At 66.6% G+C, this 56,056-nt stretch carries 56 protein-coding genes (2 of these 56 only partly in view); 35 read left to right on the forward strand and 21 right to left on the reverse strand.

The features are described 5' to 3' along the window. Window positions 1–1,006, forward strand: the final stretch of a protein-coding gene (gene recG, locus AAE021_RS03685; RefSeq protein WP_342024300.1) for an ATP-dependent DNA helicase RecG. 1,214 nt of this gene lie to the left of the window's left edge; the window shows 1,006 of its 2,220 coding nt (coding positions 1,215–2,220); its start codon lies beyond the left edge, outside the window; its stop codon occupies window positions 1,004–1,006. Between the two features lie 20 nt (window positions 1,007–1,026). Here recG and AAE021_RS03690 read toward each other — a convergent pair whose 3' ends face one another. From AAE021_RS03690 to AAE021_RS03700, 3 genes are read right to left on the reverse strand one after another with little or no spacing between them, the layout of a single operon-like run. Then, the gene (locus tag AAE021_RS03690; protein ID WP_342024301.1) at window positions 1,027–2,091 is read right to left on the reverse strand and encodes a maleylacetate reductase; all 1,065 of its coding nucleotides are present in this window, start codon (window positions 2,089–2,091) and stop codon (window positions 1,027–1,029) included. Beyond that, window positions 2,075–2,773, reverse strand: coding sequence for a phospholipase (locus AAE021_RS03695; RefSeq protein WP_342024302.1), 699 nt, complete (start codon window positions 2,771–2,773; stop codon window positions 2,075–2,077). Before AAE021_RS03695 ends, AAE021_RS03690 begins: the two co-directional genes overlap by 17 nt. Continuing rightward, window positions 2,773–3,735: a VOC family protein gene (locus AAE021_RS03700; protein WP_342024303.1), complete on the reverse strand. Its 963-nt coding sequence runs from the start codon at window positions 3,733–3,735 to the stop codon at window positions 2,773–2,775. Before AAE021_RS03700 ends, AAE021_RS03695 begins: the two co-directional genes overlap by 1 nt. A 160-nt stretch (window positions 3,736–3,895) precedes the next feature. Here AAE021_RS03700 and rsmD point away from each other — a divergent pair, with 160 nt between their 5' ends. Continuing rightward, window positions 3,896–4,498, forward strand: coding sequence for a 16S rRNA (guanine(966)-N(2))-methyltransferase RsmD (gene rsmD, locus AAE021_RS03705; RefSeq protein ID WP_342024304.1), 603 nt, complete (start codon window positions 3,896–3,898; stop codon window positions 4,496–4,498). A 37-nt stretch (window positions 4,499–4,535) separates the two neighbouring features. On the opposite strand, the gene AAE021_RS03710 is transcribed toward rsmD, so the two are convergent. Together AAE021_RS03710 and AAE021_RS03715 are read right to left on the reverse strand one after the other, a co-directional pair. After that, entirely contained in the window at window positions 4,536–5,354 is an 819-nt protein-coding gene (locus tag AAE021_RS03710; protein WP_342024305.1) for a fused MFS/spermidine synthase, read from the reverse strand. Then, window positions 5,354–6,598: an aminotransferase class I/II-fold pyridoxal phosphate-dependent enzyme gene (locus AAE021_RS03715; protein WP_342024306.1), complete on the reverse strand. Its 1,245-nt coding sequence runs from the start codon at window positions 6,596–6,598 to the stop codon at window positions 5,354–5,356. The genes AAE021_RS03710 and AAE021_RS03715 overlap by 1 nt, the downstream gene beginning before the upstream one ends. Window positions 6,599–6,639: 41 nt before the next feature. Here AAE021_RS03715 and coaD point away from each other — a divergent pair, with 41 nt between their 5' ends. Together coaD and AAE021_RS03725 are read left to right on the forward strand one after the other, a co-directional pair. Continuing rightward, on the forward strand, window positions 6,640–7,119 hold the full coding sequence (gene coaD, locus AAE021_RS03720; protein WP_342024307.1) for a pantetheine-phosphate adenylyltransferase: 480 nt from the start codon (window positions 6,640–6,642) through the stop codon (window positions 7,117–7,119). Between the two features lie 22 nt (window positions 7,120–7,141). Continuing rightward, a complete protein-coding gene (locus tag AAE021_RS03725; protein ID WP_342024308.1) occupies window positions 7,142–8,332 on the forward strand; it encodes a polysaccharide pyruvyl transferase family protein in 1,191 nt (396 codons plus the stop codon). 43 nt (window positions 8,333–8,375) lie between these two features. On the opposite strand, the gene AAE021_RS03730 is transcribed toward AAE021_RS03725, so the two are convergent. Further along, window positions 8,376–8,984: a YdcF family protein gene (locus AAE021_RS03730; protein ID WP_342024309.1), complete on the reverse strand. Its 609-nt coding sequence runs from the start codon at window positions 8,982–8,984 to the stop codon at window positions 8,376–8,378. 233 nt (window positions 8,985–9,217) lie between these two features. Here AAE021_RS03730 and AAE021_RS03735 point away from each other — a divergent pair, with 233 nt between their 5' ends. From AAE021_RS03735 to mutM, 4 genes are all read left to right on the forward strand, one after another. Beyond that, window positions 9,218–9,784: a YceD family protein gene (locus AAE021_RS03735; RefSeq protein WP_268911300.1), complete on the forward strand. Its 567-nt coding sequence runs from the start codon at window positions 9,218–9,220 to the stop codon at window positions 9,782–9,784. A gap of 2 nt (window positions 9,785–9,786) precedes the next feature. Continuing rightward, complete coding sequence (gene rpmF, locus AAE021_RS03740) at window positions 9,787–9,990, forward strand: 50S ribosomal protein L32 (protein WP_055240805.1); 204 nt, start codon at window positions 9,787–9,789, stop codon at window positions 9,988–9,990. A gap of 71 nt (window positions 9,991–10,061) precedes the next feature. Further along, window positions 10,062–10,766 (forward strand): ribonuclease III, encoded by a 705-nt coding sequence (gene rnc / locus AAE021_RS03745; RefSeq protein WP_342024311.1) that lies wholly within the window; start codon window positions 10,062–10,064, stop codon window positions 10,764–10,766. A 5-nt stretch (window positions 10,767–10,771) separates the two neighbouring features. Next, on the forward strand, window positions 10,772–11,785 hold the full coding sequence (gene mutM / locus AAE021_RS03750) for a bifunctional DNA-formamidopyrimidine glycosylase/DNA-(apurinic or apyrimidinic site) lyase (protein ID WP_342024312.1): 1,014 nt from the start codon (window positions 10,772–10,774) through the stop codon (window positions 11,783–11,785). Window positions 11,786–12,037: 252 nt separating this feature from the next. Here the strand turns inward: mutM and AAE021_RS03755 are convergent, their stop codons facing one another. The 4 genes from AAE021_RS03755 to AAE021_RS03770 form a co-directional block, all read right to left on the reverse strand. Continuing rightward, window positions 12,038–12,856 (reverse strand): serine hydrolase domain-containing protein, encoded by an 819-nt coding sequence (locus tag AAE021_RS03755; RefSeq protein WP_342024313.1) that lies wholly within the window; start codon window positions 12,854–12,856, stop codon window positions 12,038–12,040. Window positions 12,857–12,928: 72 nt separating this feature from the next. After that, window positions 12,929–14,023 carry an NAD-dependent epimerase/dehydratase family protein gene (locus AAE021_RS03760; protein WP_342024314.1) on the reverse strand — a complete coding sequence of 365 codons (1,095 nt, stop codon included), beginning with the start codon at window positions 14,021–14,023 and terminating at the stop codon, window positions 12,929–12,931. Then, on the reverse strand, window positions 14,020–16,659 hold the full coding sequence (locus AAE021_RS03765) for an alpha/beta fold hydrolase (protein ID WP_342025298.1): 2,640 nt from the start codon (window positions 16,657–16,659) through the stop codon (window positions 14,020–14,022). Before AAE021_RS03765 ends, AAE021_RS03760 begins: the two co-directional genes overlap by 4 nt. Further along, complete coding sequence (locus AAE021_RS03770; protein WP_342024315.1) at window positions 16,653–17,678, reverse strand: 3-oxoacyl-ACP synthase III; 1,026 nt, start codon at window positions 17,676–17,678, stop codon at window positions 16,653–16,655. The genes AAE021_RS03765 and AAE021_RS03770 overlap by 7 nt, the downstream gene beginning before the upstream one ends. Before the next feature lie 214 nt (window positions 17,679–17,892). Between AAE021_RS03770 and smc the strand changes: the two genes are divergently transcribed. After that, a complete protein-coding gene (smc, locus tag AAE021_RS03775) occupies window positions 17,893–21,552 on the forward strand; it encodes a chromosome segregation protein SMC (protein WP_342024316.1) in 3,660 nt (1,219 codons plus the stop codon). A gap of 91 nt (window positions 21,553–21,643) precedes the next feature. Here the strand turns inward: smc and AAE021_RS03780 are convergent, their stop codons facing one another. The 3 genes from AAE021_RS03780 to AAE021_RS03790 all read right to left on the reverse strand — a co-directional run bounded on the left by AAE021_RS03780 (window position 21,644) and on the right by AAE021_RS03790 (window position 24,316). Continuing rightward, window positions 21,644–22,033 carry a hypothetical protein gene (locus AAE021_RS03780; RefSeq protein ID WP_342024317.1) on the reverse strand — a complete coding sequence of 130 codons (390 nt, stop codon included), beginning with the start codon at window positions 22,031–22,033 and terminating at the stop codon, window positions 21,644–21,646. A 196-nt stretch (window positions 22,034–22,229) separates the two neighbouring features. Next, a complete protein-coding gene (locus AAE021_RS03785; protein ID WP_342024318.1) occupies window positions 22,230–22,961 on the reverse strand; it encodes a glutamine amidotransferase in 732 nt (243 codons plus the stop codon). Next, window positions 22,958–24,316: an MFS transporter gene (locus AAE021_RS03790; protein WP_342024319.1), complete on the reverse strand. Its 1,359-nt coding sequence runs from the start codon at window positions 24,314–24,316 to the stop codon at window positions 22,958–22,960. The genes AAE021_RS03785 and AAE021_RS03790 overlap by 4 nt, the downstream gene beginning before the upstream one ends. 120 nt (window positions 24,317–24,436) lie before the next feature. On the opposite strand from AAE021_RS03790, the gene ftsY reads away from it, so the two are divergent. Then, window positions 24,437–25,654, forward strand: a complete 1,218-nt coding sequence (gene ftsY / locus AAE021_RS03795; protein WP_342024320.1) for a signal recognition particle-docking protein FtsY — start codon at window positions 24,437–24,439, stop codon at window positions 25,652–25,654. A 121-nt stretch (window positions 25,655–25,775) separates the two neighbouring features. Here ftsY and AAE021_RS03800 read toward each other — a convergent pair whose 3' ends face one another. Further along, on the reverse strand, window positions 25,776–27,482 hold the full coding sequence (locus AAE021_RS03800; protein ID WP_342024321.1) for a hypothetical protein: 1,707 nt from the start codon (window positions 27,480–27,482) through the stop codon (window positions 25,776–25,778). A gap of 254 nt (window positions 27,483–27,736) precedes the next feature. Here AAE021_RS03800 and AAE021_RS03805 point away from each other — a divergent pair, with 254 nt between their 5' ends. Together AAE021_RS03805 and AAE021_RS03810 are read left to right on the forward strand one after the other, a co-directional pair. Further along, on the forward strand, window positions 27,737–29,032 hold the full coding sequence (locus tag AAE021_RS03805) for an ammonium transporter (RefSeq protein ID WP_342024322.1): 1,296 nt from the start codon (window positions 27,737–27,739) through the stop codon (window positions 29,030–29,032). Further along, entirely contained in the window at window positions 29,029–29,367 is a 339-nt protein-coding gene (locus AAE021_RS03810; RefSeq protein WP_104053827.1) for a P-II family nitrogen regulator, read from the forward strand. Before AAE021_RS03805 ends, AAE021_RS03810 begins: the two co-directional genes overlap by 4 nt. A gap of 265 nt (window positions 29,368–29,632) precedes the next feature. Here AAE021_RS03810 and AAE021_RS03815 read toward each other — a convergent pair whose 3' ends face one another. Further along, window positions 29,633–31,042, reverse strand: a complete 1,410-nt coding sequence (locus AAE021_RS03815; RefSeq protein ID WP_342024323.1) for a glucose-6-phosphate dehydrogenase — start codon at window positions 31,040–31,042, stop codon at window positions 29,633–29,635. 129 nt (window positions 31,043–31,171) lie between these two features. Between AAE021_RS03815 and ffh the strand changes: the two genes are divergently transcribed. The 14 genes from ffh to AAE021_RS03885 all read left to right on the forward strand — a co-directional run bounded on the left by ffh (window position 31,172) and on the right by AAE021_RS03885 (window position 42,157). Next, window positions 31,172–32,755, forward strand: coding sequence for a signal recognition particle protein (gene ffh / locus AAE021_RS03820; RefSeq protein WP_342024324.1), 1,584 nt, complete (start codon window positions 31,172–31,174; stop codon window positions 32,753–32,755). A gap of 98 nt (window positions 32,756–32,853) precedes the next feature. Beyond that, a complete protein-coding gene (locus AAE021_RS03825; protein WP_342024325.1) occupies window positions 32,854–33,447 on the forward strand; it encodes an NUDIX hydrolase in 594 nt (197 codons plus the stop codon). A 9-nt stretch (window positions 33,448–33,456) separates the two neighbouring features. Further along, on the forward strand, window positions 33,457–34,311 hold the full coding sequence (locus tag AAE021_RS03830; protein ID WP_342024326.1) for an alpha/beta hydrolase: 855 nt from the start codon (window positions 33,457–33,459) through the stop codon (window positions 34,309–34,311). Beyond that, the gene (locus tag AAE021_RS03835) at window positions 34,311–34,958 is read left to right on the forward strand and encodes a GNAT family N-acetyltransferase (protein ID WP_342024327.1); all 648 of its coding nucleotides are present in this window, start codon (window positions 34,311–34,313) and stop codon (window positions 34,956–34,958) included. Before AAE021_RS03830 ends, AAE021_RS03835 begins: the two co-directional genes overlap by 1 nt. A 533-nt stretch (window positions 34,959–35,491) precedes the next feature. Further along, complete coding sequence (locus AAE021_RS03840) at window positions 35,492–36,379, forward strand: VOC family protein (protein WP_342024328.1); 888 nt, start codon at window positions 35,492–35,494, stop codon at window positions 36,377–36,379. Window positions 36,380–36,625: 246 nt separating this feature from the next. Continuing rightward, on the forward strand, window positions 36,626–37,033 hold the full coding sequence (gene rpsP, locus AAE021_RS03845) for a 30S ribosomal protein S16 (protein WP_152217816.1): 408 nt from the start codon (window positions 36,626–36,628) through the stop codon (window positions 37,031–37,033). A gap of 1 nt (window position 37,034) precedes the next feature. Beyond that, a complete protein-coding gene (locus tag AAE021_RS03850; RefSeq protein ID WP_342024329.1) occupies window positions 37,035–37,277 on the forward strand; it encodes an RNA-binding protein in 243 nt (80 codons plus the stop codon). Between the two features lie 245 nt (window positions 37,278–37,522). Beyond that, on the forward strand, window positions 37,523–38,131 hold the full coding sequence (gene rimM, locus AAE021_RS03855; protein WP_342024330.1) for a ribosome maturation factor RimM: 609 nt from the start codon (window positions 37,523–37,525) through the stop codon (window positions 38,129–38,131). 1 nt (window position 38,132) lies between these two features. Continuing rightward, window positions 38,133–38,915 (forward strand): tRNA (guanosine(37)-N1)-methyltransferase TrmD, encoded by a 783-nt coding sequence (trmD, locus tag AAE021_RS03860; RefSeq protein ID WP_342024331.1) that lies wholly within the window; start codon window positions 38,133–38,135, stop codon window positions 38,913–38,915. A gap of 217 nt (window positions 38,916–39,132) precedes the next feature. After that, on the forward strand, window positions 39,133–39,492 hold the full coding sequence (gene rplS, locus AAE021_RS03865; RefSeq protein ID WP_342024332.1) for a 50S ribosomal protein L19: 360 nt from the start codon (window positions 39,133–39,135) through the stop codon (window positions 39,490–39,492). Window positions 39,493–39,497: 5 nt separating this feature from the next. Continuing rightward, window positions 39,498–40,220, forward strand: coding sequence for a signal peptidase I (gene lepB / locus AAE021_RS03870; protein WP_342024333.1), 723 nt, complete (start codon window positions 39,498–39,500; stop codon window positions 40,218–40,220). 11 nt (window positions 40,221–40,231) lie between these two features. Continuing rightward, the gene (lepB, locus tag AAE021_RS03875) at window positions 40,232–41,074 is read left to right on the forward strand and encodes a signal peptidase I (protein ID WP_342024334.1); all 843 of its coding nucleotides are present in this window, start codon (window positions 40,232–40,234) and stop codon (window positions 41,072–41,074) included. Then, a complete protein-coding gene (locus tag AAE021_RS03880; RefSeq protein WP_342024335.1) occupies window positions 41,071–41,826 on the forward strand; it encodes a ribonuclease HII in 756 nt (251 codons plus the stop codon). Before lepB (AAE021_RS03875) ends, AAE021_RS03880 begins: the two co-directional genes overlap by 4 nt. Window positions 41,827–41,833: 7 nt before the next feature. Beyond that, entirely contained in the window at window positions 41,834–42,157 is a 324-nt protein-coding gene (locus AAE021_RS03885; protein ID WP_104053848.1) for a DUF2469 domain-containing protein, read from the forward strand. Here the strand turns inward: AAE021_RS03885 and AAE021_RS03890 are convergent. Next, window positions 42,129–42,737, reverse strand: a complete 609-nt coding sequence (locus tag AAE021_RS03890) for a GNAT family N-acetyltransferase (protein ID WP_342024336.1) — start codon at window positions 42,735–42,737, stop codon at window positions 42,129–42,131. The two genes, AAE021_RS03885 and AAE021_RS03890, sit on opposite strands and share 29 nt — an antisense overlap. Before the next feature lie 56 nt (window positions 42,738–42,793). Here AAE021_RS03890 and AAE021_RS03895 point away from each other — a divergent pair, with 56 nt between their 5' ends. The 9 genes from AAE021_RS03895 (at window position 42,794) to AAE021_RS03935 (ending at window position 51,963) form a co-directional block, all read left to right on the forward strand. Beyond that, window positions 42,794–43,429 (forward strand): hypothetical protein, encoded by a 636-nt coding sequence (locus AAE021_RS03895; protein WP_342024337.1) that lies wholly within the window; start codon window positions 42,794–42,796, stop codon window positions 43,427–43,429. A gap of 254 nt (window positions 43,430–43,683) precedes the next feature. After that, window positions 43,684–44,841, forward strand: a complete 1,158-nt coding sequence (locus tag AAE021_RS03900; protein WP_342024338.1) for a hypothetical protein — start codon at window positions 43,684–43,686, stop codon at window positions 44,839–44,841. Between the two features lie 738 nt (window positions 44,842–45,579). After that, window positions 45,580–46,167, forward strand: coding sequence for a hypothetical protein (locus AAE021_RS03905; protein WP_342024339.1), 588 nt, complete (start codon window positions 45,580–45,582; stop codon window positions 46,165–46,167). Between the two features lie 291 nt (window positions 46,168–46,458). Next, the gene (locus AAE021_RS03910; protein ID WP_342024340.1) at window positions 46,459–46,818 is read left to right on the forward strand and encodes a YraN family protein; all 360 of its coding nucleotides are present in this window, start codon (window positions 46,459–46,461) and stop codon (window positions 46,816–46,818) included. After that, the gene (locus AAE021_RS03915) at window positions 46,815–48,362 is read left to right on the forward strand and encodes a YifB family Mg chelatase-like AAA ATPase (RefSeq protein ID WP_342024341.1); all 1,548 of its coding nucleotides are present in this window, start codon (window positions 46,815–46,817) and stop codon (window positions 48,360–48,362) included. Before AAE021_RS03910 ends, AAE021_RS03915 begins: the two co-directional genes overlap by 4 nt. Further along, window positions 48,359–49,567 (forward strand): DNA-processing protein DprA, encoded by a 1,209-nt coding sequence (gene dprA / locus AAE021_RS03920; RefSeq protein WP_342024342.1) that lies wholly within the window; start codon window positions 48,359–48,361, stop codon window positions 49,565–49,567. The genes AAE021_RS03915 and dprA overlap by 4 nt, the downstream gene beginning before the upstream one ends. Before the next feature lie 154 nt (window positions 49,568–49,721). Then, window positions 49,722–50,174, forward strand: coding sequence for a methylated-DNA--[protein]-cysteine S-methyltransferase (locus tag AAE021_RS03925; protein ID WP_342024343.1), 453 nt, complete (start codon window positions 49,722–49,724; stop codon window positions 50,172–50,174). Between the two features lie 142 nt (window positions 50,175–50,316). Continuing rightward, window positions 50,317–51,183: a tyrosine recombinase XerC gene (locus AAE021_RS03930; protein WP_342025299.1), complete on the forward strand. Its 867-nt coding sequence runs from the start codon at window positions 50,317–50,319 to the stop codon at window positions 51,181–51,183. A 276-nt stretch (window positions 51,184–51,459) separates the two neighbouring features. After that, window positions 51,460–51,963: a DUF3145 domain-containing protein gene (locus AAE021_RS03935; RefSeq protein ID WP_342024344.1), complete on the forward strand. Its 504-nt coding sequence runs from the start codon at window positions 51,460–51,462 to the stop codon at window positions 51,961–51,963. Between the two features lie 223 nt (window positions 51,964–52,186). Here the strand turns inward: AAE021_RS03935 and fabF are convergent, their stop codons facing one another. The 5 genes from fabF to AAE021_RS03960 all read right to left on the reverse strand — a co-directional run. After that, the gene (fabF, locus tag AAE021_RS03940; protein WP_342024345.1) at window positions 52,187–53,422 is read right to left on the reverse strand and encodes a beta-ketoacyl-ACP synthase II; all 1,236 of its coding nucleotides are present in this window, start codon (window positions 53,420–53,422) and stop codon (window positions 52,187–52,189) included. A 106-nt stretch (window positions 53,423–53,528) separates the two neighbouring features. After that, entirely contained in the window at window positions 53,529–53,774 is a 246-nt protein-coding gene (locus AAE021_RS03945) for an acyl carrier protein (RefSeq protein WP_152217833.1), read from the reverse strand. A gap of 84 nt (window positions 53,775–53,858) precedes the next feature. After that, the gene (locus tag AAE021_RS03950; RefSeq protein ID WP_342024346.1) at window positions 53,859–54,923 is read right to left on the reverse strand and encodes a beta-ketoacyl-ACP synthase III; all 1,065 of its coding nucleotides are present in this window, start codon (window positions 54,921–54,923) and stop codon (window positions 53,859–53,861) included. Continuing rightward, window positions 54,920–55,891, reverse strand: a complete 972-nt coding sequence (locus tag AAE021_RS03955; RefSeq protein WP_342024347.1) for an ACP S-malonyltransferase — start codon at window positions 55,889–55,891, stop codon at window positions 54,920–54,922. Before AAE021_RS03955 ends, AAE021_RS03950 begins: the two co-directional genes overlap by 4 nt. Before the next feature lie 108 nt (window positions 55,892–55,999). Beyond that, window positions 56,000–56,056, reverse strand: partial view of a helix-turn-helix domain-containing protein gene (locus AAE021_RS03960; protein ID WP_342025300.1) — the end only. 1,137 nt of this gene lie beyond the right edge of the window; 57 of the gene's 1,194 nt are visible here — the last part of the coding sequence; the start codon falls outside the window, past its right edge; the stop codon is at window positions 56,000–56,002.

Consider the following 56,056-nt stretch of genomic DNA (forward strand, 5'->3'; position numbering starts at 1 on the left):
CCTGGGACTCGTCGTTGTGGATGAGCAGCACCGCTTCGGCGTCGAACAGCGCGATGTCCTGCGCACCAAGGGCCGCAGCACCCCGCACCTGCTGGTCATGACCGCCACCCCCATCCCGCGGACCGTGGCGATGACCGTGTTCGGTGACCTCAACGTCTCCACGCTCTCCGAGCTGCCCGCCGGCCGCGCACCCATCTCCACCTACATGGCGCCGCTGGCGGAAAAGCCGGCCTGGAACCGCCGCATCTGGGAACGCGCCCGCGAAGAGATCGACGCCGGCCGGCAGGTCTACGTGGTCTGCCCCAAGATCGGTGACAAGGAGGAGGAGCCAGGCTTCGACATGGCCTTCTTCGACGAGGGACCGGGGGCCGGCAGCAAGGCGGACAAGCTGAACCTGGCGTCCGTCCTGGAAATGCACCAGCAGCTCTCCGAGGTCCCGGCGCTCGCCGGCGTGCGCATCGGCGTTCTGCACGGGCGGCTGGATCCGGCGGACAAGACCGAGACCATGGCAGCCTTCAACCGCGGCGATATTGATCTGCTGATCTCCACCACGGTCATCGAAGTGGGAGTTGACGTGCACAACGCATCCCTGATGATCATCGAGGACGCGGACCGGTTCGGCATGTCCCAGCTGCACCAGCTGCGCGGACGCGTGGGCCGCGGCGGTCTGCCGGGAACGTGCCTGCTGGTGACCCGGCTGGAACCCGGGCATCCCAGCCGGGAGCGGCTGGAAGCGGTGGCGGCGACCACCGACGGCTTCGAGCTCTCCCGGAAGGACCTGGAGCTGCGGCGCGAAGGCGACATCCTGGGCGCCTCGCAGTCCGGCGGCCGCTCAACGCTGAAGCTGCTGCGTGCCATTCAGGATGAACCGCTGATCGAGAAGGCCCGCGCCGACGCCACCGCCCTGGTGGAGGAAGATCCCGACCTGGAGCAGTATCCGGCCCTGAATGAAGCGATCGAGGACTACCTGAATCCGGAGAAGGAAGCCTTCCTGGACCGCGGCTGAGTCCGAAGCCGGGCGGTCCTTCAAAGGCCCGGGTTGGTTCCGGCCCAGGCTGCGGTGAGAAGCTCGGTGAGATTCGAAGAGGTGACCTTCCGCGGATTCGAAGCGGGGATCACGGGCAGGATCAGTTCCACTGCCTCGGGTATGTTTTTCTCCGCAAAACCGTAGTCCTTGAGGGCTTTGGGCGCGTCAACAGCGGTACGGAGGCGGTCCAGGCCGGCCGCGGGGCCTTCGGAACCGAAGGCGTCGGCAATCCGGGCAGCGGCATCCGGTGCCTGGGGTGCGTTGAAGGCGAGCACATAGGGCAGCACCGCGGCGTGGGTCTGTGCGTGCGGCATCTTCCAGGTGCCTCCGAGAACGTGACAGATTTTATGGTGCATTCCGGAACCGGCGGAGGCGAAGGCGACAGCCGAGAGGTACGCGCCGTAGAGGGCCTGTTCCCGGCCTGCCAAGTCCTGCGGATCCTTGAAAATCCGGGGCAGACCACGGTTCAGTGCGCGAATGCCCTCCGCTGCCAGAGCCTGGTTGATCGGGTCCGCTCCGGGTGCCCACATCGAATCGATGCAGTGGGCCATGCCGTTCAGTCCGGAGGCCACCGACAGACCCGCCGGAAGGGATAGCGTCAGTGCGGCGTCGTAGATCACGGTCGCCGGCAGGACCCGGTCATCGACGCCGGTGGATTTACGCGAAGCTTCCGTCAGGCCCCAGACATTCGTCGCCTCCGAGCCGGAATAGGTGGTGGGGACAGCGATGATCGGCAGTCCCGAGGTCATGGCCACGGCTTTGGCCAGCCCGGTGGTTGAGCCGCCGCCGATGCTCACCAGGAGGTCGATCCGGTGGTCGGCTGCGGTGGCCCTGGCTTTCTCGGCTTTTTCGATCGGTACGTGCGCTGCCACATCGCCGTAATTCACGGCGACCTCGATTCCGGCGGAAACGTCGGCGGCGACCTGCGCTCCGGCCCCCGAAGCGATCATCATCACCCTCTTCGCATTGAACCTCGCGACCTCGGCCGTCAGGTTCTCTGCGGCCATGCCGGAACCGAAGAGCACCCGCTGTCCAAGGCTGACATGCTCAAACGTCAGGCCCATGCTCACCTCGCTTTGCAGTGGGTAAAACCGTCCGGTGCCTGAGGTAACGGCGGATCCTTTGGATGGAATCGTCATTGAGGTGGTGCTCAGAATCGTCGTAAACCGTCAGCTCGGCCGCCGCCCCGAGGGAACGGAACGCGCGTTGTGTTGCTTCAACGCGGTGCAACGGGACCCAGGCGTCTTCCCGGGCGGTGCATAGCTCCACCGTCAGTCCAGACAAATTGGACGGTGACGAAGCTTGGGACGGCGAGGAGAGACCCCACTCCCGTTCGGACGAGCCGAGGTAGCCGCCGGTGTGGAGGAAAGCCCCGGCCAGGTGCGGCTGGTCCCGCAGGAGGTATTCGGACAGCAGGCATGCGCCTTGGGAGAATCCCAGTACGACCACTGGTGGCCCATCGTGGTCCATCAGGGAACCCAGCTGTGTCCGGACGGTTTGCAACGCGTCATCAAGCGCCGGTTGATTCTCCTTGATCGGGGCCAGAAAGCTCTCCGGGTACCAGCTCTGGTTACGAGCCGCAGGCAGGGCCCACGCCACCTCGGGTATGTCCACGCGGTCCGCCACCTGTGCCATGAAGGCGGGGGACTGACCCCGCCCATGGACTGCATAAACGACCAGGGCCGCATCCTCAAGAGACGTCCCGTACCAGAGGGGTTCGTGCATCAGATGGGGGTTGGCTGGCATCAGTCGTTGTCGGTGGTGATGGGTTCGAGTTGGGACATGATGTGTTCGCGTTCGTGTTCAAACTGCGGCGGCAGCATGAACGCCCGGCCCAGCTCCTCGGGCGACTCGTCACAGTCCCAGCCGCCGTCGTCGTGGGTTACTGCGAGCTCGAACAGCGCACCGCCGGGTGAGCGCACGTAATGGGACTTGAAGTAGGTCCGGTCCTTGAGCTCGGAGATGTCGGTGTAGCCGGCGCCCTCTATCTCAAACTTTGCCTCTTCCTGGTTCTGCAGAGTGTCCAGGTTCCAGGCGAAGTGGTGGTAGGTCCCGGCGCCGTAGCGCCACGTTCCCTGGGGATCGGTGCGGTTGCCGGTGAGTTCGATCCAATTGCCGAAATCGCTCTTGCCCACCTGGAACCGTGCACGGTCGCCCTCCTCCAGGATTTGATCCCGGGCAAAGAATGCCTCATTGCCAAAGTCGACCATCCGGTCGGCGTCATACACATGAATACCGATTCCGTGGATGCCGTGGACCGCGGCCGTGGCAGGCACACCGTGCCCGGTGAATCCCCGGCGGGGGTCCTGTGAAGTTCCCACCAGCTGATACTCCAGTCCGGAGGGGTGGTGGAATGCCACGCGGCGCTCCCCGAAGATCTCGACCTGTACGTTTTCCACCCCGTGGTCCCTGAGGCGCTGCGCCCAGAAGTCCAGAGACCCGTCCGGGACTGACAGCAGCACCTCGCGGGCCTGATTGGTTCCGCGCGTGCCGAAGAGCCCATGCTGGGCCCAGGGAAAAGTGGTCACCACAGAGGATGGATCTCCGTCGGCATTGGAGTAGTACAGGTGGTACACGGGTTTGGAGCCGTCATAAAGGACGGTCTTCTTGATGAAGCGCATGCCGAGGATCCGGGTATGGAAGTCCACGTCCTCCTGCGCCGCGCCCACCGAGAGAGTCACATGGTGGGAGCCAATGAGATATGTCATGGCTGGTTCGTCCTAATCGTCGTGATTGTCCAGAGACCCAGGACCGTACTCGATTCAGGCAAACAGCGGATCAGTACTCGGGGAAATATGGCTGCGCCGGACACTGGTTGCTCCGGGACAGCCGGAAAGATGTCCAGCCAAAGCCCGATAAAGTAAAACCATGAGCCGCATCATTGCCGGAACCGCCGGCGGAACCTCCCTGACCAGCGTTCCCGGAACAGGAACCCGCCCCACCACGGACCGAGTGAAGGAAGCGCTGTTCTCCCGGCTTGAGTCCTACGACATCCTCTCCGGCGCCAGGGTGCTGGACCTCTTTGCCGGTTCCGGTGCCCTCGGCGTGGAAAGCGCCAGCCGCGGCGCCGTTTCCGTGGACCTGGTGGAACTGGCCGACAAGGCCGCCGGCACCTGCAAGCAGAACGCCAAGCTGATCAACGACGCCGCCGGCCGCACCGTGGTCAGCGTGCACCGAGCTAAGGCCGACACGTACCTGCTGCGCGTGCCCGCGGACGTCACCTGGGATTTGGTGTTCCTGGATCCGCCCTACGACCTGGACGAGGAAGACCTCTCCGCCGTGCTCCGGGCGCTGCCCCGGCACCTGGCCGAGGGTGCCGTCGTCGTGCTGGAGCGCTCCACCCGCTCACCGGAACCCGTGTGGCCCGAGGGGATGGAACGCTTCAGCGAACGCAAGTACGGCGAGACCACGCTGTGGTTTGCTGAGCCGGCCCAGCCCGCGGACGACGACGCCGCTGCGGCAGGCTCCTAACCTCTCCCCACGCTCCGCCCGCTCCGATAGCTGACGTCTAACCGGCTGAGGCAAACACGTCCAGGCGCTCGCCGGTCAGCACGTCCGCGGGATGCGGACCAGTGGCCAGCAGCTGCTCGGTCCAGTCCTCAGGCCAGGGGAACGCCGTGGCGGCCAGGACAATGTTGCCCGGGAAGCGGCCGGTGAACATGGACTTCGGTCCCAGCGCCGCGAAACCGGCTGACGGAATCCCCGCAAACCCCTCCTGGAGGGCACGGACCTGCCGGCGGCAGAACGCCAGTCCGGGATCGTCACCCACATTCACCAGCAGGACACCGGTGGGGGACAGCAGCGCGGCGGCCTCGGCGTAAAACTCCGGGGTGGTCAGGTGCTCCGGGGCGTCCGCGCCGGCAAAAACATCGAGCACAATCGCATCGAAGGAACCCGGCTCGTAGCGCGAAAGGGCATCACGGGCGTCACCAATAACGGTCTCCAGCACGGTGCCCTCGGGCAGCGGCAGGTGCGCCAGGACAAAGTCCAGCAGTTCGCGCTCCAGTTCCACCGCGTGCTGCTCCGAGCCGGGGCGGGTGGCCTGCAGATACCGGGTCAGGGTCAGCGCTCCGGCGCCCAGATGCAGGGCGCGCAGCGGCTGCCCCGCCGGGGCCACCAGGTCCAGGACGTTGCCGATCCGGCGCAGATACTCGTAAAAGATCTCCTCCGGATGGGCCAGGTTCACGTGTGACTGCTCCGCACCGCCGATGCTCAGCACCCAGGCCCCGGGACTGAAGCCGTCCTCGGTGATGGTGGCGTGGGCGCCGATGCCGCGCAGCAGCCGCGACGGTGTGCGACCGTCGTTCCTGGGACTGTGGGCCGCCATTAGAGCACCTGTCCCAGTTTGGAGATACGTTCGGCCGCTTCCTGCAGCACTTCGGTTTTTTTGCAGAACGCAAAGCGCAGCAGCGTCCGGGTGCGCTTGGCCCCTTCCTCATGGCAGAACACCGCCACCGGGATGGCGCCCACACCCACCAGTTCCGGCAGCCGGCGGGCCAGCGCGGTGGCATCGGTGATGCCCAGGGGTGCGACGTCGGCGTTGACAAAGTAGGTGCCCTGCGGCTCAAAGACGGTCAGGCCAGCGGCGCGCAGCCCCTCGCTCAGCACATCGCGCTTGGCCTGCAGGGTCTTGGCGGCGCCGGTGAAGAAGGCGTCCTCCATTCCGAGCCCCAGGGCAATGGCGCCCTGGAACGGAGTTCCGGAGCTGTAGCTGAGGAAGGACTTCACTGCCCGTACGGCCGCCACCAGCTCCGCCGGTCCCGACAGCCAGCCGATCTTCCAGCCGGTGAAGGAAAAGGTTTTGCCGGCGGAGGAAATGGTCAGGGTACGCTCTGCAGCGCCCGGCAGGGTCGCCACGGGAACGTGCCGGGGGCCGAAGGTGAGGTGTTCGTACACTTCGTCGGTCACGATGAGCGCGTTGTACTTTGCGGCCAGCTCCACAATCCGCTGCAGCGTTTCGGCGGGGAAAACGGCGCCCGTGGGATTGTGCGGGTTGTTGACCAGCACCACGCGGGTGCGCTCCGAGAAGGAGTCCTCCAGGGTGGACAGATCCGGCTGGAAGTCCGGCGCTCTCAGCGGGGCGGTGGTGTGGGTTGCTCCGCTGAGGCCGATGATGGCTCCATAGGAGTCGTAGAACGGTTCGAAGGTCAGGACTTCGTCGCCCGGCCCGGTCAGGGCCAGCAGGGTGGCGGCAATGGCCTCGGTGGCTCCGGTGCTGATGATGATCTGGGTGTCCGGATCCAGGGACAGTCCGTAGAAGCGTTCCTGGTGGGCGGCGACGGCGTTGCGCAGCACCGGCAGGCCCTGTCCGGGCGCGTACTGGTTCCTGCCCTCGAGGATGGCGGCGCGGGCGGCCTCCATCACCTCGGCGGGACCGTCCTCGTCGGGGAACCCCTGGCCCAGGTTGATGGCGTTGTGCCGGCCGGACAGGACAGTGATTTCCTCGAAGATGGTCACCCCCAGCGCTCCGTCCGCGCCGAGCAGGTTGGCGCCCGCGGCGGTGCGCTGCCAGGGCGGGGTTCCTGCGGCGGAGTCGGAACGTAACAGCGGTGCGGAGTGTGGAGAGCTCATGCCTTCCAGTATTACCCGCTTTGCTCGGGTAGATTCGACCTATGCGACGCGCTGTATGCCCCGGCTCCTATGACCCCCTCCACAACGGACACGTGGAGGTGATTGCCCGTGCAGCCAGCCTGTTCGATGAAGTGATCGTGGCGGTCTCCACCAACTACGCCAAGAAGTACCGGTTTTCCGGCCCGGAACGGCTCGCGATGGCCCGCGAAACCCTGGGCGCGCTGCGCGGGGTCTCGGTCATTCCGATGGGGGACGGACTGCTGGCGGACTTCTGCCGCGAACACGGGGTGGACGCCATTGTGAAGGGGCTGCGCTCGGTCCAGGACTACCAGTACGAACTGCCCATGGCCGTAATGAACCGCCACCTCACCGGCGTCGAAACCGTGTTCCTGCCCGCCGAGAGCCGCTACACCCACCTGTCCTCGACGCTGATCAAGGAAGTCTCGGCGCTCGGCGGCGACGTCAAGGAACTGGTGCCGCTGGCTGCTTTCCGGCGGCTGCAGCAGGACCACGGTGCCTAAACGGAACGGCGCCTAAAGGGAAATGTACGGGCAGGACCTCGACATCAAGGGGCACCGGTTCCGGATCGAACTGGTGCCAGCCGCTGACGGCTCCGCAGGCGCGGTGTGCGCGAGGGCCGCGGACGCGGGTGGGGGAATCGTTCCGGAGACGGACCCCGCGGCTGTGCTGCTGCGCAGCGCGTTGATCGGACACGCGGACCTGGTCCGAACGGGGACGGAGCAGCCGCAACAGGCGGCGGCGGCGGAGGACTCCGAGCGTCATCTCCTCGGCTACGTTGCTGATGGCGCGTCGGGGGAGCAGTGCAGGACAGCCGTGGAGGAGGCCCGACGGCGGCTGGCCGGGTTATTCGCTCCGGCTGCCGCAGTCGCTGCAGGGGCATCGGGTGTTCCCGAAGGCTGCGTAAACCTGCTGTGGTGGGACGAGCGCGCGAACTTCGGCGACGCCGTCGGGCCGTGGCTGGTGCGCAGGCTCACCGGCCGTACTCCCGTCAACGGCTGGCGCCGGAACCTGTCCGTTCCGCCGCTGGCAGCCGTCGGTTCGACCGCCGGCTGGCTGGAGCAGGACGGAACCCGGGTATGGGGCGCGGGCCTGATGGCGCCGCTGGCACCCGACGCCGTGAAGCGGCTGGCGGGGCTGTCCGGGATCCGGATCCATGCCGTCCGCGGGGAACTTACCGGCGCCGAGCTGCGCTCGCAGCTGGGCTGGACCGTGCCGGAGGTGTACGGAGACCCCGCCCTGCTGCTGCCGCGCTTCCTGTCCGTCCCGGATGGCCAGGCGTCCCAGGGCAAGGTGGCTGTTCTGCCGCACCTCGACCACCGCGGCCTCTTCGGGAATCCGTTGGCGTCGCGGGAGGACGCGGACCTGGTGCACAACATCGATGCCCGGCAGGGGCTGGAACGGGTGGTCCGGGAAATTGCCGCTGCCCAGGTCTGCATCTCCAGTTCCCTGCACGGCATCATCGTGGCGCAGGCCTACGGAGTTCCGTGGGTGTGGATGCGGATCGAGGATGCCCTGATTGCCGGAGACACCTTCAAGTTCCGGGACTTCTTCACCACCCTGGACTCCTCAGCGGTGTCCGCGGTCAGCATCACCGCGGCTGAAGCACGGGCGATGGATCCTGCGGCGTTGGCACGCAAGGCAACACTGCCGCGGCTGAAGGTTTCATTGGACGCGCTTTTGGCCGCGTTTCCACTGCCTTTGAACGCTTACTGAATCCGGCGTAGCCGTGCGCTCCTGAACCCGTAGCCGTGCGCTCCTAGATCCGGCTCGCGCAGGCAGGCCGCAGCACCGCAGCCGCCAGCCCGCCGGTCTCCTCGACGAACCGCCCCAGCCACTGCCCGGGGGAAAGGTCGGGGTCCGACGGCACCATGGTGAGTGCCGCCGTCGTGCACTGGCTGAGGTTGGTTTCAGCGCGCAGCAGGTGATAGCGGGAGGTCACCACAATGAGGTTGTCCCAGCCGTTGTCCGCCGCCAGTCGGGCGACGGCGCGCGCCTCGCCGCGGGTGGTCAGCGGTTCCGGAAAGAAGCAGGTCACCGTGGGGCTGGAAATGTAGTCGCAGTACATGTCGGTGATCCTGTTGCCGGGGGTGTCAGTGGTGGACAGCACCAGGTCGCCGGCGTAGCCCTGGTAGGACAGGTCCCGGCCCACCGGCAGACGCTCGGACGCTGCACCGGCGAGGACGACGACGGCGTCGGCCCTGGCCGGTTCCTGCACCTGCGGATAGTAGAAGAGCATGGTGGCCGTAAACAGCCAAATGAGGGCAGCTGAGACGACGGTGGTGACGGCAACGTCGACACTGCGCGGCACTCCACGCTGAAGCCGGACCAGCAGGCGGTGCGGCACGGTGCGGAGGGAATCAAGCATCCCGACAGTTTATGCGAGCGGCGCCTTGATGCGAGCCGGGACGGCCGGGATGTAAAACGGCGGCGCTGTGGCCTGTAAACTGGAATGAGCAGCCCGTGCCATGCCTCGATCTGAGGCGGGGTGCGGCGCAGTTTGAGAGAATCGGCCGTATCAGGCTAAGATGATATGTCGGTCTATGTTCTACAGGAGTTCTCATTAGCGTTCAGTCGCGGATTAATCCGGGTTCGTCGCCCTTGGCCATTAGTGTCAAGGATCTCGGGCGCAGCCCGGGGGTTATGCGGACTATGCACGAACATGTTCCGGCACCGAAGGACTTCGGTGTTGCGCTTATCGGCGTACCGGAAGGTGCGGATCTTGATCTGGACCTGAGGTTCGAAGCCGTGCACGAGGGGATTTTGGTATCCGGAACCGTCATCGCTCCTGTTCAGGGAGAATGCGGACGGTGCCTGAAGCCCATCGCGTACGACGAGGAAGTCGATGTGCAGGAACTCTTCTACTACGAGGACGCTGAGTCTTTCGGAACAGAAGAGGAAGAAGAGCAACACCGGATCGAGCGAGATGTCATCGATCTTGAGCCGGTTTTGCGGGACGCAGTGGTCACCACCCTGCCGTTCCAGCCGGTGTGCCGGGAGGACTGCGAAGGCCTTTGCTCCGAATGCGGAGCGCGCCTTGAGGAGGATCCGGGTCACCACCACCAAAGCGTGGATCCTCGCTGGGCAGCCCTCTCCGGGCTGGCTGGCAGCGCCGCAGACAATTCTGCGGCAACAAGTACAGAGTCAGACGAGAGAGAAGAGAGTTAGTCGTGGCTGTTCCCAAGCGGAAAATGTCCCGCTCGAATACGCGTGCACGCCGGTCCCAGTGGAAGGCAACTGCCCCCAACCTGGTGAAAACCGTTGAGAACGGCCGCGTTACCTACAGCCTGCCTCACCAGGCCAAGGTCGTGACCGACTCAGCTGGTACCGCGCTGTTCCTTGAATACAAGGGCCGCAAGGTAGCGGACGTCTAAAACAGTATTCCTTTCCCGGTACGGCCAGCCGGACCGGGATCTGAATACTGCTTTTCGGGTCAAACCAAAAAGTGAAGAATACTGAAGAGCTTCTGAAGCGTCTCGGTGTCGATATCGACGCCGGGACGCTTCGTCTTGCCCTCACGCACCGCTCGTACGCCTACGAGCAGGGCGGCATCCCCACGAACGAACGCCTCGAGTTCCTGGGTGACTCCATCCTGGGCTTTTCCGTCACCGACGCGCTGTACCGGGACAACCCGAACCTGTCCGAGGGCGAGCTGGCCAAGCGCCGCTCCGCCGTCGTCAGCACCCGCGCGCTGGCCGGAATAGCCCGCGACCTCGAACTGGGTCAGTACATCCTGCTGGGCCAGGGCGAGAAATTGACCAACGGCCGCGACAAGTCCTCCATCCTGGCGGACACCACCGAAGCCCTGATCGGCGCCGTCTACCTGTGCCACGGGATCGAAACTGCTCGTGCCATGGTGATGCGCCTGATCGGTCCGCTGCTGCGCAATGCCGATGCCCTGGGCGCCGGCACCGACTGGAAGACCAGCATCCAGGAGATCGCCGCGGCCAAGAAGCTCGGCGACATCGAGTACAAGGTTACCGGCTCCGGCCCCGACCATTCCCGCAGCTTTGTTGCCGTGCTCCACATCGGCGACAAGCCCTACGGCAGCGGGACCGGACACTCCAAGAAGGAAGCGGAGCAGGAAGCTGCCGCCGCCACCTGGAAGATGGTGCGTCCCGCCGGCAGCTCCGCGGCTGCCGGAGCCTAGCTCCCGTGCCCGAACTGCCGGAAGTGGAAGTGGTCCGCCGCGGACTGGCCTCATGGGTCCGCGGCCGGACCATTACCGGCGTCGAAATCCTCGATCCCCGCTCCGTGCGCCGCCACGCGGCCGGACCCGAAGACCTCCGCGGCAACCTTGAGGGCGCCGTGGTCACCGACGTCGCGCGCCGCGGCAAGTTCCTGTGGATGCCGCTGGTTGAGGCCGCGGCTGCTTCTCATGGTTCCGCGCCGGCTTCCGCCGCATCTCCTTCTCGTGTGGACGACGACGGCGTTCCCCGCCTCGCGCTGATGGCCCACCTGGGCATGAGCGGGCAGCTGCTGATGGAAGATCCGCACCTGCCCGACGAAAAGCACCTCAAAGTCCGGCTCACCCTCAGCCCCGCAGTGTCCGGCGACGGAACCCCCATGCCGGCTGAGCTGCGGTTTGTGGACCAGCGGATTTTCGGCGGTGTCTTCCTCACCGATCTGCAGCCCACTCCCGACGGCGCTCCCGGCGGGCTGTCCGAGACCGGCCTGCCGCTCATACCGGAGGAAGCGGCGCACATTGCCCGGGACCCCCTGGATCCGGCGTTCTCCTTTGACGACTTCTATGCCCGGCTGCGCAAGCGCAAGACCGGCATCAAACGCGCGCTGCTGGATCAGGGATTGATCTCCGGCGTGGGCAACATTTACGCCGACGAAGCCCTCTGGGCCGCGAAACTGCACTTTGCCCGGCCCACCGATACGATGCGCCGTGCCGATGCACTGCGCCTGGTGGAATCCGCCCGAGATGTGATGACCCGTGCCCTGGCCGCCGGCGGCACCAGCTTCGACTCCCTGTACGTCAACGTCAACGGCGCCTCGGGATACTTCTCCCGGTCCCTGAACGCCTACGGGCGCGAGGGTGAGCCGTGTCCGCGGTGTGCCGCACTCGGGCTATCCACCCTGATCCGGCGCGATTCCTTCATGAACCGTTCCTCGTACAGCTGCCCGGTATGCCAGCCCCGGCCGCGGAACGGCCGCTGGTAGGGAGTTTTTAGTCCGGCCGGCTGAGTCTCATCTACGGCAGTTCGGTCGGTTTCCTGCACGCGTTCCCACCCTATGTTCCCTCCTGTGACCAGCGGGGTCACTCCAGCCACAGGAGTCCCAGACGGTGGGAACCCATGCGCTGACGGCCGAGTCTGTTGTACCCGGCGGCATCTTCTGAACCGATCTCCTCAGGAGGACGCTCTTGCGCACCGGCTTCGAGCCTTCCCCATTCCCGCCCGGCGCCAGCCAACGTCAGGAGCGGCCGAGCTCCGCAAGGACGCCGTCGGTGAACGGAGGCCAGACCTCGGCAGCCCAGGGCCCAAAGTCGCGGTCCGTCAGGGCCACGGCTGCGGCTCCGGCTTCCGGGTCGACCCACAGGAAGGTCCCGGACTGGCCGAAATGGCCGAACGTCCGCGGGGAGCTGTTGGCTCCGGTCCAGTGCGGGGACTTGGAATTGCGGATTTCGAAGCCCAGGCCCCAGTCGTTCTCCTTCTGCCGGCCAAAGCCAGGCAGCACACCGGACAGTCCCGGGAAGACCACAGCGGTTGCCTCGGTCAGGCGACCCGGTGCGGTGAGCACCGGTTTCTGCAGTTCGGCGGCAAACCTGCTGAGATCGGCCACCGTGGAGACAGCACCTGCGGCGGGGGATCCTTCGAGCGCCGTGGAGGTCATGCCCAGGGGAGCGAGGACGCCCTCGCGCAGGTAATCGGCCATGGAAATGCCGGTGGCCTCCTCCAAGGTTTCCCCGAGCACCTCGAATCCGGCGTTGGAATACAGGCGCCGGGTCCCCGGCTCATACCGGACGGTGCGCTCACCGAAGTCGTAGCCTCCGCTGTGTGCCAGCAGATGCCGCACTGTGGAGCCTTCCGGCCCGGCGGGCTGGTCCAGTTCCAGCGCCCCTTCATCCAGCGCCACCAGCATGCTGTAAGCGGTCAGGAGCTTGGTCACCGATGCCAGCGGAAACCGCCGCTCGACGTCGCGGGATGTGCCGGCCACGGTGCCGTCCGCCAGCACGACGGCGGCCGAGGCGTTCTCGACCGGCCAGTTTTCGGTTGCCTTGACGCTGTCCATGAAGTTCCTCTGCAGTAAATCGACGGGTAACGAAGAAGGTCCGGCACGCAGGGCTGGGCCCGGCACGAGGGGCTAGGCCGCGCTGCCGCCGTAGTGCGCTGCGAGCCGGCGCATGCCATCCTCCACCGTAACCGCGGGCGTCCAGTCCAGCACCTCGCGGGTGCGGCGCTGGTCAAACCAGTGCGAGGTGGACAGCTGCTCGGCCAGGAACCGGGTCATCGGCGGCTCGTCGTGCACCAGGCCGCGTGTACCGGCGGACAGCCAGGCCCGCTCGATGACGGATCCGGCTCCGCGGGCCAGCCAGCCCGGAACGCTCCAGGCGGGAGCGGAAACCCCGGCGGCGGCGCAGATACCGGCAATCAGCTCACCCACCGGACGCGGCTGCCCGTTGGTCACCACCAGCGCCTGCCCGTGGGCATGGTCCATCCGCTCCAGCCCGCGGACAATAGCGGCCGCGGCGTTGCTGATGTACGTGGTGTCAATCAGCGCCGTGCCGCCGTCCAGCAGCGGCAGCCGGCCGGCGCGGGCGCGGTCGATCACGCGCTCCACCAGCTGCGTGTCGCCCGGGCCCCAGACAATATGCGGACGGATGGCACCCACCCGGAAAACGGGGGAGTCCTCGGCGAGGGCCAGCAGCTCTGCGGCAGCCTTGGACCGGGCGTAGAAACCGCGGGCACGGTCCGGATCAGCGGTGCCGGCGTCAGCTCCGGCGATCGGCTCGCCAAAGTGCGCCACCGACGGCGAGGACACAAACACGAAGTCCCGCACCCCGGCTGCCTTCGCCGCGTCGAGCAGGGTCCGGGTTCCGGTGATGTTGGTGTCAACAAACTCCTGCCACTGGCCGGTGAAGGAGACCTTTGCCGCCAGGTGCACGACGGCGTCCATCCCCTCGACCGCCCGGGCGCCGGCCGCGGGATCGGAGACGGAGCCTGCGATGGACTCGAACGCCGAACCAGCGGCCGCCAGCTTTCCCGGCAGCGACGCGGAGGACGACGGCGGCATGGGGGTGCGCTGCAGGGTGCGCACCTTGTGGCCTTTATCGGCCAGCAGCTGTGCAACAGCTCCGCCGAGCAGCCCGCTGGCACCGGTCACCAGGACCCGGCGCGGCTCTTCAACCGAGCTCAGCCCAGGCACTTCCGCAGGCCGGGATCCGTCTGCCGGGCTCATTTGCGTCCGCCCGTCCCGGGAACCGGCGCCCGCCGGCCGGCCAGCATCTGCTCGGCCCAGCCCGCCAGGGCAGCGCGGTCGATCTTGGAGTTGTGCCGGATGTCGGTGGGCATGGCGGGCAGGACCAGCACGGCGGCCAGATCCAGTCCGGCTCCGGCGGAGACCGCGGTGCGCACGGCGGCGGTCAGCTCCGGCGATGCGGTGCCGGCACGGCGCACCGGATCCTGCAGTTCCAGCACGGCCACCGGAACCTGGGTTCCGGCCGGGCCCACGCCCACAACGGCGGCGCGCCCGACGCCGGCCACGGACTCCGCGGCCTGCTCACCGGCCACCGGGGTCACCACTCCGTCGGGAGTGGTGAGGATGTGCCCGAGCCGGCCTTCAACCCACAGCCTGCCCTCCTCGTCGAGGTGTCCGACGTCGCCGGTGCGGTGCCAGCCCGGCAATGACGAGCTCTTGGCTTCGGTGATCCACAGCCGGTCGTAGCGGTCCTTGACGTGCGGGGCGGAGACCAGGATTTCGCCGGTAACGCCGGGCGTGTCCAGCGCGGTGTCCCCAACGCTGCCGTCCGGGCCCAGCGCGGCAATCGCCACCAGGGCTCCCGATACGGGCGTGCCGACACAGACCCCGTTGCCGGCTCCCGCAGCGCGGATCCCGTCAAGACTGATGTCGGTGATGGGCAGGGCCTCGGTCATCCCATAGGGAGTGTGCAGCTCCGCGTTGGGCGCCAGAGCCGATACCCGGGCCAGCAGCGGTTCCGGGATCGGCGCTCCGGCCGAAAGCAGCAACTCCACCCGGGCCAGGGCCTTGCGCTGGTCCGGTCCGAGATCCGCGGACGAGGCCAGCACATTCACCAGGGCCGCGGGAGAGGCAAACACCGTGGTGGCGCCGACGGCGGCTGCAGCATCGGCCAGCGCCGCGGCTGTCAGGGTGCGCGGCGAGGTCACGTCCATGTCCGGCGTGACGGAGGTGGCGCCCAGTGCCGGTCCGAGCAGCGCAAACGGGGCGAACCCGGCCACCAGCGACGTGCCGGCCTGCAGGTTGTACGTGTTCTTGAGCGCATCGCGCATGGCGGTGAGCTGGCGGTGGGTGTAGACAACGCCCTTGGCCGGTCCGGTGGAGCCGGAGGTGAAAAGCACGGCGGCGTCGGCGTCGGGGTCCTCCCGCTGCCACGGCACCTCTGCGTTTTCTCCGGCGGTTATCAGCTCGGGCACTGAGTGCTTGACGCCCAGCAGCCGCGCCTTGGCCGGCGGAAGGGTCTGCGCGCTGATCCGGATGCCCGGCCAGCCGAAGATCCGCGCACCGGTCAGCGCACGTTCAATGCCGATGATGAACTTGGGTCCGGCTCCCTTGATGGCACGGCTCATTCCCTTGGTGCCCAGTCCGGCGTCGGCCACCACAATCACGGCGCCCAGCCGCAGGCACGCGTAAATCAGCGAGGTCAGTTCGATGCCGGGGGGCACGAGCAGGTTCACACGGTCCCCGGGGCGCACGCCGGCGGCAGACAGTCCGGCGGCCAGCCGGTTGACGCGGCTGGCGAGCTCAGTCCAGGACAGTGTGGCGGGAGCACTACCAGCCGGCGCGCCCAGCGGTGCCATGTCGACGACGGCGGGGGAGCTGTCGCCGTCGCGCTCGTCCAGTTCGGCCAGCATGGGCCGGAAGACCGACAGTCCGGCGGCGGCGCGGCTGCGCAGTTCCGCATTCTCGGTGTGCGGGCCGCGGCGCAGCCAGTCGAAGACGGGAGCGGTGATGTCCACGTCTTCGGGCAGCAGGTGGCTGGCACCTTCGAAGCGGTGCACGTCAGCCTGCGGAAGGCGGTCCATCAGGTCCCGCAGATAGCGGTCGGAGAACACCGGATCCTTGGGTCCCCAGAGCATGAGTGCGGGGACATCCAGCCGCCGGATGCCCTCGGCCACGCGGTTCAGGGTCCGCCAGCTCGGATGGGTGGGCTCGGCGGGGATGTCCGCGACAAAGTTGGCGACACCCTCCCGGCGGGCGGCGCCGCGGTAAGGGACCGAGAAGGCGGCCCGCACATCCTTGGCCAGCGCGGGCTGCGCCAGGGAATGGGTGACGCGGATAAACGTATCGGTGGCCTGCGTGCCCCAGCGGTGAACGGCCGGATGCAGCGCCAGCTGCAGTGCCGGCGGAAGGTTGAAGCCGGCCGGATGCACTGCCGTGTTGGTCAGGACGACGCCGGCGAGCTGGCTGCGGTGCTTCAGCGCCCAGCCGAGCGAAATGATGCCTCCCCAGTCATGCCCCACCGTGACGACCTTGCCGGTCAGGCCCATGGCCTGGGTCAGGTCACCAAGATCGGTGATGCGGTCCTCGAGGCGGCGGAAGGCGCCGGTGCGGGCGGAGAAGCCCATGTCCAGCTGGTCGACGGCGATCACGCGCCAGGGCTGCTCGGCAGCGGAGCCAGCGGCGAGCAGGGTCCGCCACAGATAGGACCAGGTGGGATTGCCGTGCACGCAGAGCAGGGTGCCGGCTGGCTCGACGCCGCGGGCTTCAAGGTCCGGGCCGTTGTCGAGGATGTGCCACTTGTGGACGGTTCCGGGACGGTCCACCGCCGCCGTCGAAGGAGCCTGAACAAAGGAGGACCAGGATTCGGGCACACCGGGCCACAGCTCGGTCACCAGGCAATCTCCATCATCATGGTGTTCAGTCCCGATCCCACGCCCATGCACAGGACGCGGTCGCCGGGGTTCAGCGTGCGCGATTCCTGGGCCAGGGTCATCGGCAGCGACGCCGGTCCCACGTTGCCCCAGCGCGGGAAGGTGATGGGCACCCGGTCCCGGACCAGGTCCACGGCCTTGATGATGGCGTTGGTGTAGGAATTGGAGACCTGATGGGTGACGTAGCGGTCCATGGAACGCCAGTTCCAGCCCTTCTCGTGCGCCTCGTCCCAGGCCTTGACCACCAGCTCCAGGCCGCCGTCGAGCAGTCCCTTGGTGTCCGTGTACATGCCGTCGACGCCGCCGACGCACAGTTCATGGTGCTCGGTGCCCGCACGGGACACGCCGCCCATGATGCGGTGGGAGCCCGGATTCTCGTCGGCGCGGCCGATGACGGCTGCTGCGGCGCCGGAGCCCAGGGTCAGGGTGGCGAACTCGCGCAGGTAGTCATCGCGGGTGGAATCGGGGCGGTTCAGGCGCGCGAACGTGGCCTCCTGCGTGCCCTGGGCATCCTCGCCCGCCACGATCAGGGCGTACTTGATCTGCCCGGATTCGATCATGTTCGCGGCCAGGGTCATGCCGTTGACAAATCCGAGGCACGCATTGGCCAAGTCGAAGTTCAAAGCGGAGGACGGCAGGCCCAGGGCGTTGTGGATCTTGACGGCAACCGAGGGCTCAAGGTTGCGCCGGGTCACCGAGGTGTTGATCAGCAGTCCGATCTCGGATGGCTCGACGCCGGCCTCGGCGATGGCCTTCGCGCCGGCCTCGATGGCGGCGTCGTCGAAGTCAGTGCCCGGCGACCACCATCGCCGCTCGCTCACCCCCGCAACCCGTTCCAGTAGCCGCTTGGAGAGCCGGAGCCGTTTCAGGGACGGCGCGAGCCGTTCGTCGAATTCAGCTGAGGTCATAACTACCGGTGCTTCAACGCTGGTGACGCTGAGAAGAGCCGTGTTTTTATGCTGGAAGTTGAAGTTCCCGGTCAAAATGCCTGCCTTGTCTCCTGCTGAAGTGATCCCGTGGCTGGCTGGGGGCAGCCCGCATCCACATCCTGATTCACTTGTTCCTTAGAGAATCCTACGTTCCCTCTGGGGCGCGAGGGACGTGGGGGTCCTGATTACGCTCTGCGAGTACTGCAGTTAAGTCTCAGGCACCAAGTAGATTTAAGGAATCACCCGCCTGCAGGAAAGATTGGCCCCCGTGCATTTGAAGACGCTGACGATGCGTGGATTTAAATCCTTCGCATCAGCCACCACGTTCGAGTTCGAACCCGGTGTCACCGCGGTGGTGGGACCCAACGGGTCCGGAAAGTCGAATGTGGTGGACGCTCTGGCCTGGGTTATGGGGGAGCAGGGCGCCAAAACGCTGCGCGGCGGGAAAATGGAGGACGTCATTTTCGCCGGGACCAGCGGGCGCCCGGCGCTCGGCCGCGCCCAAGTGTCACTGACCATCGACAACGCCGACGGCGCCCTGCCGATCGAATACTCCGAAGTGACCATTTCACGCACTCTGTTCCGCGCCGGGGGCTCCGAGTACGCCATTAACGGTTCCCCCGCCCGGCTCCTGGACATCCAGGAACTGCTGTCCGATTCCGGTCTGGGCCGTGAGATGCATGTCATAGTAGGGCAGGGGCAGCTGGACCGCATTCTGCACGCCGGGGCCGACGAGCGCCGCGGCTTCATCGAGGAGGCCGCCGGGATCCTCAAGCACCGCCGCCGCCGGGAAAAAACCGTGCGCAAGCTCGACGCGATGCAGGCCAATCTGGCCCGGCTGACCGACCTCACCTCGGAACTGCGCCGCCAGCTCGGACCGCTGGGCAAGCAGGCCGCCGTCGCACGCCGGGCCCGCACCGTCCAGCAGGACGCCCGCGATGCCCGCGCCCGGCTGCTGGCCGATGACCTGGTGACCCTCACCGGCGCCCTGGCCCGGGACGCTGCCGAAGAAACGGCGCTGCTGGCCCGGCGGGACACGGCTGCCGCTGCGCTGGCCGCCGCCCGCGCCCGCCAGACCGAGCTTGAAGGGCTGGCCGCGCAGGCCACGCCGCGGGTGAACGCTGCACGCGACACCTGGTATTCGCTGTCCTCGCTGCAGGAGCGGTACCTGTCCCTGGCGGCGCTGGCAGAGGAACGGCGGCGGCTGCTGGGCTCCTCCGAGCACCGTGAGGACACCGGCGCGGATCCCGAACGGCTGCAGGCACAGGCCGGGCGGGTCCGGGCCGAGGCTGCGGCGCTGGTGGAGTCCATCGATGAACGCCGCGGTGCGCTGGAGGACGCTGAGGAAATCCGGGCTGCCGCGGAGGCCGAAGCCGCCGCGGAAGAGCAGCGTCTGGCCGCCGTGCTGCGCGCCGCAGCGGACCGGCGTGAGGGGTTGGCCCGTTTATCCGGCGCGGTGGGTGCAGCGCGGTCGCGGGTGGATGCGGCCGAGGCGGAGCTGGGCCGGCTGCGCGCGTCCATCACCGAGGGCGAGGAACGGCGCCGGAAGGCACAGCAGGAGTTCACCGCCCTGGAGAACTCCGCCGCTGGTGTCGAGGAAGGCGAAGAAGGGCTCGACGCCGAGTACGAGGAGGCCATCGCCGAACTTAATGCGGCCTCGGCCGCCGTGGAGGAGCTGCGCCGCACCAAGCAGGACGCCGAACGTGAACGCGAGACCCTGACAGCACGCCGGGATGCCCTGCGGGTGGGGCTGGACCGCCGGGACGGGACCGCGCTGCTGCTGGACTCCGGGATTGACGGCGTGCTGGAACCCTTCGCGCAGCTGCTCACCGTCCGTCCCGGCTGCGAACGTGCCATCACCGCGGCCCTGGGCTCGGCGGCAGCGGCAGTTGCGGTGGCCGACACCGGTGCCGCCGTGCGTGCCCTGACCCATCTGCGAGATGCCGACGGCGGGCAGGTGGATCTGGTGCTGGCCGCCGGCCGGCCGGGGGCGCCCGAGGATGGGGGCGAAGCACAGCAAGTGCAGAAAGCCAGCCGGCCAGCCCCGGCGGATGGCGCCTTCTGGGCGGTGAACGCTGTGCAGGCACCGGAGCAGCTGCGGCACACGCTGGCGCAGCTGCTGGACGGCGTCGTCATTGTGGAGTCCCTGGCCGCTGCCGCCGATATTCTTTCCGGCCGGCCGGAGCTGAAGGCCGTCACGATGGAGGGTGAGGTTCTTTCCGCTTATGCCGGGCGCGGCGGCTCGGCCTCCGCGCCCGGCCTGATTGAGCTGCAGGCGGCGGTGGAGGAAACCGAGGACCGGATCCGCGCTGCCGCTGCCCGGTCCGAACAGGCGGGTTTTGCCCTCGCCGGAGCCGTGGCCGGCCGTGATGCGGCCCAGGCCCGGTCCGATGCCGCGCTGGCGGCGCTGCATGAATCCGATGCGCGCCTGGCCGCCGTCGCCGAGCGGCTCGGAACGCTGGGCTCCGCTTTGCGCTCGGCCGTAGGCGAGTCAGAACGGCTGCAGCGGCTGGTCAGCGCGGCCGAAACCAATCTTGCCGCGGAACAGGAAGCGCTGGCTGCGGCTGCCGCACGGTTAGCCGCAGCGGGCGATGCACCCGCGGAAGAGGAGCCGTCCACGGAACGGCGCGAGGCTCTGGCGCTCGCGGCGGCCGAAGCCCGCAGGGCCGAAACCGAGGCCCGCCTGGCGCTGCGCAGCGCGGAGGAACAGCATAAAGCCGTGGCTGGCCGGGCCGCGGGGCTCGAACGGGCGGCGGAGAGCGAACGCCGGGCGCGGGCCGCGGCAGAGGTCCGTGCCCGGCGCCGTGCCGTGCAGGCGGCAAAAGCCACGGCAGTTGCGGAGGCCGCCCGCGGGGTGCTGCGCTTCTTGGAGGTGTCCCTGGAGCTGGCCGCCGCTGAACGGGATCACGCGGAGGCTGTTCGCACCGCCTGGGACGCCGAACTCGCAACGGTCCGCACCACTGCTGCCGATGCCGGCGCCGAGGTGGCCAAGCTCACCGATTCAGTCCACCGCGATGAGCTGGTCCGGGCCCAGCAGCAGCTGCGCGTGGAGGCGCTCGAAACCCGTGCCGTCGAGGAGCTGGGGCTGACCCCCGATCACCTGGTGGCCGAGTTCGGACCCGATCAGCCGGTTCCGGTTCCGGTCGCGGCGGAAAGTGCCGGCGGGTCCGGCGGCGACAAATGGGCGGCGCTGCATGCCCCAGTGGACGAGGACGGCAACCCGCTGTTGACCGGCGTGCCCTATGACCGGGCCGTCCAGGAAAAACGGCTCAAGCAGGCGGAGCGTGACCTGGCTGCTCTGGGCCGGGTGAATCCGCTGGCGCTGGAGGAGTTCGCAGCCCTGGAGGAACGGCACACGTTCCTCAGCACCCAGCTGGAGGACCTCAAGGCAACCCGCCGCGACCTGCTGGAGATCATCAAGGACGTGGACCGGCAGGTGGAGCAGGTCTTCACCGCCGCCTACCGGGACACTGCCGAGCAGTTTGAACGCGTCTTTGCCACGCTGTTTCCGGGTGGGGAAGGCCGGCTGGTACTCACCGATCCCGGGGACATGCTCACCACCGGGATCGAAATCCAGGCCCGTCCGGCGGGCAAAAAGATCAAGCGGCTGTCCCTGCTCTCCGGCGGGGAGCGGTCACTGACGGCCGTGGCGCTCTTGGTGGCCATCTTCAAGGCCCGTCCCTCGCCGTTCTATGTGATGGACGAGGTTGAGGCGGCGCTGGATGACACCAACCTGGGCCGGCTGCTCACCATCTTCGGGGAGCTGAAGGAGTCCAGCCAGCTGATTGTGATCACCCACCAGAAGCGCACGATGGAGATTGCGGATGCCCTCTACGGCGTCACCATGCAGGGAGATGGCGTGTCCACCGTGATCAGCCAGCGGCTTGCTTCCGGCGCTGCCGCCGCCGAGGCCCCTGCCGCCGGCTAAATGCACGAACTGAAAGCACAACTGGCCTAACACGCAACGGCGGTGCTGCCGAAGCAGCACCGCCGTTAGTCTGTTTTTTAGAAGGGCTTTTTTAGAAGGGCGTGGGGTACGGATAAGCCTTCCATACCGCGTTGCAGGCCCATTCATTAAAAATGTGGTCCACGGGATAATCGTTTCCGCAGGTTGTCCACGCGAATTCCTTGTAATGCACTCCGTCACTGCCGTAAATAGCTCCCGGGGCAACATCCTTGGGGCACCAGACTTTGTACATGTGCTGTGATGCGCCAGGTGCCGGACCCGGTCCCCACTGGAAGCAGTACCAGGCCGGAGAGTCCTCAACCGGTGACGTGGGAGGATTGGGGCTCGGATACGGATTGACCGGCTGGCCGGGGTCCGGCACCGCCGCCGCGGGGCCTGCTGAGAGTGCCAGTGCGGTCAGTGCCGTTGCTGCGATCGCTGCGAATTTCGTGCGTTTCGTCATGGTGTTTCCCCGATCGAATCGTCTAATTCAGATGCTGCTTTCGGTTTCCGTTGTTCAAATTGTTGGCCTGTTCGGATAACAAGTTGAAAACAGTACCGGCTGACCACGATTCAATCAAGGATAAATGCAAAGAAATCTAAAAGTGCGAATTCACGGGAGCGCAAAAATCCGGAAACCGCCCGCTGGAGGGGTGGGCTTAGCGGGCGTAGCGGAGCACAAAATTGCGCAGGATCAGCGGGGGAACGCTGACGTCGGCGCCGCGCACCGAGTCGCGGACGGCGTCGGCCTCCTCGGGCGGAAAGTACCCGGCGTGCCGGTAGACGGTGATCCGGGTCAGCAGCCCCGGAACATCCAGCTCGGGGTGGAACTGCGTGGCGTAGAGGTTCTCCTTGACCCGGAACATCTGGACCGGGCAGGTGGATGAGCCGGCCAGGTTCACGGCGTTGGGCGGCAGTACGGAAATAGCCTCCCGGTGACCCACAAACGCCGTGAAGGAATCCGGAACCCCCGCCAGCATCGGGTCCAGCCGCCCGTCTTCGGTGAGCTTGATGTCCACGGCGCCGATGGCTTCGCCGAACTGACGGTCCACCGTTCCGCCCTGATGCCGGCCCAGCGTTCCCACCCCGTAGCATGCGCCCAGGAAGGGGAAGTCCCGCTCCACCACGTCGTCCAGGAGCCGGCCCAGTTCGCTTTCCACCCGCAGCTGCAGCTCCGACTTGGAGCTGTCCGGATCGCTGGCGTTGAACGGACTGCCGCTGACAAAGATGCCGCTGTACCGGTCCAGATCGATGCGGGACAGCGGACCGGCCTCGAGCCGGATGCGGTGCAGCTGCTCCGGCAGCAGGTTTCCGAAGCGCAGGAACGCTTCGTATTCTTCATCGGCGGCTGTGTCTTCGGCCCGGGAGGCCAGCAGCAGGAAAGGCTTCATTCTTCGATCGTAGTGCGGGACGGCCCGGCAGGTGAGTCCGGGGCGGGGGAGGGTTTCGCCTGTGCGCCGGGGGCGACCCGCTTGCCGTCCGCGGCCGCGGTCTCCGCCGCTCCTGCCGCAGGGCCGGGCACCTCGTCGTCGGGAACCGACGGGGCCGGGGTGCTCGCCTCGGGTTCCAGTGTTTCCCGGGCGCCGATCCAGGCGAAGCAGGCCATGATGACAATGGCTCCGGTGACGCCGAAGGCCCAGCTGAAGCCCAAGTAATCGGCCAGCAGTCCGGCCAGGATGGGTCCGATAATGGCGCCGCTGTCACTGGCCATCTGGAAGGTGGCCAGCACCTTTCCGCCGCTGCGGTCATTGCCCACCACGTCGCCGACGGCGGCCTGCTGCGCGGGGTTCAGCAGTCCCGTGCCCATGCCGGCAATGACGGAAACCACCAGGAACATTGGCACGTTGGTGCTGAAACCGATCGCTGCGGTGGCCACGGCATTCACGGCCAGGCCGGTCAGCACCAGCGGACGCCGGCCCCAGCTGTCGGCCAGCCGCCCGGAGAAGGTCAGGACGACGGCGGTGCCGACGGCGAAGGCAGTCAGTGAAATGCCGGCGATTTCCGGACCGGCGCTCAGGGCGGCTGCCGCGAACAGCGGCAGCAGGGAGTTGCGCACACCAAAGGATGACCATCCGTTGGCGAAGCTCGAGGCCAGCGCCGCCCGGTAGGCGGAGTCGCCCAGCGCCTCGCGGACCGTCAGCACCGGACGGGCCGCGGGCTTGGTTTCGCCCTCGGCCAGCCGTGCGTCCTTCAGATGGATGGCGACGACGGCGGCGGCAACCACCAGTGCCGCCGCATAGACCAGGAACGGAACCCGCAGGCCAAAGCCGGCCAGCAGGCCGCCGGCCAGCGGTCCGGCGATGTTGCCGAGCAGGAAGGAGGACGCATAGGCGCTGGAGACCCGGCCCCGCACCGAGGGCTTGGCCAGCCGGATGATCAGGGCCATGGCCGAAATGGTGAACATCGTGGAACCGATGCCGCCGAGGCCGCGGAAGATCAGCAGCTGCCAGTAACTGCCGGCAAAGGCACAGGCCGCGGTGGACGCGGCGACAATCAGCAGCCCGGCGATGTAGACCGGGCGCTCGCCGAACTTTTCCAGCAGGGCACCGCCGGCCGGTGCGAAGACCAGCCGGGTGAAGGCGAAGGCGCTGACAATGACGGAGGAGGCGGCAACTCCGACGTTGAAGCTTTGGGCGAATTGCGGCAGCACCGGTGCCACGAGGCCGAAGCCCAGGGCGATCACGAAGGCGGCGGCAATGAGGACTTTGATTTCCCGCGGTATCGCGAGACGGGGAGCACGGACCATGATGCCTCGATTCTCTCAGACCAGCACCCATTCCGGGGATCCGCGCCGGCCCTGCCGCTGCCGCTTCCGCGGCAGGCCGTCGGGTGCCCGGAAACACACCGGTGTGACATGCTGGAGAGCGTGAATGAGACTCTTTCGATTGTGATCTATGTGGTCCTCGCCCTTGCGGTGGTCGGATCCGTGGCAGCCCTGCTGGTGCGGACCCGCCGAACCCCCAAGGGCATGTATCCCACTACCCGTGACGCCAATGATCCGGTGACCGGTACGGGAGCGCATGCCGCGGGCACCGACGTCCTGGACGCGCCGCCCGCAGGCACCGCGCCGCCGGCGGAAACCGGCGTCGTTGTGCCCGATGACCTGCGCGATCTGGAGGAAGCGGCACCCGCGCCCGAAGCGCCGTCCCTGGAAACCCCGGAACCGGTGCAGGGCCGGCTGGCCCGGCTGCGCGCCAGGCTCGCCAAGTCCAACAACGCACTGGGCAAGGCGCTTTTGGCGCTGCTCTCCAGTGACAAGATTGACGAGGACGTCTGGGACGAGATCGAGGAAACGCTGCTGCTGGCGGACCTTGGCACCGAACCGACCATGGAGCTGGTGGATGCCCTGCGCGAGCGGGTCAAGATCTCCGGCAGCCGTGACCCGCAGGAAGTGCACCAGATGCTCCGCGAGGAGCTCATCAAGCTGGTGGATCCGACCATGGACCGGTCGCTCGCCGTCACCCGGCATGCGGACAAGCCCGCCGTCGTCATGGTGGTGGGCGTGAACGGCGTCGGCAAGACCACCACGGTTGGCAAGCTCGCCCGCGTCCTGGTGGCCGAGGACAAGGACGTCCTGCTGGGTGCCGCTGACACCTTCCGCGCCGCTGCCGCCGAGCAGCTGGCCACCTGGGGTCAGCGCGTGGGCGTTCCCACGGTAAAGTCCGACGTCGACGGCGCCGACCCGGCGTCCGTGGCCTTCGAAGCCGTCAAGGCCGGGATCGACGGCGAAGTTGACGTGGTCCTGATCGACACCGCCGGGCGCCTGCAGAACAAGGTGGGCCTGATGGACGAGCTGGGCAAGGTTAAGCGCGTCATCGAAAAGCAGGCCGAGGTGGATGAAGTCCTCCTGGTCCTGGACGCCACCACCGGGCAGAACGGCCTGATGCAGGCCAAGGTCTTCTCCGAGGTCGTCAACATCACCGGCATCGTGCTGACCAAGCTGGACGGAACCGCCAAGGGCGGCATCGTCGTCGCCATCCAGCGCACGCTGGGCGTGCCGGTCAAGCTGATCGGCCTGGGCGAAGGAGCCGATGACCTGGCGCCGTTCAGCGCCGAGGGCTTCGTGGACGCACTGCTGGGCTAGCAGCACCGGACAGCCTCAGCAGCACCGCTGATACGCCAAAGGGCTCCGCACTTCCGAGGGGAAGTGCGGAGCCCTTTGTCTGTCCTGCTATTCCGCCTCAGCGGAACCGTTGCAGTGCCGGTTAGAACGTGAAGTTCAGGACCGTCACTGTTCCCGCGGTCAGGGGGAAGGACTGCGTGCTGGATCCGTATTCGAAGCCCGGCACCGTGAGACGGGCCTCGGCCGGGGTGCCTTCGCCGGCGGCACCGTCAATCAGCGTTCCGTCCTGGGCGCCGTAGGACGGGCCGGTCATCTGGGACATCGTTCCGGTCAGCGCCTTGCCGGGCAGCTCAAGGCTGACCATGGTCTGGGCGGCGGTCTCGGGGTTGTTGTTGTTCACCACCACCACACTGATGCTGCCGTCCGCATGGCGCACCGCGTACGGGTAGGCCAAGCCGGTGCCGGCGGTGTCCAGCTTCAGGAACTCGCCGGGCTGCATTTCGCCCACCATGGACAGGCCGTAGTAGTTGGCCCGCTCATCCACGACGCCGTTGGGCTGCAGGTACTCGCCGCCGGTGCAGATGGCTGACATGGGCGGACCGCCCTTGCAGGTCAGCAGCGAGCTGTGGAAGCTGACCCGGGTGATCCCGAGCTGCGCCGCGCTCAGCGCGTAGTCAGCGCTCCACAGGGCGGACGCGTGGGTCTTGGTGGTTTCGTTGGAGCCGGGGCAGGCGGAGACGCCGGTTTCCGGGATCCATGTTTCGATGCCCGCCGCGATGGCCGGTTCCAGTGCCGCGCTGCGGAAGTTGTTGGCGTGGTCGTGGATGTGCCGGGTGACCAGGGCGCCCATGACGGGTTCTCCCAGCGGATCCGCGCCTTCGCAGGAGGAGAGCGGGTAGTGGTGGAAGGACAGGATCTTGCGCTGCGGCAGTTCCACCTCGGCGAAGGGGCCCCACCATGACTGCTCATAGGTGCCAGGTCCAACGATCGGCACGTTGGGTGCGACGGCGTGCATCGCGGCCGCATAGGCCTGCAGCTCCGTGAGGTAGTCCTGGACGCCATAGCCTCCGGGACGCAGCCCGGTCTTGGCGAAGCCGTTGGGCTCGTTGCCCACGGTGATGCCGACCAGGCGCTCGCCGAAGGCTGCGGCGGCAAACTTGGTCATGTCCGCGGCCCGGGCCGGATCATAGTTGCCCAGATCCACGGTCAGGGCAATCTGCCCGTCCACCGCCTCCAGGAGCGTGTTGACCCGTTCCAGATCCGCCGGGGTGACGGCGCGCACGGGGTGTGCCTTGTCGCCGGAGAGGTTTCCGGGGATGGCTTCACCGGCGGAGGTCCAGAAGAACCGGCGGTCCACGGCGTTTCCGCCGAAGCGCAGCAGAGGCCGGCCCAGCCCGGAGATTGACTGGACCATTTCCGGGTTGTCGCCGCTCAGTGAGGGATCGGCCAGGTCGGTTGCCTCCAGGGAGAGGCCGATCAAGCCTGCGGGCAGCGACGTGCCGGTGGTTTCCGGAATCACTGTGACGGCCAGCGGCTCAACGGGGGTCAGCGGCGAGCCCGCCGGAGGGCCGGCCTGCTCGTAGTAGTTGACGGCGGGAGCCGGCGGCAGCGTGGGCTCGGGCTTCGGCGTCATCGTAAAGGGGGTGCCGGTGGGTGATGGAGCGGCCGCGGGCGCAGCCTCGTTGTCCAGGATCATGGGGGCGGCGACGGCGCCGGCGGCCAGCACCACCACCAGAGCCGCACCGGAGATAATCCACGGTTTCTTCCGGCTCTTGCCTGGTCGGTGGTTGTAGCCGTCTTCGGCGTCCAGGGAATCTGGGCCGCCGGAGAAGGGAGACTGCTCGGGCATAAAGGATGTACCTCCGGTTGTGAGACTTAGGGACCATCCTAGCGGCGGGCCCGGGTGACGAATGCCGCGGTGTTGGTCTGCGGGAGCCCCGGGGAGCGGAAGCGGAAATGCTGCGGAAACACCACCGACGCGGAGTTTTTACACCGGGGGCGGGTTTGTAATGTTCCGGCAATCCGCACGGGCGGTTCCCGAAATCTGGCCCGGGCAAAGTTCATGGTGCGGGAAGGGCCCGCAGCATGTGAAGGGACGTGAAGATGGATCTGTCAGCAGGTCACGTCTGGGTGATGATTTCGGCGGCACTGGTGCTGCTCATGACGCCCGGAGTGGCATTCTTTTACGGCGGGATGACCCGTGCCAAGGCAGCACTGAACATGATGATGATGAGCTTCGTGTCCATCGGTCTCGTGGGGGTTGTCTGGGTGCTGTGGGGCTTCTCGATGACCGGAGGCGACGGCGTGGGCGGCCTCTTCGGCAATCCCTTCACCTCCTTCGGCCTCGAGTCCCTGATCGGCACCGAGGACCTCATCGGTGCCGGGTTCGGAGCCACGTTCGCCATCATTACCGTCGCCCTGATCAGCGGCGCCATTGCCGACCGGGCCAAGTTCACGGCCTGGGCCGTCTTCGTGCCCATCTGGGTCACCCTGGTGTACTGCCCGCTGGCCTTCATGGTCTGGGGCGGGGGCCTGCTCGGTGAGGATGGCGCCATCGGCTCAGTGGTCGGAGAGGCCATCGACTTCGCCGGCGGCACCGTGGTCCACATCAACGCCGGTGTCGCAGCCCTGGTGCTGGCCCTGATCATCGGCAAGCGCAAGGGCTTCGGCAAGGACCCAAGCCAGCGCCCGCACAACATCCCGTTCGTCATGCTCGGCGCCACCCTGCTGTGGTTCGGCTGGTTCGGTTTCAACGGCGGCGCCGCCGGCACCGCCGAAGAAGCTGGCCTGATCTGGGTCAACACCATGGCCGCACCGGCGGCCGCGATGGTTGGCTGGCTGCTGATTGAACGCCTCCGGGACGGACGCCCGACGTCGCTCGGCGCCGCATCCGGTATCGTCGCCGGCCTGGTGGCCATCACCCCCGCCTGTGCCAATGTCAGCCCGCTCGGCGCCGTCGGCCTGGGCCTGGTGGCCGGAGTGCTCTCGGCCCTTGCCGTCGGCCTGAAGTACAAGCTGGGCTACGACGATTCCCTGGACGTGGTGGGCGTGCACCTGGTCGCCGGCATCGTCGGCACCATCGCCCTGGGCTTCATCGCCCTGCCCGTTGAAGGCGAAGGCGGCGGCCTGTTCTATGGCGGCGGATTCGCACAGCTCGGCGCCCAGCTGGTGGCCGCAGTGGTCGCGATTGCCTTCTCCGCAGTCCTGACCCTGATCATTGGTTTGGCCATTCACAAGACCATCGGCTTCCGGGTTTCTGAGGATTCCGAAGTCAACGGCGTGGACCTGAGCGAACACGCCGAAACCGCCTACGAATTTGGTGGCCTGGGCGTCGGCGGATCCTTCCGGCCCTTCCCCGACTCCGCACGCACCACTACTAAGGAAACGGTGAACTCATGAAGCTGGTAACCGCCATTGTCCGCCCGGAAAAGCTCGACGCCGTCCGTGGCTCCCTCGAAAGCTACGGCGTGCAGGGCCTCACCGTGAGCCAGGCCAACGGCTACGGACGCCAGCGCGGACACACCGAGGTTTACCGCGGCGCCGAATACACGGTGGACCTGCTGCCGAAGATCCGCATCGAGGTCCTGGTGGCCAACGAGTGGCTCAACGACATCGTGGACGTGCTGGTCTCCACCGCGAACACCGGCCGCGCCGGCGACGGCAAGGTCTGGGTGGTCAACGTGGAGGAGGCCCTCCGGGTCCGCACCGGCGAGCGGGGGGACTCCGCGCTGTAGCCCTCGAACCTCCAAACCCGCTCGGTGACAACCAAGCCGCGTGTTGGCACACAGGAAGAGATGAAGACCCCTTGAACCTGCGGTCCGTTTCCGCAAATTCAAGGGGTCTTCGCTGTGTTCCTGCACGCGTTCCCACTCTTTGGGGCTGTTGAAGCCTCACGGGGTCACTTTGCCCCAAGAGGCTACAAAGGGTGGGAAGCCGTGCAGCCATTCCGGTGATGCACCTGTCCTCGGGGGCCGGGTCCCGTCAAACGTTCCCCGACCTTCACAGCTCGGAGCGGCTGCTCTCCCACTCGGGTGGACCTGCGGTTCCGGCCGGATACGTTTCCAGCGGCACATCGCCGTCGGACCAGGCTTTCAGCACCGGGTCCACAATCCGCCAGCATTCCTCCGCGATGTCCGCGCGCACGGAGACAAGCGGATCACCGGAGAGAATCCCGTCCAGCACTTCGCCATAGGGAGTCATAGCGGACTTGTGCATGGGAGCGGTGAGCCCGGCCCGCTCGAGCGTGAAGACGTTGTCGGGCCCGTTGACGTTAAGTTCCAGTTCCAGCCGGGCCGGTGCGAAGGATATCCGCAGCCGGGATGCGTCCCCGGCGGTTCCGGTGAATCCGTTGGGCAGGTGGCTCACCGGTTTGAAGGTGATGACGGCCTCCTGCCGGTTTTCGCCCAGGGCCTTGCCCGAGCGCAGGATGAACGGCACGCCGGCCCAGCGGTCATTCTCAATCCGGATTTCCACTTCCGCCAGTGTCTCGGTCTCCCGGTCCGGATCCACTCCGGGGGAGTCGGCATAGGCTTGCACGCTTTCGCCATTGATCTCCCCGTCGGTCCACCGGGCCCGGCGGGTGCTGTTCCGGTAATCCGACGGCACCGAGGATGCGCGCAAAGTGGCGGCGATCAGATCCCGCACGTCGCGCTCGCCGAGGGTTGCCGGAGCACCCATGGCTATCACCGCCATGGTGTGCAGCAGATGGCTCTGGATCATGTCACGCAGGGCGCCGGCGCCGTCGTAGTACTTCGCCCGGTCCTCGAGCCCGAGCTCCTCGTCAAAGAGAATCTCCACGCGCTCAATGTGCAGGTTGTTCCACACCGGCTCCAGGATGCGGTTGCTGAACCGCAGCCCGAGGACGTTCATGACGGTGGCCATGCCCAGGAAATGGTCCACCCGGTACACATGGCTCTCGGGCAGCAGATCCGCCAGCATGCGGTTCAGCTCCCGGGCCGAGGCCTCGTCACTGGCAAACGGCTTTTCGAGCACCAGCCGCGTATCCTCCGGCAGGTCTCCCGGCTTCAGCGCAGCCACGGTGGACTGTGTGACCTCCGGCGGCAGCGCGAAATAAACGGCCAGCGGCGTCTTTAAGCTGCGGATGTCATGGACCAGCCGCTCCGGATCCTTCAGATCCACCTGCAGGTAGCTGCCGTTCCGCACCGTCGCATCCAGCGCCTGCCGGCCGTCGTCGTCGGCATCTGTGCGCGCAGCGGAAAAGGACTCCTCCAGCCGTTCCCGCCAGGCGCCGTCATCCCAGTCCCGGGAGCCGGACCCGACAACCAGCAGGTCATCGGGCGCCCGGCCGCTGCCGATCAGCTGGCCAAGCCCGGGCAGGAGCAGACGCTGGGCGAGGTCGCCGGTGCCGCCGAGAATAAGGAGAGTGCGCAGAGGGGAAGATTCAGTCATGGCTACAGCCTGCCACCGGCCGCGCTGCACTGGTAAGAGTTTTGCGGCAATTACTCAACCTGCCTTGGTACCCTTAACAGCTGGGCCTGCCAAACATGGCGAAGAACTGACGAAAGAAGTGCGCGGCACGTGTTCAATTCACTGTCTGACCGGTTGACTACAACCTTCAAGAACCTTCGCGGCAAGGGCAAACTCACCGAAGCCGACGTCGACGCCACAGTCCGCGAGATCCGCCGCGCCCTGCTCGACGCCGACGTCGCGGTGCCCGTGGTCCGCGCCTTCACCGCTTCCGTTAAGGAACGCGCGCTCGGCCTCGAGGTCTCGCAGGCCCTGAACCCGGGCCAGCAGGTTGTCAAGATCGTGAACGAGGAGCTTGTTGGCATCCTCGGCGGCGAGACCCGGCGGCTGCGCCTGGCGAAGAATCCGCCCACGGTGATTATGCTCGCGGGCCTGCAGGGTGCCGGTAAGACCACCCTCGCCGGCAAGCTGTCCAAGCACCTCAAGAGCCAGGGCCACAGCCCGCTGCTGGTGGCCGCTGACCTTCAGCGACCGAATGCCGTCAAGCAGCTGCAGGTCAACGGCGAACGCGCCGGCGTGCCGGTTTACGCACCGCACCCCGGCGTCAGCTCCGAGTTTGAGTCCGCCTCCGGAGATCCGGTTGCCGTTGCCCGCCAGGGCATCGAGGAAGCGCGCACCAAGCTGCACGACGTCGTCATCGTGGACACCGCCGGACGCCTGGGCGTGGACGCCGAACTGATGCAGCAGGCCGCGGACATCCGCGCCGCCATCAACCCCGACGAAGTCCTCTTTGTCATTGACGCCATGATCGGCCAGGACGCCGTCAACACGGCGCAGGCCTTCAACGAGGGCGTCAACTTCACCGGCGTGGTGCTGACCAAGCTCGACGGCGACGCGCGCGGCGGTGCCGCCCTGTCCGTGGCATCGGTGACGGGCAAGCCCATCATGTTCGCCTCCACCGGCGAGGCCCTGACGGACTTCGAGGTCTTCCACCCGGACCGCATGGCCAGCCGCATCCTGGACCTCGGCGACGTCCTGACGCTTATTGAGCAGGCCGAGCAGAACTGGGACAAGGACGAAGCATCCCGGATGGCGAAGAAGTTCGCCGACCAGGAAGACTTCACCCTGGACGACTTCCTGATGCAGATGCAGCAGCTGCGCAAGATGGGCTCCATGAAGAAGATGCTCATGATGATGCCCGGCGCCGCCGGCATGCGTGAGCAGCTGGAGAACTTCGACGAGCGCGAAATTGACCGCGTCGAGGCCATTGTCCGGTCCATGACCCCGCACGAGCGGGTGGCACCGAAGATCATCAACGGTTCCCGCCGCGCCCGCATAGCCCGCGGTTCCGGCGTGCATGTCTCCGAGGTCAACGGACTGCTGGAACGTTTTGTGCAGGCACAGAAGATGATGAAGAAGATGGCCGCAGGCGGCGGCATGCCCGGAATGCCGGGCATGGCCGGGCCTGGCGGTTTCGGCGGCTCGCGCAAGAAGCAGCAGGCAGCCAAGGGCAAGAAGAAGGCCCGTTCCGGCAACCCGGCCAAGGCCGCGCAGGAGCTGGCCGAGGCGGAGGCGCGGCGCGCCGGCGCCCGCAAGGCCCTGCCCACCGGCAGCGCCTTCGGAACGCAGGACACGGACTTCGACCCGTCGTCGCTGAACCTTCCCAAGGGCTTCGAGAAGTTCCTGGGCAAGTAACGGACTACGCTGGGCACCGCCGGACCACTCGTCCGGCGGTGTCTGTTTAACCGCCGGTTTGGTTCACCGGCCCGGGCAACTCAGGGGAAGAGGCTTCCGTGTCAGCACAGGGACTGAGCGGGTTCTACGGATCCGTGTTCAAGCGCAGCACCACGGCCGCAGCCCTCATCCGCAACGCTGAGGCAAGTGTGCTGCTGCTGCGTTCCGGCTCAGGCTCCGGCGGGTGGGATCTTCCCGGCGGCGTGGTCCTGGGCGGAGAGGATCCGCGCTCGGCGGCCCGGCGCATCGTGGCCGGGACGCTGGGACTGGAGCTCGGCGTCGGCCGCGTCCTGGTGCTGGACTACGTCCAAGCCGGCGGCCAGATCGGGTCAGGCCCCGGTGCGGCGCGGCCCGGCAGCCAGGGCGACTCCATCGCTTTTGTGTTCGACGGCGGTGTGCTGGCCACATCGGTGGCCCAGTTCACCGCTGGGGGCGGGGAGCGGGAAGCGCGTTTTGTGCCGGTGCCGGACTGTGCCGGACTGCTTGGTGCGGCTTCCGCCCGCAGGGTGGCCGGCGCGTTGGAAGCATTGGATCTTGGCACCGTGGCCGAACTGGTGGACGGCAAATTCACCGCCGGGGAACCGGCTGCCCCGCCGCCCACCCGCAAAATGATGCCGCCGGTGGCCGGTTTTTCCGGAATTCTTGGACGTTAGGAGTCCCGCATGCCTTCTGAACGAGTGGTCTTTGTGCACGGCGCCGGAAGCTTCGGCGCGGCGGCCTGGCCGCGGCAGCATGGATTGGCGCTGGACTACGACTGCCTGTTTATCAAGCGGCACGGATTCGACGCCGTCGCGGAGCCAACCGCACCGGATCTGGAAGCAGACATTGCCATCATCCGGGAAGCACTGGGTGAGGGCGGGCATCTGGTTGCGCACTCGGCGGGCGCTGTTCCGGCCATGTTGGCCGCACTGCGGGATCCGAGCCGGGTGTACTCGCTGATCCTGTGCGAGCCGGCCGTGTTCTCGCTGACGCATGATCTTCCGGCGACCGCCGCCCACCGGCAACTGCTGCAGCCGCTCTTTGACGCCGCACCGGACATGAGCGACGAAGACTTCGAGCGCGAGTTTGTCCGCCGTGTCTTTGCCGTTGATGCCGCCGCCGCGGGCCGTGCCGCCCGGCCGGGCCATACCGCCCCGGCCGATGAAGCCGCCCGGCGTTCGGCCGCCCGGCTGCGGCTTCAGGCCCCGCCCTGGGAAGCGCCGCTGGATATTGTTCCGGGCGTTCCCACTCTGGTTCTGACCGGCGGCTGGGAGCCGCTGTATGAAGAGGTTGCCGATTTCCTGGTGTCCACCGGCGCCGAGCACCAGCAGGTGGGAGGAAACCATCGTCCGCAGGATACCGGGGCAGGGCGCAAAGCCATTCGGGAGTTCCTGGCCCGTGCCCGGCGGACGGAAGCGGGCCGCTCGGCAACCGGCGGCTCCTCGGACGGAGGTGGGGACGCCGGCGGCTTCTCGAACGGCGGCGGCCAGGCCGGCGGCTCCTCGAACGGCGGCGGTCAGGAAGCTGGAGGTCGCTGATGCGACGGGCAGTGCCTGACATCCACGTTGCCCGGGCGGAGGATCTGGCACTGTTGCCTGCGCTTGAGGCGGCCTCCGACACCCTATTGCCCGGGGTGCCCGGGGTGCGGGGGATGGCCGGGATGCCCGGGATGCCCGGGGTGCCCAGAGTGCCCGGGACGCCCGGGGTCTGGAGTTCGACTTCGGGGGCAGGAGTGGGGGCCGAGGCCGGAACTGGAGCGGGCCAGGATTCCGGAGCCGATCCGATGCCGCTGCCGCCTCCTGCTTCGGCGGCCGAGCTTGCCTCCGCCCTGCACGTTCTGGTGGCGGGGCGCCCGCCGGTGGGGTTTGCCCGGCTTGAGGAAGTGGACGGCCAGGCTCATCTGGAGCAGCTATCGGTGCATCCAGACGCTGCCGGTGCCGGAGTTGGCCGGGCCTTGGTGGAAGCAGCACTGACGTGGGCGCGGACACGGGGATACACCTCGATGACGCTCTGCACCTTTGCCGGGGTCCCGTTCAACGCACCCTTCTACGCCAGCTGCGGTTTTGCTGAGGTCCGCAATCCCGGCGGTGAGCTGGCCGCGCTGCGCGAGCACGAGAGGCAGCTTGGCCTGGATGCTCTGGGGGAGAGGGTTGCCATGCGAGCCGATCTCGATCCGTCGTCCTGAGCTTGAAGTGCACGTCGTCGTTGTGGGGAAGGCGTTGTGGAGGGGCTGACTCCGGCCGCCGTTCAAACCCCCACTGCGCGGGGATGAGTGTTGAGAGTGCGCCCGAGCGGGCAGATCCATCTGAATTTGCTGCCTGCGGCACCGTCTTCTTAGCCTGGCGGGTCCCATAATGCAGGTCGCGGGGCGTCCCGGGATACCAGGCCGATCTCGCTGATCTCTCGTGCAGATAACGGGCCATCCCAAGTTCTCTCGTGCAGATAACGGGATCAAAAGGCCGTTTTTCGAGGTTTTGAGCCCCTGATCTGTACGAGAGATTCCGGGAAAGCCCTTGATCTGCCCGAGAGATGCTCCGGCGCGGTGCGGGGACGCCCGTGAGCCCCTGATCTGTACGAGAGATTCCGGGAAAGCCCCGGATCTGCCCGAGAGATGCTCTGGCGCGGCGCGGGGACGCCCGTGAGCCCTTGATCTGCCCGAGAGATAGGTCCAACTCCCCGCCACTTGGTTTTACGTGAAGCTTCAACTAAACTAATTACATGAACCTTCAAGTAAACCCCTCCGATCTGTTGCCCTCCCAGCTCGCCATGGGCACGGTGATGCTCAAGGTCGGCGACCTCGCGGGTGTTTCCGCCTACTACCGCGAAGCCCTCGGCCTGGACGTGGTGGCCGAAGCCGACGGCGGCCAGTACCTGGGCCGCAGAACCGTGCCCCTGGTCCACCTGGCCCCGGCGCCCGGACTGCAGGTGGCCTCAAGGGGTGAAGCGGGCCTGTTCCATACGGCCATCCTTTTTGACTCCCAGGCTGATCTGGCTGCCACCGTTGCATCGGCGGCACAGTACGACCCTTCGGCCTTCGTTGGCTCGGCCGACCACCTGGTCAGCGAGGCGTTCTACTTCACCGACCCCGAGGGCAACGGCATTGAGCTGTACTACGACAAGCCCCGGGATGTCTGGAACTGGGATGAGACGGGCACGGGCCGGGAAGTCCGGATGGCATCGCTGGCACTGTCCCCTCAGGAGTACTTCCGCAATCACCTCACCGAGGATGCTTTGACCGGACTGCGCTCCGCCCAGGCCGGCGTCGGCCACGTCCACCTGCAAGTGGGCAACACGGACACCGCCGCTGCCTTCTACGTGGACACGCTCGGCTTCGAGCGCACGGCAGGTTTCCACGGCCAGGCCCTGTTCGTTTCCGCCGGCGGCTACCATCACCACATGGCCATGAATGTCTGGAACAGCCGCGGCGCCGGCCCCCGCCGGGACACCCTCGGCCTGGGGGAGGTTCTGATCACGGTGCCAGCGGCCGACGACGTCGCCGGGCTGGCTGACCGGCTGAAGGTCGCCGGAATTTCCAGTCACCACACCGGTGCCGAACTCCGGTTCGAGGATCCCTGGCGGAACCGGCTGCGCGTCGCCGTCGGCTAAGCGGGCAGCTGCCCACCGTTTGTGCCGCCAAAGCCCGCAGGATCAGTCCCCAGCGGCCCGTGCCGCGCCCGGCCTGGCCGAAGTCGCCAAACATGGACTCATCTGGCACAATGGTCAGGTACTCGATCTGCGTGGACCCTCTCTCCGCGCATGCATCTTGTCCTTTTTGAACCCCAACGTTATGGCCCGCCCCACGGGAGCAGAAGTACGGGTTCGCCCCTTTTCAGATCAGGAGTGACCACAAAAGTGGCCGTAAAGATTCGCCTTAAGCGCCTCGGCAAGAAGTTCTCAGCACACTACCGCGTTGTTGTCATGGATTCCCGTGCCAAGCGCGATGGCCGTGCCATCGAGGAAATCGGACTGTACCGTCCGACCGAGAACCCGTCGTACATCGACATCAAGTCGGACCGTGCCCAGTACTGGCTCGGCGTCGGCGCCCAGCCCACCGAGCAGGTCGCAGTTCTGCTGAAGATCACCGGTGACTGGCAGAAGTTCAAGAACATCGAAGGCCAGGAGGGCACCCTCCAGGTCAAGGCTCCGAAGGAAGCTTTCGTGGCTCCCGAGAAGAAGTCCGTGATCGTCCCCGAAGCCATCACCCCGAAGGCCAAGAAGGACGAGGCTCCCGAGGCTTCCGCAGAGGCTGAGGCTGAGTAACTTGCTGGCCGAAGCGCTGGAGCATCTCGTCCGCGGAATCGTTGACAGTCCTGAGGACGTCAAGGTTTCCGCCAAGAACAACCGCCGCGGGGAAACCCTCGAGGTGCGCGTTCACCAGGATGATCTGGGCCGCGTCATCGGACGCCAGGGACGGACCGCACGCGCACTGCGCACTGTGATCGCAGCCCTGGCAAACGGTGAGCCGGTTCGCGTCGATGTAGTGGATACCGACCGCCGCCGCTGATTATCCGCGGCACGGCCGGACTGCACCGGCAGTTCTCAGCACTTACCAGCAGTACCAGTTGGACCCAGCAGTACCAGTTGAACAGCAGCACGAGCTAAACGCAGTTCACGGCATCCGGCCCCTGCACCAGATAATGGTGAAGGGGCCGGATGTGTTTTCCGGGCAAGACCCCGCATGCGCCGCACACTGTCGCGACGCTGCACCCGTCGCACCATTTATGCCGCACCACAACAAGGAGATCCCCCATGCAGTTACAGGTGGCACGTATCGGCAAGCCGCACGGCATCCGCGGCGAAGTGACCGTCCAGGTCATGACCGACGCCCCCGAAGACCGCTTTGTGCCCGGAACCGAGCTCACCGTCGAGCCCGCGTCCAAGGGTCCGCTCACGGTCATCAGCGCACGGTGGAACAAGGACATCCTGCTCCTGGGATTTGAAGAGGTGGTGGACCGCAACGGTGCCGAGGAGCTGCGCGGCGCCATGCTCTCCGTTGACACTGAAGAGCTCGACGGCGAGGACGACGACGAGGGCTGGTACGAGCACGAACTGGTGGGCCTGCAGGCGAAGGTGGGCAACGACGTCGTCGGCACCGTCAGCGGCCTGCGCACCCTGACCGTGCAGGACCTTCTCGTCGTGGACGACACGCAGGGACGCGAAGTCCTGGTTCCGTTCGTGGAGGCCATCGTTCCCGAGGTTAACGTCGAGGGCGGCTACGTCCTGATCACACCGCCGCCGGGTCTGTTTGAACTGAACCTGCCCGAGGACAAGCCGGCCAAGCAGGACAAGCCGGCCAAGCAGAATGCGCCGGAGAGCGCAGCGGACACCGACAGTGCCCGGGGCGGGGCCGGCAGCTAACGTGCGCATTGATGTAGTCAGCATTTTCCCGGAGTACCTGGCCGCGCTGGATCTGTCGCTGATCGGCAAGGCGCGCCAGGACGGCCTGTTGGACCTGAATGTGCACGACCTCCGTGACTTCACCACCGACCGGCACCGCACCGTGGACGACACCCCTTACGGCGGCGGGGCCGGCATGGTCATGAAGGCGGAGCCATGGGCGCAGGCGCTGACGTCAGTCGCGGATGCGGAGGAAGCGGCCCGGCCCGTGCTGATTGTTCCGTCTCCGGCCGGCGCGGTGTTCACCCAGGCCATGGCCTATGAGCTGGCCGAGGAAAAGCACCTGGTGTTTGCCTGCGGCCGCTACGAGGGCATCGATGAACGCGTTCTCGAGTGGGCCGGGGAACGTTTCGACGTCCGCCCGGTCAGCCTGGGCGACTATGTCCTGAACGGGGGAGAGGTGGCCGTTCTGGCGATGGTCGAGGCCATTGGCCGCCTGGTGCCCGGCGTCGTCGGCAATCCTGAATCGCTGGTGGAGGAATCGCACTCGGACGGTCTGCTCGAGTACCCGGTGTACACCAAGCCTTCCTCCTGGCGGGACCGCGGCGTTCCGGACATCCTGCTCAGCGGCAACCACGGCAAGATTGCCCAGTGGCGCCGCGGACAGCAACTGCAACGCACCGCGGCACGCCGTCCGGACCTGCTGGAAAAGCTCGATCCCACCCAGCTGACCAAAGCCGACAAGGCGACGCTGGAAGCCCTGGGATACGAAGTGACCAAGGACAAGGTCCTGCCGCGCCAATAATTGGTGGCGTTTGTCCGGGTATGGCAGAATAGATAACTGTGTCATCTGGGTCCGCACCTGCCACAGGGGGAGCGCGGCCAACAGACTGCACGCCGGCAGCCAATCCTCGGCTCAGCCGGTCTTTAGCTTCGGCAGCATCTGTGCAGCGTCAGCGCTGCATCCTTGCCTGCCGTTACCAAAGTGGGTGACCTGTGGCGTCCACCAGGAGTGATAAACAATGCACATCCTAGATTCTGTTGACGCAGCCTCGCTGCGCAAAGACATCCCCGAGTTCCGCGCCGGTGACACGGTCAAGGTCCACGTAAACATCATCGAAGGCAAGAACACCCGTGTTCAGGTCTTCCAGGGCTTCGTCATGAAGCGCCAGGGCGATGGCCTGCGCGAGACCTTCACGGTCCGCAAGATCAGCTTCGGCGTTGGCGTGGAGCGTACCTTCCCGGTGCACTCCCCGGTCATCGACAAGCTGGAGGTTGTCTCCAAGGGTGACGTCCGCCGCGCCAAGCTGTACTACATGCGCGATCTTCGCGGCAAGGCAGCCAAGATCAAGGAAAAGCGCGACGCACGTCCCGTCAAGTAAATTTCTTGATCCACGCAGCATCCGCTTCGGACGACTCTCCGGATTCTTCCCCGAAGCACACGAAACGCCGGTCCAGGTTTGTGGGCTGGCGTTTCGTGTTATGCGCCCTCGCCGCCGCCGTCGTTCTGGCGGCACTTGTCCGTGCGTTCGTCGTCGACATTTACTACATTCCATCCGCGTCAATGGAGCCGTTGCTGGAACCGGGTGACCGGGTGGTCGTCTCGCGCACCGACTACCGGTCCGGGGACATCCAGCGGGGCGACGTCATCGTCTTTGACGGACGCGGGTCCCTGGCACCGCTGCACAACGGCGATCCCGCACCCGTGACCGCGCTGAAGTCCGTGGCCCGCTGGGTTGGCCTGGCCGGAAGTGACACCGTGTATGTGAAACGCGTCATCGGAATTCCGGGGGACCGCGTCAGCTGCTGCACCGCTGAGGAACCGCGGGTAACGGTCAATGGAACTCCGGTGGACGAGTCATACGTTTATCCGGGAGACGCTCCGAGCGAGCAGTCCTTCGACGTCATCGTCCCCGAGGGCCGGTTGTGGCTCATGGGGGACCACCGGTCCGAGTCCGCCGATTCGCGCTCCCTGCTGGGAGCTCCCGGCGGCGGCCTCGTATCGGAGGCACGCGTTATTGGCAGGGCCACGTCCATCCTGTGGCCGCTGGAGCGTAGTTCGGATATTGAGCGGCTAGAGTTAGGAGCCGAGTGGAACACGGCGAAGTAAGAGGAAAGCACATGGCTCAGAATGTCCCGGACGAGCCCATCCAGAGCGCCGGAACCGGTATCCACGGCGCCCATTCAGCAAAGCCGCGTGCAGCGGCCCCCGGCAAGGGGAACAGGTTCAGCCTGAGGCACAGAGCCGACAAGAAGCACAGTGAGAAGCCCCGCGGATTTGGCGGCTGGCTGCGCGAAGTGGCCACCATCATCGTGATCGCGCTGCTGCTTTCCTTCCTCATCAAAACCTTCCTGTTCCGGGCGTTTTACATCCCCTCGGGTTCCATGGAGGAAACGCTGGAGATCAACGACCGCATCTTCGTGAACCTCCTGGTCCCGGAACCTTTCGACTTGAACCGCGGCGACGTGGTGGTGTTCAAGGACACCAAGGGCTGGCTCCCCGAACTCCCGCCGGCCTCTGAGGGACCGGGCACCTGGATCCGGGATGCGCTCACCTTTGTGGGCCTGGTGCCGGACACCTCGGAGCAGCACCTCGTCAAGCGTGTCATCGGCACCGAGGGCGACCGGGTGGTCTGCTGCGACGCCGACGGGAAGATTACCGTCAACGGCGAGCCCCTGAACGAGCCCTACATCTATCCCGGCGCATCGCCGTCGGACGTAGCTTTCGACGTCGTCGTGCCCGAGGGCAAGGTCTGGGTCATGGGTGATCACCGCAATGCCTCAGCGGACTCCCGCGAACACCTGCAGGATCCCAGCGGCGGCTTTATTGACGTGGAGGACATCGAGGGCAAGGCGGCAGTGACCGCATGGCCGCTGAACCGCGCGGGCTTCGTGGGAAGCTACCCGGAAGTCTTCGAAAACGTGCCCGAACCCTCCACCTCCCTTCCGGCTGAATCGAAATGACGGCAGCCCCGGCCCGCCCGCGTCCCAAGACCGGAACCGGCAGCAAAGCCCCGACACTGCGGTTTGAGCGGTCCTTCGCCGCAGCCGGACACAAGGTCCTGGCCGGCTGTGACGAAGTGGGCCGCGGCGCCCTCGCCGGTCCGGTCAGCGTGGGCCTGGTGGCCGTGGACCTGGCGACGGTCCGTTCCCTCAAGGGTGTGCGGGACAGCAAACTGCTTTCCGTTAGCGACCGGGAAACCCTGGTCCCGCTGATCAAGAAGTGGGCACTCGGATGGGGCGTTGGCCATGCCAGCGCGGCGGAAATAGACCTTCACGGCATCATGGCCGCGCTGCGGCTGGCCGGGACCCGCGCCTGGGAGCAGGTTTGCGCTGACCTGACCCCCGACGTCGTGCTCCTGGACGGCAATTACAACTGGCTCTCCCCGGCGTCGCAGGCCAGTCTTTTCGACATCCCGAACGACGACGGCGGCGGCTGCCGCGCTCCCGTCCACACCAAGATCAAGGCCGACATGCAGTGCCTGAGCGTGGCTGCGGCCAGCGTCCTTGCAAAAGTGGAGCGTGATGCCCTGATGGTGGACTACGCTGTGACACATCCTCAGTACGGCTGGGAAGTGAACAAGGGATACGCTACGGCGTCCCATCGGTTGGCGATTGACGAGCACGGGCCCACGCCCCTGCACCGGATGTCCTGGCAGTTGGGAACGCGTCAGGAACCGTATGCCGGGGACCAAGAGAGCGTCGTTGGGGGATGATGGAATCATGAGTGCCGAAGACCTTGAGAACTATGAAACGGACATGGAGCTTCAGCTCTACCGTGAGTACCGCGACGTGGTGGGGCTCTTCAGTTACGTAGTCGAAACGGAGCGCAGGTTCTACCTGGCCAACCATGTGGATCTGCAGGCACGCTCGGCCGACGGCGAGATCTACTTTGACCTCACTCTCCAGGATGCCTGGGTGTGGGACGTGTACAGATCCGCCCGCTTCGTCAAGAGTGTCCGCGTGATCACCTTCAAGGACGTCAACGTGGAGGAACTCACCCGCAACGACGACCTCACTATTCCAAAGGCAGACGAACTGGGCTGACGCCGGGGAGCCGGGCCGCGACGTCGTCCCACCGGGCCCACGCCCCCGTAGGTGTCCGCGGATCCTTCGGAGTCAGGCTGGAAATCCATCCCTCCACCATCTTTCCCCGGTGGGCCAGGAAATGGGGAACGGCGATCGGCGGCGGAAAACCGTTGCGCCAAACCGTTTTGTAGCTTCCGGTGTTTCCCGCGTTTGCAGTCCATGTGAGAACGTCCCAGCCGAGGTCATCAAAGGCATGGGCAACCGCCAGGGCAACGGCGCGGGACATTAGACCCCGGCCCCGGTGCTCCGGAGCAGTCACGAAGCCCAGGTTTGCGGAGTTAGCCCCCTGGAAGCGCAGATCCAGTGTGCCCGCATAGGCGCCGTCGGCCTCCAGCGCCCATGAAACGGCGTCCTCCTGCTCCTTGGAGATGGTGGCCACGTACTCAGCTGCCATTGGCTCGGTGTACTCCAGCGGAATGGTGGTCCACTGCCGGGTCAAGGGATCAGTGGAACGCGAATACACAGGTCCGACGTCGGAAGCGCGGTGCGCGCGCAGCGTCAGTGTGCCGTCGGTCAAAAGCGGGATGGGGAAAGACATGGATCCACCCTAGCCGCAGGGGTGCCGGTCCGGTGTCCATCTTTTAGACTGCTCCCATGGGACTCCCTGATTCTCCGCTGGCCGGGTATCTGGCCGGGAACCGGCGCCTCTACGCGCAGCTTCGGCCCGATGATGGATCGCTGATGCGCCTGAGGGACCTCCAGCAGGAATTAGCTGCACTGTCCGAGATTAATGACGGCGGCAGGCCGCGCTGGGTTTCCGAGCGGGGGATGCACCTCACCCTGATCCATTTCGGCAAGGTCCGGGATGTTTATGCGCTGGTGTCAGTGGCCACCGGGATCACTTGGGAGGACTACGAAGAGCTGCTGGCCGGATATGTTGCGGAAACCGAGGCTGCAATGCCGCGCCAGCCCGTGGTCCTTGAGCCTGCGGTCCTGTCCCGCTTCGGCCGGCACGGAAGAACCCTGGTGCTGGAGTATTTTCCTTCCGCCGTCCTGATGCAGTCGCACGCCGCGGCCGTTGCCGCTCTGGAGAAGTTTCTGCGCGGCTGCGGGATCGCGGAGGTGGACGCCTTCACCGCTGCCGATCCGAACTTCATGTTTGCTTCCCGGCTCCGTCCGCACATCACCCTGAGCCGCGGTTTTGAAGGGACTTTGCCGCCTCCGTCCCGCGGTTCCGGGGCCTTCCATGCTCCGGGCGTGCGGCTCGAGTCCATGCCGGTGGTGTACTAGGAACTTTGTCCGGCGGACAAACGGACGGCCCCTTGGATTCCACGTGTGTGGAGTCCAAGGGGCCGTTCTGCATGTCCGGTTCCTAACCCGCTAACCGGTGCGGAACTAGCCTTGTTGCCTGTCAGGCATCGGAGGCATCACTTCGGCGGCGGTTGCGCACCAGAGCCACGGTGCCCAGGCCTGCGGCCAGGAGCCCGGCTCCGGCCAGGGCAGCCAATCCCGGATTAGCTCCGGTGTCCGGCAGTTGCCCGGGGGTGGCCGGAGCAGATGGTGCCGGCTTCGGGACAACTACGGCAGGCGGCGTTGGGCTGGGGCTGGAATCCGGCGTCGGCTTGGGACTCGGCTTCGGATCCGGTGTCGGGCTCGGGCTGGGCTCCGGTTCCGGTGTCGGGCTGGGGCTGGGCTCAGGCGTGGGGCTCGGCTCGGAGTCCGGTGTCGGGCTGGGACTGGGCTCAGGCGTCGGGCTCGGCTTCGGATCCGGTGTCGGGCTCGGGCTCGGGCTGGGCTCCGGTTCCGGTGTCGGGCTGGGGCTGGGCTCCGGTTCCGGTGTCGGGCTGGGGCTGGGCTCAGGCGTGGGGCTCGGCTCGGGGTCCGGTGTCGGGCTGGGACTGGGCTCAGGCGTCGGGCTCGGCTCGGGGTCCGGTGTCGGGCTGGGCACGGGGTCCGGTGTGGGGCTGGGGCTGGGCTCCGGTTCCGGTGTCGGGCTGGGGCTGGGCTCAGGCGTGGGGCTCGGCTTCGGATCCGGTGTCGGGCTCGGGCTCGGGCTGGGCTCCGGTTCCGGTGTCGGGCTGGGGCTGGGCTCCGGTTCCGGTGTCGGGCTGGGGCTGGGCTCAGGCGTGGGGCTCGGCTCGGGGTCCGGTGTCGGGCTGGGACTGGGCTCAGGCGTCGGGCTCGGCTCGGGGTCCGGTGTCGGGCTGGGCACGGGGTCCGGTGTGGGGCTGGGGCTGGGCTCCGGTTCCGGTGTCGGGCTGGGGCTGGGCTCAGGCGTGGGGCTCGGCTCGGGGTCCGGTATCGGGCTGGGACTGGGCTCAGGCGTCGGGCTCGGCTCGGGGTCCGGTGTCGGGCTGGGCACGGGGTCCGGTGTGGGGCTGGGGCTGGGCTCCGGTTCCGGTGTCGGGCTGGGGCTGGGCTCAGGCGTGGGGCTCGGCTCGGGGTCCGGTGTCGGGCTGGGACTGGGCTCAGGCGTCGGGCTCGGCTCGGGGTCCGGTGTCGGGCTGGGCACGGGGTCCGGTGTGGGGCTGGGGCTGGGCTCAGGCTCCGGTGTCGGGCTCGGCTTGGGGTCCGGTGTGGGGTCCGGTGTGGGGCTCGGGCTAGGCACAGGTGTCGGCTTGGGGTCTGGTGTCGGGCTCGGGCTGGGTTTCGGGTCACAGTCGGGTACCGGTCCGTACGTCTCGAGGTCGTCGTGCCTGTGATCCGTCAGTGTGGCGCCGACGCCGAAGCTGTCGGGGTACTCAATAGTTTTGGGCCAGGTGAAGCCGATGCTGGTGTCGATATCCAGTTTGTCCTGCTGAATGGCCCATCCGGGGCCGCAAATATCCGCAGGCAACAGACTCATAATGTCAGCGGATTCGAACCACTTTGTCGTGTTCTCGTTAACTCGCAGCAAGTCCTGGGTTTCTGAGTTTCCCCAAGCGGCAGGCTTGGACTCGTCTTTTTTCTTGTAGAGATAAGCACCAACGTCCTGGCGGACGGTTGGGGAAGTTTCGGGTGCGGTGCTGCCGGTGGCTATGGCTGGCTGGATGACAGCTAATGAAAAGCCGCCTAGCGTCAGGGCTGCTATGGCAGCAGTCGCAGTTGCTTTCATGACGTTCTTCATAATTCCTTCGGTGCGCGGTTTGGGTCGAATTCGTCATGTGGGGGGCCGACCCATCCTGTCGGAGGATCCTCAGGTCGAACGCAAGACTGCGGCAAGATCGCGGCAAGATATGATCTGCGTCATATGTGCTCCGGTAGGTGGCAAGCGCTATGTCGGCACATCGAACAAGAAAAATCGGGGTATTGGTTGCGGGACTGGATGCGTGAAAGCAATGGCGGAGGATATATCAACCGATCCACCTATCCATCGAGGACGGCTGCCGGCAGCCGTGAACCCGCGGGGCCGCCGCCTCAGACCGAGCAGACTGTTATTGCGGGGGGCTGCACGGCATCACGTGCCTGGACTGCAGCCGCTGGCGCCGCTGGCCTTCCGGGTATCGTGGGTCCGCCTGCTCGCGATGGGACTGCTGGCCGCACTTTTCGCCGCCCTCGGAGTGATCATCCTCATTGCCAGCCCCGAGTGGGGGCCAAAGATTATCGCGCTCGTGTGCGTGGTCTTCTTCGGTGGCGGTTATGGCGCCCTGGTGGTGAAGAAACTGCGGAACGCCACCGTCCTCGAGTTGTCCGTGGACGGCAATAAACCTCAGTCCGGGGGCTTCATACCCTGGGAGGATTTCGAGGCCGCCGGCCTTGGCCGGATTGAAGGCGCACGCGGGGGAACAAAAGTGATCGGAATCCGCCTGAAATTCTATGCGGGGTACCTCGCATCCCTCACGCCTGAACAGATCCGGCTGGTCCGGGCGACTGCGGTGGCGGGAAAGTTCACCGGCTCAGTGCTGCGCCGATCGGCTCCCGGTGCTGCGCTCAGACGGAGCAACGGTGGGCTGCAGTCACTTGCCGGCCTCCCGCAGCGGGACATCTCCGGCATGTCGGAATGGAGCCGTGCCGTGTCGGGTGGCTGGGACCTGCCCTTTTCGCCCTAATTATTCAGAGGCAGCGCCCGGAGCGTGGTCCGGGAAATAGAAGAGTATTACCTGTCCGCGCTGATCGCCCGAGCGCGGCGGTAACTCCGGACTGACGGGGCTGCGGTCGCCTGTCACAGCGCACTTTCATGTGTCCCCAAATCCGCAGCCAGTAGCGCACTGACGTCTCGCTTCGTGAGGAGCGGGGGTTTGCGCCTCCACAGATGACTCCCGTTGCCCAAAGGTGCGGCGCCGTACACAACCGGAACCGTGACACTGTGTTGACCGCTGTCAGGGCGGCAGGCTTCAGGCATGAGAGCTAAAGACACTTTGGGACGCCGTGGAGAGGATCTCGCGGCAGGCTACCTTGCTGCAGCCGGCATCGAAGTCATTGACCGCAACTGGCGCTGCCCCGACGGGGAGATTGACCTGGTGGGGTTTGAGGACGGGACCCTCGTCATTGTGGAGGTCAAAACCCGCTCTTCACTGGATTACGGCCACCCGCTGGAAGCCATCACCCCGGCCAAGCTTGCCCGGCTCTACCTCCTGGCCAGCAGATGGAAAAAGGCCCAGGACCGGCGGTTCACCGCGTTCCGGGTAGACGCGGTGTCAGTGGTCGACGACGGCGTGGGCACCCCGGTCATCGAACATCTGCGGGAGGTGACGCCATGACTCTGGGAAGAACCTACGGCGTGGGCCTCGTGGGGCTGGACGGGCGGATGGTGGAGGTGGAAGCTGACATCGGCCAAACACTTCCATCGTTCGTTCTGCTGGGGCTTCCGGACGCATCCCTGAATGAGGCTAAGGATCGGGTCAGATCGGCAGCGAAAAACGCCGGGCTGCCGCTTAGCCGACGGCGGATCACCGTCAACCTTATGCCGGCGGACGTCCACAAACGGGGCTCTGGATTTGACCTCGCCATCGTCATGGCCGCCCTGGCTGCGGCAGGGGACATCCACGGCAGCGGCCGCCGGGTGTTCATTGCGGAGCTCGGTCTGGACGGACGGCTGCGGCCGGTGCGGGGTATCCTGCCCGCGGTCATGGCCGCGGTTGAAGCCGGCTATCCGGAAATCACAGTGGCGGCTGCCAATGCCGCCGAAGCTGCCCTTGTGCCCGGAGCAGATGTTTCGGGGTTCGAGTCCCTGGCGGAAGTGGCAGCCTTCCTCGGTGCTGACCCCGGCCGACTGTCCTTCCCGCCGCGGGTTGCGGAGGAACCACGCGACGTGGACGACGGCGGGTCAGACGGTTCCGCGCCGCTTCGCGACATGTCGGACATCGCCGGTCAGTCTGAGGCCAGGTTTGCGGTGGAGGTAGCCGCAGCCGGGGCCCACCACCTCCTGATGACCGGACCGCCGGGTGCCGGCAAAACCATGCTGGCTGAACGGCTTCCCAGCCTGCTGCCGGATCTTCCGGACGCCCACGCCATGGAAGTGACGGCCATCCACTCACTGGTCTGGGGCGGCCGACCCTGCTCCCAGCTGCTCCGCCGTCCACCTTTTGAGAGCCCGCATCACACAGCTTCCTCGGCAGCCATCATCGGTGGGGGCTCCGGCATCGCCCGTCCGGGGGCCGCGTCCAGAGCACATCGTGGTGTCCTCTTCCTGGACGAAGCACCGGAGTATGACCGGCGTGTGCTGGACGCACTGCGGCAGCCGCTGGAGAGCGGCAAACTGGAGCTGCACCGCGCTGCCGGCACCGCCAGCTACCCGGCGCGGTTCCAGCTTGTGCTCGCCGCCAACCCCTGCCCCTGCGGGTTGGCTTCCGGAAAAGGGTTGGACTGCACCTGCACGCCGCAGCAGCGCCGGCGGTACTTCAGCAGGCTCTCAGGACCGCTCCTGGACCGCGTGGATCTGCAGCTCACGGTTCAGAGGGTTTCGCTGCGGGAGCTGTCAGGTGATGGCGGGGCAGAGGTGAGTGCGGCAATAGCGGCCAGGGTTGCTGCCGCGCGGAAGGTGCAGCACGAGCGGCTGAAGGGCTGGGGGTATGAAACCAACGCAGAGGTGGCCGGGAATGTGCTGCGCGGCGCCCTGAGGCCGGCGCCCAGCGCCACATCAGCACTCGATCGGGCCATGGACCGGCAGACTCTCACGGCACGAGGATATGACAGGGTTCTGCGGGTCGCCTGGAGCGTGGCAGATCTGGCGGGACACCCGTCGCCCGACGCCGACGACGTCGGCCAGGCACTGGGGTTCCGGCAGCAGGCGGCTGCAGCATGAGCGGCGCGCAGCTGGACCTGTTGAGAAGCCGGGCCGCTCTTTCCCGATTGTTTGAACCGTCCGACAACGTGGGGCTGGCTCTTGTGGCCGCGGCCGGACCGGTGGACGCGGCACGGGTGGCCACGGGGACGCTGCGGGCAGGGACAGCGCTGGCCGGTGAAATTATGGAGGAGCTGGTGGCCGCGGGGATCTCCGGGCATGGGAGCACCCTCACCGAAGCTTTGACCCGGTGGGCGCCAAGGGTTCCTGATCTGGCTCCTGACCGTGACCTGGCGACGATCGGCCGTTCAGGGGGCGAGCTGCTCATCCCGGAGGACCCGCGCTGGCCCGAAGCCCTGCGGGATCTGGGGTTGGGGATGCCGCTGTGCCTGTGGGCACGCGGCGACGTCGGCCGGGGGCTGCCCCCGCTGTCCAGAACAGCAGCGGTAGTGGGGTCCCGGGACAGCACGGGGTACGGGGTATCAGTGGCCGGTGATCTGGCCGCAGGACTGGTAACGCGGGGATGGACCGTTGTTTCCGGAGGAGCCTACGGCATCGATGCCCAGGCACACCGTGCGGCGTTGGCGATCGGCGGCACCGGTGAAACGCCCACCATTGCCGTGATGGCATGCGGCGCGGACCGCTATTACCCCTCGGGCAATGAGGATCTCCTGCGTGAGGTGGTCCGGCGCGGGGTCCTGCTGTCGGAAGTACCGCCGGGATCCTCTCCCACGCGCTGGAGATTTCTGCAGCGGAACAGGATCATCGCGGCTCTCAGCGCCGTCACGGTGGTGGTCGAAGCCCGCTGGCGCTCAGGTGCACTTAATACGGCCCACCATGCCGCAGCGCTGGGACGTGAGGTCGGCGCGGTGCCGGGGTCGGTCTATTCAGCCAACTCGGCCGGCTGTCACCGGCTGCTGCGGGACGGCAGCGCTGTATGTGTGACCGATGCCGCAGAGGTCATCGAACTGGGAGGCCCCATCGGTGCTGCTGCAGACTCCGTCGGGACTGCACACGAGCAACCCGCAGCAGCTCACGACGGGCTCACAGTCGAAGATCTTCTCCTGCTCGATGCCCTGCCGCTACGGCGGGGTTCACCGGTGGAGAAGCTGGCCACGGTGGCCGGGCTGTCAGTGCCGGCGGTCCGGGCCGGGTTGGCCAGGCTGGAACTGGAAGACCTCGCCGTCCGGGACGGCCCGCAACTGTGGAAAAGGAGCCGCCGGTGAACAAGGACCGAAAATGCCGGCCCCCGGAACATCACGACTCAACAAACCACTATTCACCAGCTCCATTTACCGAAGGGATCAAACCATGCGCATCCATAAGAGTGTCGTTACACCATTGGGAGTCCTTACCCTTGCCTCCGATGAGGGAGCCCTCTTGGCCGTCTTTCCGGGCGTTCCCGATCCGGCATCGGATCATGGGTTGGGACGCATCGTCGAGGAGGGGTTTGAGGAAGCGGAGCGTCAACTCGGTGAGTATTTCGACGGGACACGCTGCTGCTTCGAGCTCGAACTGGACACCCGCGGAACCGACTTCCAGCGACGGGTCTGGGCCGAGGTTTCAGCGATACCGTACGGCCAGACGTGCAGCTACAAGGAGCTGGCCATCCGCCTTGGGGATGCGGCCAAAGCACGCGGGGTGGGTGCGGCGCTCTCCCGCAATCCCCTGAATATCGTTATTCCCACCCACCGGGTGGTCGGCTCCAGGGGAGCGCTGACCGGGTACTCCGCAGGCATCGACTCCAAGCGTTTCCTCCTGGACCATGAGTCCTCGGCGGCAACCGCCGTCCTGCGCGTCCAATGTGCCGGCCCGGCCGGTGTGCCTGCTTGAGGTCGGGCCCCGATCCGAGGACAGTGAAGGGGTGAGCGCCGCGACCGACAACGAGCAGCATCCCCGGGAATCCGGGCCGAACACCGATCCCGTTCGCTGGCCCGCGGAATTCAGCAAGGCACTCCGTGGTTTCAGCCGCTATCTGTCGAGCGAGCGGGGGCGGTCCGAGCACACGGTGCGTGCCTATGAAGGCGATGTTGCCCAGCTGCTGACCTATGCGCTGGCCGGGGGAGTACGGACTCTGGACGGGATAGACCTGGCCGTCCTGCGTGGCTGGCTCGGCGAACTCAGCGGTGCGGGCCTCGCCAGGTCCACGCTCGCCCGCCGCGCGGCCACCGCGCGCAGTTTCACCGGCTGGGCCCTTCGGGAGGAACTCATCACAGCGGATCCGGCTTTGCGCCTTCGGGCTCCGAAACGCGAAAAAACCCTGCCCTCAGTGCTGCGGGCAGGACAGATCGGGGACCTGTTTGCCGCGCTCGCAGACGGAGCCGTGGACGGCGGCCCGGTCGCGATCCGTGACCGGGCCCTCGTTGAGCTCCTTTACGCCACCGGTATCCGCGTGGGTGAACTGACCGGCCTGGACATCGATGACCTCAACGCAGACCGGCGCACACTCACCGTCATCGGCAAGGGGAACAAGGAACGCACCGTTCCTTACGGCCAGCCCGCCGCCGAGGCCGTTGATGACTGGCTGCGCCGTGGCCGCCCTGCCCTGGCCGTGACCGACAGCGGCCCGGCACTCTTTCTGGGCCGGCGCGGCCGCCGGGTGGACCAGCGGCAGGTCCGCTCGGTGGTGGCCGGGCTCTTTGAAGCCCTGGGCGACACCGGTGCAACGGGTCCCCACGCCCTCCGTCACTCCGCAGCAACGCATCTGCTCGACGGCGGGGCCGATCTGCGTGCCGTACAGGAAATCCTGGGCCACTCCTCGCTGGCCACCACCCAGCTGTACACCCACGTGTCCGTTGACCGCCTGCGGGCCAGTTACCAGCAGGCTCACCCGCGGGCCTGATGCCGAAGAGTGCGTTGGCGCACACGAATAACCCGCCGCTTGCCGGACGGGGATGATCATTGGCGCATTCCCTGAACTTGCGGCACAATAAGGTCAAGTCCGCACCGGATGAAAGTCTCAAATAGAAGTGGAAGACACCGCAGAAAAAACCAAGCGCAGTTCACAGCAATAACAGGTCCGCTGATTCCGGCTGATCCTGATTGAGCTAACAACAGAAGTGTTTCACCGGGGTTGAAGGTCGTTGGGGAAGACGTACCTACAGCTATGGAGGATGGAATGTCTGTTGTGATGGCCCACGGCGTGTTATTCATACACTCCGCCCCGTCTGCGTTGTGCCCGCATATTGAATGGGCAATTGGATCCGTCGTTGAAAAGCGAACGGATCTAAAGTGGACCCCTCAGCCCGCCGCTCCCGGCATGCTGCGCACCGAGGTGGAATGGACCGGCCCTCAGGGAACCGGATCACTGCTGGCCTCTGCGCTTCGCGGATGGGCGCACCTGCGGTATGAGGTGACTGAAGACCAAAGTGCCGGTGCCGACGGCAGCCGTTGGTGCCACACCCCCGAACTGGGCATCTTTCACGCCGCCACTGACGTGCACGGCAACATCATGGTCTCTGAAGACCGAATCCGGTATGCCTATGAAAACGGCGCCGGGGACCCCTCGGCTGTTTACCATGAGCTGTCCCTCGCGTTGGGCGAGGCCTGGGACGATGAGCTGGAGCCGTTCCGCCACGCAGGCGACGGAGCAAACGTCCGGTGGCTGCACCAAGTCGGTTAGCTGACCAGCTCTGTTAGCTCACCAGACCGGTTAGCTGACCGAACCGGTTAGCCGGACCGCAAAAACCGCACCGCAAAAACTACACAACAGACCATGGCGACACACAAAAGCCGCGGCCGTTTCCCTGGGGAAACGGCCGCGGCTTTTTGGCGGTTCAGCAATCCGGCTGGTGCGCTGAACGGCCGCGCAGACTAACAGCCGTGCAGACTAGTGGCTGCGGTGATTAGTGGCTGCGCAGTGCGATGACGGCGTTGTGTCCGCCGAAACCGAAGGAATTGCTGAGAACCACAATGTCGCCGCCGGGCAGGGACCGGGCGGAGGTGACAACGTCGAGGGGGATTTCCGGATCCTGGTTCTCCAGGTTAATGGTTGCCGGAGCCTGACGGTCGTAGACGGCCATTGCCGCCATCACGGCCTCCACGGCACCGGAAGCACCGAGGAGGTGGCCGGTCTGGGACTTGGTTGCGGAAACAGCGACGTTGTCCACGTGGGAGCCGAGCGCCGCCTTCAGCGCCGCGTATTCGGGCTTATCCCCAACGGGAGTGGACGTGGCATGCGCGTTCACGTGCACCACGTCTTCTGCCTGGGCGCGGGCGTCGAAGAGTGCCGCCTTCAGTGCCCGGGTGGCGCCCAGGCCCTCGGGATCGGGGGCGGTGATGTGGTAGGCGTCGGCGGTTACGGCAGTGCCAGCCAGTTCGGCGTAAATTCGGGCTCCGCGGGCCAGCGCATGCTCTTCGGATTCCAGGACGAGTGCGCCGGCACCTTCACCCATGACAAAACCGTCGCGGTCCTTGTCGTAGGGGCGGGATGCGCGTTCCGGGTCATCGTTGCGCTTGGACAGCGCCTGCATGGAGGCAAAGGCAGCCATCGGCATGGGGTGGATCGCCGCTTCGGCACCACCGCACACGACGACGTCGGCCTTGCCGGAGCGGATCAGCTCCAGTCCCTGGTGCAGCGCTTCGGTGCCCGAGGCACAGGCGGACACAGGGGTGTGGGCGCCGGCGCGGGCACCCAGATCCAGGCTGACAGCGGCGGCGGGGCCGTTGGGCATCAGCATGGGAACGGTCATGGGCAGGACACGGCGGGGTCCTTTTTCGCGCAGCGTGTCCCAGGCATCCAGAAGGGTCCACACGCCGCCGATGCCAGTGGCGAAGGAGACGCCCAAGCGGTCGTGGTCAACGTCTTCGATACCGGAATCGGCCCAAGCCTCGCGGGCCGCGACCACGGCGAACTGGGTGGACGGGTCCATCCGCTTGGCTTCCACGCGGGAAAGGATTTCGGTGGCAGGCGTGGAGACACGGGCGGCAAAGGTGACGGGAAGGCTGTATTTTTCCACCCATTCGTCCTCGAGGGTACGGGCGCCGGCGACACCCTTGAGCGCGTTCTTCCACATGGTGGGAACATCGCCGCCGATGGGCGTGGTGGCACCCAGACCGGTGATGACTACTTTGCGGGCCATGATTCACTCTCTCGAAGACGTTGGTGGTGCGGGAACTGCAGTGGTGCGGAGTGCAGAAGTGCTGACGCGGCGGCCGCCGCCTGGGATGGCGGCGGCCGCCGGCGAATTAAGCCTGGGCTTTGGAGATGAAGTCCACGGCGTCGCCGACGGTCTTCAGGTTCTTGACCTCTTCGTCCGGGATGCGCACGCCGAACTTCTCTTCGGAGTTCACGACGATGGTCATCATGGAGATGGAGTCGATGTCCAGGTCATCGGTGAAGGACTTGTCCAGCTCGACGGACTCGGGGGCCAGACCGGTTTCCTCGTTGACGATCTCGGCGAGGCCGGCCAGGATTTCTTCGTTGCTAGCCATGTTGGCTCCTTTTTCTCGTGATGCCGGCAGCAGCCGGCGTGGGTTGTCCAACCGTGGAACGGTGTGGTGTTGGGGGACGGCAGGTTACGGAAGAACGATAACCTGCGCGCCGAAGACCAGGCCTGCGCCGAAGCCGATCTGGAGGGAAAGCTTGCCGCTGAGCTCGGGATTCTCCTGCAGCAGCCGGTGCGTGGCCAGCGGAATGGAGGCAGCGGAGGTGTTGCCGGCGTCGGCGATGTCGCGGGCAATGATGACCGACTCGGGCAGCTTCAGCTGCTTGGCCATTTCATCGATGATCCGCATGTTCGCCTGGTGCGGGACAAAGGCGCCAAGATCCTCGGCGGTGACGCCGGCGGCGTCGAGCGCGCGCTGGGCGACCTTCGCCATTTCCCAGACGGCCCAGCGGAAAACACTCTGGCCGTCCTGGCGCAGCGTCGGCCACAGCTTGGTGTCGCGCTCGGCAAGGTCCGGAACGCTGACGTCAGTGCCGTCGGCTTCGGCGGCCAGTGACAGTTCGCGGATATCCAGCATCGAGTGGGTCATGCCGATGGTGCTGGATTTGCTGCCGTCTGATCCCCAGACTGACGGGCCGATGCCTGCGGTTTCGGAGGGCCCGACGACGACGGCGCCGGCACCGTCACCGAGCAGGAAGGAAATGGTGCGCTCGGTGTTGTCGATGAAGTCCGACAGTTTCTCCACGCCGATGACCAGCACGTAGTCAGCGGCACCCGAACGTACCAGGGCATCCGCCTGGGCGATCCCGTAGCAGTATCCGGCGCAGGCGGCGGACACGTCGTAGGCCGGTGCGGGGGAGGCGCCCAGCAGGTGCGCGATCTCGGCGGCGGCCGACGGCGTGGCGAAGGGGTGGGTCACGGTGGAGACGATAACGGCGCCCAGCTGGGAGCCGTCAATTCCGGCGGAGGCCAGGGCATCGCGCCCGGCGGCCTCGGCCATGTCGACCACTGAGGTGCCCTTGTCCGCACGGTGCCGAGTAATAATTCCGGTGCGCTGGCGGATCCACTCATCAGAGGAATCGATCCACTGGCACACGTCCTCGTTGCTCACGATGACGTCGGGGCGGAAGGCACCAATGCCGTGGATCCGGCTGAACTGGTGGACGGGGGACTGCTTCAGGGTGGGCGTGCTCACGCGTTACCTTCTCCGGTGGTGGTTGCTGCTGCTACTGCGGCGGCCGTGGGGGCGTGTTCGGAAATGAACTCCCGGGCGGCGTCGAGGTCTTCGGGGGACTTCAGGGCCAGGGTTGGCATGCCCTTGAGGCCGCGGCGGGCCAGACCGGTCAGGGTGCCGGCCGGGGGCAGCTCCAGGAGCCCGGTCACGCCCATGGCGGCCATGGATTCCATGCAGAGGTCCCAGCGCACGGGGCGGGAGACCTGGGCAATCAGGCTGTCGAGGTTGGCTTCCCCGGAAACGACGGCGGCGCCGTCGTAATTGGAGAGCAGGGTGGGCAGCGGGGCCGCCGGCCGCAGCTGCGGGCGCAGGGCCTCAAGGACGCTCACCGCGGGCGCCATGTGGGCGGTGTGGAAGGCGCCGGCGACCTTCAACGGAATGACACGGGCCTTGGCGGGAGGTGCTGCGGCGAAGGCGGCAAGCTGCTCCAGCGTTCCGGCTGCGACAGTCTGTCCGCCGCCGTTCGCGTTCGCGGCGGTGAGGCCGGCGGCAGCCAGTGCGGCGGCAACCTCGTCGGGGTCACCGCCAAGCACGGCGCTCATGCCGGTGGGTGTTTCCGCTGCAGCTCGGGCCATGGCGTTGGCGCGCTCCCGGACGAAGATCATGGCGTCAGCCTCGGTGAGCGCACCGGCCACGGCCGATGCCGTGATCTCACCCACGGAGTGTCCGGCCACCACTGTGGAAGCCGTCATGGCCTGCGGCTGCAGCAGCAGGCGTGCGGCCATCAGTCCCGCGGCAACGATCAGCGGCTGAGCGACGGCGGTGTCCTTGATGGTCTCCTCATCGGAGACGGTGCCGTGGGCGATCAGGTCCAGGCCGGCAAGGGCGCTCAGGGATTCGAGGTGTTCCCGGACTCCGGGCAGTTCCAGCCACGGAGAAAGGAAACCTGGCGTTTGGGACCCCTGGCCGGGGCAGGCAATAGCGAGCACGTATCAAGCTTTCCAAAGAGAAGGGTAGATGCCGGGTGTTTGCGTAGACCAAGCTCCAGGTGAGCCGTTGTAGGAAGTCTACAAGGGGATGTGATTGATGCAACTAACTCAGGAGCGGGCGGCGGGGCGCTCCGGGACGGCCTTTCCGGGTGGCGCGAGCCGGCC

This window comes from Arthrobacter citreus, assembly GCF_038405225.1.
Taxonomy (GTDB): domain Bacteria; phylum Actinomycetota; class Actinomycetes; order Actinomycetales; family Micrococcaceae; genus Arthrobacter_B; species Arthrobacter_B citreus_A.

Bases quoted from the DNA above. Each gene is read 5' to 3' on its own strand.
- dprA (WP_342024342.1), top strand. From the start codon at position 48,359: ATGAGCGGCGCGCAGCTGGACCTGTTGAGAAGCCGGGCCGCTCTTTCC.
- AAE021_RS03785 (WP_342024318.1), bottom strand. From the start codon at position 22,961: ATGAAGCCTTTCCTGCTGCTGGCCTCCCGGGCCGAAGACACAGCCGCC.
- AAE021_RS03915 (WP_342024341.1), top strand. From the start codon at position 46,815: ATGACTCTGGGAAGAACCTACGGCGTGGGCCTCGTGGGGCTGGACGGG.
- AAE021_RS03895 (WP_342024337.1), top strand. From the start codon at position 42,794: ATGGGACTCCCTGATTCTCCGCTGGCCGGGTATCTGGCCGGGAACCGG.
- rimM (WP_342024330.1), top strand. From the start codon at position 37,523: ATGCAGTTACAGGTGGCACGTATCGGCAAGCCGCACGGCATCCGCGGC.
- AAE021_RS03790 (WP_342024319.1), bottom strand. From the start codon at position 24,316: ATGGTCCGTGCTCCCCGTCTCGCGATACCGCGGGAAATCAAAGTCCTC.
- AAE021_RS03885 (WP_104053848.1), top strand. From the start codon at position 41,834: ATGAGTGCCGAAGACCTTGAGAACTATGAAACGGACATGGAGCTTCAG.
- AAE021_RS03890 (WP_342024336.1), bottom strand. From the start codon at position 42,737: ATGTCTTTCCCCATCCCGCTTTTGACCGACGGCACACTGACGCTGCGC.
- AAE021_RS03730 (WP_342024309.1), bottom strand. From the start codon at position 8,984: ATGCTTGATTCCCTCCGCACCGTGCCGCACCGCCTGCTGGTCCGGCTT.
- AAE021_RS03815 (WP_342024323.1), bottom strand. From the start codon at position 31,042: ATGACTGAATCTTCCCCTCTGCGCACTCTCCTTATTCTCGGCGGCACC.
- lepB (WP_342024334.1), top strand. From the start codon at position 40,232: ATGGCTCAGAATGTCCCGGACGAGCCCATCCAGAGCGCCGGAACCGGT.
- AAE021_RS03935 (WP_342024344.1), top strand. From the start codon at position 51,460: ATGTCTGTTGTGATGGCCCACGGCGTGTTATTCATACACTCCGCCCCG.
- AAE021_RS03755 (WP_342024313.1), bottom strand. From the start codon at position 12,856: ATGGACAGCGTCAAGGCAACCGAAAACTGGCCGGTCGAGAACGCCTCG.
- AAE021_RS03700 (WP_342024303.1), bottom strand. From the start codon at position 3,735: ATGACATATCTCATTGGCTCCCACCATGTGACTCTCTCGGTGGGCGCG.
- AAE021_RS03760 (WP_342024314.1), bottom strand. From the start codon at position 14,023: ATGAGCCCGGCAGACGGATCCCGGCCTGCGGAAGTGCCTGGGCTGAGC.
- AAE021_RS03835 (WP_342024327.1), top strand. From the start codon at position 34,311: ATGCGACGGGCAGTGCCTGACATCCACGTTGCCCGGGCGGAGGATCTG.
- rsmD (WP_342024304.1), top strand. From the start codon at position 3,896: ATGAGCCGCATCATTGCCGGAACCGCCGGCGGAACCTCCCTGACCAGC.
- AAE021_RS03945 (WP_152217833.1), bottom strand. From the start codon at position 53,774: ATGGCTAGCAACGAAGAAATCCTGGCCGGCCTCGCCGAGATCGTCAAC.
- AAE021_RS03880 (WP_342024335.1), top strand. From the start codon at position 41,071: ATGACGGCAGCCCCGGCCCGCCCGCGTCCCAAGACCGGAACCGGCAGC.
- AAE021_RS03910 (WP_342024340.1), top strand. From the start codon at position 46,459: ATGAGAGCTAAAGACACTTTGGGACGCCGTGGAGAGGATCTCGCGGCA.
- rplS (WP_342024332.1), top strand. From the start codon at position 39,133: ATGCACATCCTAGATTCTGTTGACGCAGCCTCGCTGCGCAAAGACATC.
- AAE021_RS03830 (WP_342024326.1), top strand. From the start codon at position 33,457: ATGCCTTCTGAACGAGTGGTCTTTGTGCACGGCGCCGGAAGCTTCGGC.
- AAE021_RS03725 (WP_342024308.1), top strand. From the start codon at position 7,142: ATGTACGGGCAGGACCTCGACATCAAGGGGCACCGGTTCCGGATCGAA.
- AAE021_RS03690 (WP_342024301.1), bottom strand. From the start codon at position 2,091: ATGGGCCTGACGTTTGAGCATGTCAGCCTTGGACAGCGGGTGCTCTTC.
- fabF (WP_342024345.1), bottom strand. From the start codon at position 53,422: ATGGCCCGCAAAGTAGTCATCACCGGTCTGGGTGCCACCACGCCCATC.
- AAE021_RS03780 (WP_342024317.1), bottom strand. From the start codon at position 22,033: ATGACGAAACGCACGAAATTCGCAGCGATCGCAGCAACGGCACTGACC.
- AAE021_RS03695 (WP_342024302.1), bottom strand. From the start codon at position 2,773: ATGCCAGCCAACCCCCATCTGATGCACGAACCCCTCTGGTACGGGACG.
- AAE021_RS03810 (WP_104053827.1), top strand. From the start codon at position 29,029: ATGAAGCTGGTAACCGCCATTGTCCGCCCGGAAAAGCTCGACGCCGTC.
- coaD (WP_342024307.1), top strand. From the start codon at position 6,640: ATGCGACGCGCTGTATGCCCCGGCTCCTATGACCCCCTCCACAACGGA.
- AAE021_RS03800 (WP_342024321.1), bottom strand. From the start codon at position 27,482: ATGCCCGAGCAGTCTCCCTTCTCCGGCGGCCCAGATTCCCTGGACGCC.
- AAE021_RS03715 (WP_342024306.1), bottom strand. From the start codon at position 6,598: ATGAGCTCTCCACACTCCGCACCGCTGTTACGTTCCGACTCCGCCGCA.
- AAE021_RS03805 (WP_342024322.1), top strand. From the start codon at position 27,737: ATGGATCTGTCAGCAGGTCACGTCTGGGTGATGATTTCGGCGGCACTG.
- AAE021_RS03710 (WP_342024305.1), bottom strand. From the start codon at position 5,354: ATGGCGGCCCACAGTCCCAGGAACGACGGTCGCACACCGTCGCGGCTG.
- AAE021_RS03840 (WP_342024328.1), top strand. From the start codon at position 35,492: ATGAACCTTCAAGTAAACCCCTCCGATCTGTTGCCCTCCCAGCTCGCC.